This window comes from Candidatus Flexifilum breve (assembly GCF_016713355.1).
This window is the reverse complement of record NZ_JADJPI010000028.1, coordinates 1-56,433: the sequence shown is the minus strand read 5'-3', so window position 1 is coordinate 56,433 and position 56,433 is coordinate 1. Positions and strand designations below refer to the sequence as shown.

Here is a 56,433-nt window from a genome sequence, read left to right as displayed (position 1 = left end):
AATGGCCGGGGCTGCCGTCTTGAATGTGAAAGACCAGCAAAATCACGGCGGGAAGCTCGGACAGATTGCGAAAAACATGCGGCTGAACGGCCTCAAACAGCAAGCTGTCACCCGCCGTCAGCGTGTAGACCTCATCGCTGACCTGATACTCCAGCGCCCCGGCGACGCAGTAGACGAGCTCCTGCCCCTGATGCGTGATCGTTGGGCTGTTTGTGCCGCTCCCCGGCGGCACGGTCACGAGAAACGGTTCGATCTGCTGATTGTGCAGCCCGGTGCCTAAACTCTCGATATCCATGCCTTGCTGCTGAGCATGCACCCGCGACTCGCGCTTCACCATGACGGTCTTGCGCTTCTCCGCGGTGCGGAAGAACTCGGTGATGGGCACTTCGAGCGCGGTCGCTAACAGATGCAGCGAGGCGACCGTTGGCGAGTTTTCACCGCGTTCAATGCGATTGATGGCGTTGATCGACATGCCGCAGCGCTCGGCGAGCGCGCGTAGAGATAGACCTTGTTGGTCGCGCAAAGCGCGGATGCGTTGTCCGACATCTGGGGGATGGGTCATGATGCTTTATCAGGCATTCCTGCCCGGTCTGGGCTCAGTCCTACCAATGTCATACAATTTAACTGTACAACTTACACTAAAAGTGTACAAAGTGATAAATGTAACTATTTCAATCTGTACGTGAGCGGAATGCCTTCACGTCAGGATCAACCGCATTGGCGCCTTCCCCTCACCCAAGCAATTGAGGACAAGGCACTTTTAGTCTGGAGAACCGTTAAGACGCTCGCTTGAGGGAAAACGTGCTGTGTAGGGACGCGCAACGGCGCGTCCGTTTCACTAAAAAGCGCACAGTTATGTTGACGAGACAAGTTTTGTAGGGACAAGGCATGCCTTGTCCTCTGTATCCTTCTCTAGAACTTAAGACAAGGCATGAGCCTATTTCACAATTGGTGAAAATACCCAACCTCACCCTGCTTGCTCCGCAAGCCGTCCCTCTCCGTGGGGAGAGGGACAAAACCCACCCGCCTTGCCCTTGCCCCTCGCCCTTTGGAGAGGGGCGGTTGAGCGCAGCGAAACGGGGTGAGGTTAGACAAAATGCCGATTCTGAAATGAGCTCATGCCTCGTCCTCTGTATCCTTCTCTAGAACTTAGGACAAGGCATGAGCCTATTTCACAAGTGGTGAAAATACCCAACCTCACCCTGCTTGCTCCTGCAAGCCGTCCCTCTCCGTGGGGAGAGGGACACAACCAACCCGCCTTGCCCTTGCCCCTCGCCCTTTGGAGAGGGGCGGTTGAGCGCAGCGAAACGGGGTGAGGTTAGACAAAATGCCGATTCTGAAATGAGCTCATGCCTCCTCCCTACGAGAAATACCGTCTTTGTGTAGGGACGCAATTCATTGCGTCCGCTGTCACCAAACCGATTTCATGCAATCGTACGAAGTTACCCGCATGCCTCGTCGCTACAGTTTTTGGGGTAGAGAAGCGCGCCACCTAACCACGTCAACCTCCACTAAAAAGTGTAAGCCGTTGACCACGGGCCTGCCATTTATAGGCGCAGCACCCGCTCGACGTGTGCCAGCAGCGCCGGGTTATGCGTGAGCAGAATGAGCGTCCGTCCGGTCGAGGCCGTCAGCACGGCCTCCAGCACGTCCCGTTCGGTGGCGGCGTCTAGATGCGCGGTCGCCTCGTCGAGGATGAGGATCGGCGCGTCTTTGAGCAGGGCTTGCGCCAACGCCACTCGCTGACGTTCGCCGCCGCTCAGCTTGTGCCCGTTTTCGCCGACCAGCGTGTCATAACCCTGCGGCAGTGACCGGATGAACTCGTGGATGTGCGCCGCCCGCGCCGCTTCTTCGACTTCGGCGTCGCTGGCCTCACTGCGCGCTAAACGGATGTTCTCGCGGATGGTGGTGTTGAACAGATACGTGTGCTGTGACATCACACTGATCAGGCGCCGCGCGTCGGCCTGCCGCAGCGCGCGCACATCGACGCCGCCGATGCTGATCTGCCCCCCATCGATCTCCCAGAAGCGTGCCAGCAAACTGACCAACGTCGATTTGCCCGCGCCGCTCTCGCCGATGATTGCCAGCCTCTCACCCGCGCCAATCGTCAGGCTGAAGTCGCGCAGCACGGGCGGCTGCTCCGGCGTGTACGCAAACGTGACCTGATCAAACGTGATGTCAAACGTAGCGGGCACGCTGATCGGCGCGGCGGGTTCGGTGACCGCGGGCGGCGTGTCCATGAGTTCAAACAGCCGCACCGCCGATTCGCGCATGCCGCCCCACGCCAGCGCCGCTTGACCGAGCGGCAGCAGCGCTTCATAGGCGGCGGTCGTCGCCAGCGCGAGCGTCGCCAGATACACCCCCTCTACGCGGGGAATCGCCAGCAGCAGCACGCTGATCACCGCCCCGGCGGGCAGTATGATCAGCACTGCGGCTTGCAGCGCGTCCAACCGGGCGAAGCGGCGTTCGTGAGCAGCGAGTTGATCGGCTTGCGCTTCCAGCGCCTGCAGGTGGCGCAGCGCCGCGCCATAGGCGATCAGATCGGGCAGACCTTGCAGCGTATCGACCAGCGCCGCATTGAGCGCGCCGCGTTCTTGTGTCAGCCGCTGCCCCGGTTCGCGTCCCAGCCACGCCGCCAGCGACACGATCAGCGCGGCGGACGCGCCAAACCACGCCAGCGCCGCCAGTGCGACCACGCCGTCAAACGCTGCGCTCAGCGTGACCAGCACCGCGCCCGTCACGAGGGCCACGAGCGCCGGCGCCAGCGCGCGCAAATACAGATTTTGCAGCGCGTCGACATCGCCGATCACGCGCCCCAGCAGATCGCCGCTGCGCAGCGCCGACAACCGGGCGGGCGCGAGCGGTTCGATGGCCCGGTACACGCGCACGCGCACATCGGCCAGCCAGCGAAAGGTCGTGTCGTGCGCAATCAGCCGCTCCAGATACCGGAAGACGGCGCGCGCCAGCCCAAAGAAGCGCACGCCGACAACGGACACGCCCAATTCTGCAATCGACGGCTGCAAGGCCGACTTGGAGATCAGCCACGCCGAGGTCGCCATGAGCGCGATGCTGCTGCCGATCGTCAGCGCGCCGAGCAGCACGGAAAGCGTGATGCGCCCCGCATACGGGCGCAGCCATGTGAGCAGACGCCGGATCATTCGCGGCCCCCAGTTCGGGCGATCAGCCGCTGATAGCGGCCGCCGTGCGCCAGCAGTTCGGCGTGCGTTCCGCTTTCGACCACCTGTCCCGCTTCGACCACGAGGATGCGATCCATGCGTTGAATTGTGTGCAGGCGGTGAGCGACGACGAGCGCCGTCCGTCCCACCAGCAGGCGATCCAGTGCCCGGTTGAGCGCCGCCTCCGTCTCATGGTCAAGATACGACGTGATTTCGTCGAGCAGCAGCAGCGGCGCATCGCGCAGAAACGCGCGGGCGATGGCGACGCGCTGCGCCTGCCCGCCGCTCAGGCGTGCGCCCCGCTCGCCGATGACCGTGTCATAGCCGTGGGGCAGCCGCGTGATGAAGTCATGCGCTTGCGCCGCCGCCGCCGCCGCAAGCACGTCGGTGAGCGGCGCGTCGGGGCGCCCTAAGCGGATATTGTCGGCAATCGAGGTATTGAAGAGGTATGGCGCTTGCGGCACCCACGCGATCTGCTGCCGCCACGTATCCGCATCCAGTTCGCGCAGGTCGCGTCCGTTCACGGTGATACGCCCCGCCGTCGGTTCGCTGAAACGCAGCAGCAGCGCGAGCGCCGTGCTTTTGCCGCCGCCCGTCGCGCCGACCAGCGCGACCTTTTCGCCGTGCGCGACCGTGAACGACAGCCCATTCAGCGCGGGACGTTCGCCCGCGTCATAGGCGACGTGCACCGCGTCAAAGCGCAGATCGCTGTGCGGGGGCGCGGTAACCGCGCCTGCCGGCGGGCATGGCAGTGCCAGCACTTCGAAGATGCGCGCGGCGGCGGCGCTGGCCTCCGTCCCGGTGTGGAAGCGCGCGCCGAGTGTGCGCAGCGGCTGGTAAAACTCCGGCGCGATCACCAGCAGGAACAGCGCCGATTCAAACGGGATGCCGCCATGCAGCAGGCGCACGCCGATTTCGACGGCGATCAGCGCCACGCTGACCGTCGCCAGCAGTTCGAGCGTGAGCGCGGAGAGGAACGCCACGCGCAGCACGCCCATCGTCGCCGCGCGAAATTCGCCGGAAATCCGGCCAATCGTCTCGATCTGGTACTGGCTGCGGTTGAACAGCTTGAGCGTGAGCAAGCCCTGCATCACATCAAGGAAGTGCGCGCTCAACAGCCCTAAACTCGCATACTGTGTCTTCGCCAGCACGCCCGCCGCTTTGCCGATCAGGATCATGAAGAACGGGATCAGCGGCGCGGTGATCAGCATGACGGCGAACGTCAGCCCGTCCAGCGGGAGCACGACTAGCGCCATTGTCAGCGGGATGAGCAGCGCCGTGAACAGCGCGGGCAGGTAGTCGCGAAAGTACGGGTCGAGCGCGTCGATTCCCTTGCTGGCCGTGGTCGCCAGTTCGCCGGTGCGGGCATCCTGCGCGCCCAACTGCACCAACTGCTTGAGCAGCCGGCGGCGCAGGTCAAGCCGCACGCGGATCGACACCTCGGCGGCGGCGCTGTTTCCCGCCCACACCAGCCCTGCGCGCAGCAGCGCGCAGCCGCCGAACAGCCCGAGCAGCGGCAGCACTGCACTCAGCGGCTGCCCGCCGAGGAACACGGCGGCGACCGTGCGGCTGAAGGCGAACGCGCCGCCGATCAGGCACGCGCCCGCCAACGTCTGCCACAGAATGCTCAGCGCAAATTCGCGGCGCACGGCGCGCGCTTCGGCGATAAGTCGTCTATCCATCAGCCCAATTTTCTACACATGAACTCAAATGGAAAGCGGCTCCCCGTTGAGCCGCTTCCAAACAACCAACGATGAGCGCGAGAGCGCAGATGCTAAATGCTCCGTCCGGCAATTGATTGCAGAAAAGGAAGCGCTTTTTCGTAGGGGCGCACGGCCGTGCGCCCCTACCAACCCATATTCGACCATTTACCGGATACAGCACAAAAGTAGGTTACCGAAGGTTGTTGTGTAGGGGCAAGGCGCGCCTTGCCCCTACAACGGCGATTTCTGATTGGACTTATTTCGAGCACCTACTTAAGCCTGTGTCCGAAAGATGCCAAAACAGGACGAGGCATGAGGCTATTTCACAATTGGTGAAAATGCTCAACCTCACCCTGCTTGCTCCGCAAGCCGTCCCTCTCCGTGGGGAGAGGGACACCACCAACCCGCCTTGCCCCTCGCCCTTTGGAGAGGGGCGGTTGAGCGCAGCGAAACGGGGTGAGGTTAGACAAAGTGCCGATTCTGAAATGACTTCATGCCTCGTCCTATGCCTGATATTCAGTTTGTGGCTTAATACTCGAAATGACTTTGCGTCGTCAAGCGCTTGCGGAACACCCAGTACGTCCACGCCTGATACGCCAGCACCACCGGGACGAGACTCAGCGCGATCACCGTCATCACGCCGAGGGTGTATTCGCTCGAAGAGGCGTTGTAGATGGTGAGATCGAAAGCGTCGCCGAGCGTCGAGGGCAGCACACGCGGGAACAGCGTCGCAAACACCAGCGCTACCGTGCCGATCAACGTAATGGCCGTGCCGAGGAAGGCCCGCCCGTAACGCTTGGTGAAAATCATGGCGCCCGTGAACAGCAAGCCCGCGACCGCGCCGACCAGGCCGAGGATCTGCACGACGTTGAGCGCCGCGAACATATCCGTTTCCAATGCGCTGTAGCCGACAAATGCCAGCGCGATCACCGTGACCGGGAGCCACAGGACGCGGGTGAAGCGCTGCACCCGTTCGCGTATGATCCCGTCCGTCTTCAGTTCGAGGAACAGCGCGCCGTGCAGCGTGAACAGCGTCAGCGTGAGCACGCCGCCGAGCAGCGCATACGGGTTGAGCAGGTCGAAGAACGAGCCGACGAACGTCATGCTGGCGTCAATCGCCACGCCGCGCAGGAAATTGCCGACGGCCACGCCCCACAGCAGCGCCGGGAGGAAGCTGCCGAAGAACAGCGCCCAATCCCACAGCGCCCGCCAGCGCGGATTGTCATCTTTGCTGCGGAACTCGAAGGCGACGCCGCGCGCGATCAAGGCGACGAGGATGAGGAACAGCGCGAGGTAGAAACCGCTGAACAGAGTCGCGTACCAGTTGGGGAAGGCCGCGAACATCGCGCCGCCCGCCGTGAGCAGCCATACCTCGTTGCCATCCCAGAACGGGCCAATCGCATTGATGACTGTCCGCCGTTCGGCGTCATTCTTGGCGACAAACGGCAGGAGCACGCCCACACCGTAATCATAGCCTTCGAGCAGGAAGAACCCGGTGAACAGCACCGCGATCAGCACAAACCAGAGGGTTTGCAGCGTTTGATAATCCATCATGAGTCTCCGTTAGTACGCGCCCTTGAGCGCGGTCTTGGATTGATCGGTCTTGGGTGCAGTCTGCGGCGCCGGGCCTTCGTTGTCCTTGTCGCGGGCGAACTTTTGCAGCAGATACACGTCCGCGACCATGAGCAGGCCGTAGATCAGCGTGAAGCCGACCAGCGAAATCGCCAGCATCGCCGGGGTGACGTTGGGTGACACCGCCTGATCAATCGTCATCAAGCCCTGCACGATCCACGGTTGGCGGCCAACTTCGGTCAGCATCCAGCCGGTCGAATTGGCGAGGTAGGGCAGGAAGAGCGCCAGCACCAGCAGCCGCAGCAGCCACTTGCTCGTGGACAGGCGATTGCTGCGCGCGAAGACGATGCCGAGCACGGCGAGCACGAACATCAGCGCGCCCGCGCCGACCATCGCCCGGAAGCTCCAATAGGTCAACCAGATAGCGGGCGGTGCATAGTCGCCGGGACCGTACTGCTGCTCATATTCCGCCTGCAGGTCATTGATGCCGTGGACTAAGCCATCGGTGGTGTTATACGACAGGAAGCTCAACAGCGATGGGATGCGAATATTGACCACCGACGTGCGTTCAGCTTCATTGCCGATCTGGAACATCGACAACCCGGCGGGATCTTCACTTTCCCACAGCCCTTCGGCGGCGGCGAGCTTCATCGGCTGCGTATCCGCCATCCGCTGACCCTGCGCGTGCCCAAAGCCCATCGTCGCCAGCACGGCCACCGCGCCGATCACCATGCCGATCTGCGCCGAAGTCTTGAACATGGCGAGGTTGGCATGCCGTCCGCGCAGCAGATGATAGGCGCTGATGCCGAGGACGAAGAAGCCGCCCGTCGTCAGCGCGCCGAGCACCACATGCGGGAACTGGAGCAGCACATTCGGGTTGGTGATCACGGCGATGAAGTCGGTCATCTCCGCGCGGCCGCTTTCCGCGATGCGGTAGCCGACCGGATTCTGCATGAACGAATTCGCCACCAGAATCCAGAACGACGACAGCGTCGAGGCGAAGGCGACCAGCCAGATCGCCGCCAGGTGCGCGCGCTTACCGAGCTTGTCCCAACCGAAAATCCACACGCCGAGGAAGGTCGATTCGATGAAGAACGCGACCAGCGCCTCGACTGCCAGCGGTGCGCCGAAAATGTCGCCGACAAACCGCGAATATTCTGACCAATTCATGCCAAACTGAAATTCCTGCACAATTCCCGTCACCACCCCCATGGCGAAGTTCACCAGGAGCAGCTTGCCCCAGAACTTGGTCATGGCCTTGTATTTCTCGTTGCCTGTGCGGGTGTACTGGGTTTGCATCAGCGCCACAATGATAGAGAGGCCGATGCTGAGGGGAACAAAGAAGAAATGATAGACGGTCGTGATGCCAAATTGCAGCCGAGCCAGCGTTAATGCGTCCATATAAATTCCTGACGAACTCTGTTTGTACTTTCTATCACGAATCATATTCCCGGAGTGAGCCTTTACCATCTGCTAAATGGCTTATGTTCTCGTATCACTTTTACTTATGGGTGCTAGAAGATTGCGCGCTCCAGGGGTGACATTTACCGGGGAAACAAGTTATTGTCAGAGGCGCATCCGTTACATCTAGGCACTCTGAAAAGGATATTGACGATGATTCTCGTCGCGGGGGATTTTGAAAACAGCGGCACGGCGATCACTTGGCGGCTGCTGCAAGCGGGCAAATCGGCCTTGGAAGCGCTGGAGCAGGGCATCCGCGCTGTTGAGGCAAATCTCGCCGATTGGTCGGTGGGCGTGGGCGGCTTCCCCAACGCGCTCGGCGTAGTCGAAGTCGACGCCGGGGTGATGGATGGGCGCGACCGTTCCAGCGGCGCGGTCGGCGCGCTGACCGGCTTTATCCATCCGGTCAGCGTCGCCTATGCCGTGCGCGAACGCCTGCCGCATGTGCTGCTGGTCGGTGCTGGCGCGGCGCGTTTTGCCGCTGAAATCGGCGCGGAGCGGGGCGAACTGCTCACCGATGCGATGCGTGACAAGTGGATCGCGTGGTGCGCCGAGCACAACTTTGATCCGCAGCGCGGCGACAACTTGATCGACGCGGTCTACCACGGGCGCGACCCGCGCAAGTCCGGTGGGACGACCGTCTATCTCGCGCAGGATGCCAACGGTGACATCGCCGTGGCGACCAGCACGAGCGGGTGGGCGTGGAAGTATCCCGGTCGGCTCGGCGACACGCCGATCGCCGGGGCAGGCTTCTACGCCGACAACCGCTATGGCGCGGCGGCCTGTACCGGCATGGGCGAGATCGCCATCCGCAGCGGGCTGGCGCGCGCCGTCGTCGCCTACCTGCAGATGGGGCAGTCGGTCGAAGAAGCCGCGCGCACGGCGATGGCCGACCTCAGCTATCTGCGCGACTTCACCAAGGGGATCACGCTGTACGCCATTGATAACCGCGGGCAGCATTTCGTCAGCAGCCTGTTCACCAAAGATTACGCGCCGCCGCACTACTACGCCGCGCTGCCGGGCGAAGACCTCCCCACCCGCCGCGAATCGGTGAATCTGGAGTTGACCTGAGGTCGCCAGCCGCCTCACCCCCAACCCCGGCTATCAAGTCCCTCTCCCTTGGGAGAGGGATTTAGGGTGAGGCGCGCTTTTGCGGGATTTAGGGTCAGGTTCGTCTTTAACCTCACCCCCCGCCCCTCCCTCCGGTGCGTCAAGTCCCTCTCCTTATACAGTTTAACTTATGAACACGGAGTTCTAACCCCACCCCGGCCCTAACAGGGGTAGGTTTTCACTTAGGGACAGGCATGCCTCGTCCTCGCAAAACAACCGTCACCCTATTCCTAAAACCTTCTTTTGCTTTCACGATGGCAGGCTTTTCGTCCAATCCAGAGAAAAACAGCATGCCTCGCCCCCCCCCTCTCCCCGCTTGCGTGGGAGAGGGGTGAGGGTTATCCGTGACTTTTTCTTAAACTGCATTAGCCGTACCTACCCATTCGGCCAGAAAAATCTAGCCATTCGGGTTGTTCGGCTGGTGGATGTCGGGCACGCCAATCGCCTGTATATTACAAGGCGACACCATCGCCGTCACCTTCATGGAGCTACCCAATGTCGACTGCCTTCACCGCCGCCTATCTCGAAGCGCTTGCCCTCAATCCGAGCTTCTCCATTGATGACAAAATCCAGACGCTGCTGCAGCTCGGCATCGACACCTTTGGCTTGACTCAGGCGACGATCAGCCGCCACCTTGGGCGCGAGTTGGTGATGGAGTACGTTGCTCCGAGCAGCGTGCCGCTCAAGCCGGGCACGGTGATGACCTTGTCGCGCACGTACTGCGACATTACGCTCAAGCTGCGCTATACGCTCGCCATCGACAACATGCTCGAATCGGCGCACCGCGCGCACCCGTGCTACCGGGAATTGGGCGTGGAAACGTATTTCGGCACGCCGCTGATCGTCAACGGCGAGTTGTACGGCACACTGAACTTCACCGCGCCGCGGTCGCGCGGGGCGCTGTTCACGCCGGAAGACAAAGCCCAACTTGAACTGCTGGGCACCGTGGTCGCATCACTGCTCGCTCAGCGCCAAATCCTCGCCGCGTAGGGACGCGCTGCGGCGCGTCAGGCTGAATCGGGACACCTCATCAAGGTTGATGCCCGCCCCGTGCTCTCTGCCCGCACCCTTCATTGACAGAGACGCGGGTCGGCCCATCGTCCGCCCCGTCGCCCAACCGGACGCCCCACAGGGCGTCCCTACGCGGTTGATTCTATCGGAAACTAGCTTCATTCCCCTGCTGACATAGGGTTGTCACTCGACTATGCTATTGTGGAAACAATTCCATTTGTTGAGGGAGTGACTCCATGCCGAACCTGCATACGACCACCGTCGAATTGTTCCCCACCGCACCCTTCGATTTCGCCAAGTCAGTCGCCTTTTTAGGCGAATTCATGCCCGCCGCGGGCGAGCAAAACCTCGACCGGATGCAGATCACGAAGGCGACTCGCCTCGACGGCGTGACGGTCGTGTTTCGCGTGCGCTCCACCGGGACGACCGAAGCGCCGCATCTCATGGTTGAACTCTTCTCCACTGATCCGCTGCCCGCCGATCTCGTCGCTAGGCTGAGTCAGCGCATCGGTTTCTTCCTGAGCATCGGCGACGATCTCGCGCCGTTCTACGCCCTTGGGCAGGCTGATCCGGCGTTCGCCCCGGTCATCCAGCAGATGCACGGCTATCATCAGGTCAAGTTTTTGACCCCCTACGAGAATGCCGCGTGGGCGATCATGAGCACGCGCACGGGCATGCCGCAGGCCAAGCAGATCAAAGATCGCTTTGTCGCGGCGTATGGCGATGTCCTGGAGGTGGATGGACGGCGTTACGCGGCCTTCCCAGAAGCGCACGATGTGCTCGGCGCGAGCATCACCGACTTGGAGCAGGTCGTCGGTTTGATGCGCCGTGCCGAGTTCATCCAATCCGCGTCGCGTGCCTTCGCCACCGTCGATCCGGCGTGGCTGCTGGAAGCGGACTACGACGAGGTCAAAGCATGGCTGCTAAGGATTAAGGGGATCGGCGCGTGGGGTTCATCGTTCATCTTGATCCGCGCACTCGGTCGGCTGGACCGTCTCGACGCGCCCGAATGGCGGCTCATGGAACAGGTGGCACGGCGCTACAGCGTCCCCCGCGATGAGGCGATCACACGTCAGCTTGCCGCCCACTATGGCGCGTATCAAGGCTACTGGGCGCACTATCTGCGGGCAGCGGGATGAACTAGACGATCAAATCGCTCCAGAAGGGAACCCGCCTGGTGGTCTGGCCAGGCACCGGGGGGGCCCCGGTCGCCCCCCGCCCGGGGCCCCCCCGACGCCCCGCCCCCCCCCCGAATGGTGTTTGTAGGGGCAATCCCCGCCCATCTGTGCTATCATAAGCTAATCTAAAGGATTACCTGACGACGTGAAATATGCTGCCCATCAAGCTCGAAATCAAAAACTTTCTCGCCTACCGCTCGCCGGATGTCATTCGCTTCGACGGCGTGCACCTCGCCTGCCTCACGGGGATGAACGGCGCGGGCAAGTCGTCGCTGCTCGACGCCATGACCTACGCGCTGTGGGGCAAAGCGCGCGCGGGCGCGTCCGGCGAAGAGCTGATCCATCAGGGTCAGGGCGACATGTACATCCAGCTCGACTTCGAGCAGGAAGGCATCATCTATCAGGTGGTGCGGCGGCGCGCGCGCAAAACCAGCACCGGGTCGCTGGAGCTGTTCTCGCTCAACGCCGATGGTACGCGCAACAACATGAATCAGGGCAGCATCCGCGCGACCCAGGCCAAAATCGACGAGATCATCAAGATCGGCTACGACACCTTTGTCGATTCAGCCTTCATCCAGCAGGGCAAAGCCGATTCGTTCACGCTCAAGCCGCCGGGCGAACGCAAGAAGATGCTGGCGGAAATCCTCAACCTCAACCGCTTCGGCGAGTACGAAAAAGCCGCCAAAGAGCAGATCGACACGCTCGAAAAAGACATCAGCAGCATTGACCTGCGCATCAAGGAGATCATCGCCGATCTCGCCAACGAGCCGCAGCTCCGCACCGCGCTGGCGGAAGCCGAAGCCGCGCAGCACGACGCCGAAGTGCGCCTCGTTGATGCCGAAGCGCGCCTGAAAGAAGTCGAGCACGCGCCCGCCGCGCTGCGCACCGCCCGCGATCAAGCCGCCGCGCTGGAAACGCGCCTCCGGCAGATCAGCGCCGACCTCGCGCAGGCCGACGCCGAAATCACGCGGCAGGTGGCGCGCATCCAGAGCTACGAAACGATCATCGCGGAGCAGGGCGCCATCGAAGCGGGCTACCTCGAACTGCAAACCGCGCGCGCCGCCGGGGATGAACTGGCCGACAAGCTGCGCCAGTGGAGCGACCTCGAAACGCGGCGGCACGGCCTCGACCGCCAGCTCGACGCGGCGCGGACGGAACTCAAGCAGGTCATCAGCGGCTATGAGGCCGATGTCAAAAATCTGGAGAAGGTCATCAAGGCGGCCAAGACCGACGATCTGCTCAAGCTGCAAACCGAGATCGCCGGGCTGCAGGAACTCGAAGGCGCACGCGAAGCGTATCAGGCGGAAGTCGTCGAGATGGAGCGCACCCGCTCCGAACTCACCGCCGAAAATAACGCGCTCAAAGCGGAGATGGATAAGCTGGCGGAGCGGCGCAACCGTCTGCGCACCGCCGATGGCGCGGTCTGCCCGGTGTGCGGTCAACCGTTGAGCGAAGCGCAGCGCGACGACCTGATCGCGGAGATCGAAGCGGACGGCAAAGCGATGGGCGATCAGTTCCGCGCCAGCAAAACGCGCATCGAAGACATGAGCGGGGTACTTGCCAGGAGTTCCGGGCGCTTGCAGGAAATGGGGCTGGAAATCAAGCGCATGACGCAGCTCGAAAAGCAAGCGGGCGCGCTGGCGGCAGGCGTCGAGAAGGCGCACGAGGCCGCGCTTCAGCTTGATCAGGTGCAGGCGGAACTTAACGCGGCGCTCGGTCAGCTCAACGGCGAGCAGTTCGCGGGTGAAGTCCGCGCGCAGTTGCTCGATTTGACCGCCGAACGGGACGCGCTCGGCTATGACAGCGGCGCGCACGACGAAATTCAGCGCAAATTGCAGACCTACAGCGCCTACGAAGCGCGCCAGAAAGAGCTCGAAGTCGCCTTAGCGGCCCTGCCGGATTTGCGTTCCGGTCTCGAAGGCACCGAACTAAGGCGCGAACGCCTCAAAGAAGCCCAGGCGACCGAGTCGGCGGCGCAGGCGGAACTGCTCACGGAGATCGGCGGGCTGGAAGCGCTGGTCAAAGAGCATCAGACGCGCGATCTCGAAGTGCGCCAACTGCGCCTCGCCGAACGCAACGCCTACGATAAGCTGGTCAGCGCGCGGCAGGATTTGCTCGCCCTGGACGATCTGCGCGTCCGGAAAGCCGATCTCGAAGCGCGCCTCGCCGCGCGCCGCGAAGAACGCGCGCTCTACGATGAACTCAAGCAGGCGTTCGGCAAGAACGGCATCCCCGCCATGATCATCGAGACGGCCATCCCCGAACTCGAAGTGACCGCTAACCGTCTGCTCGCCCGCATGACCGACGGGCGCATGAACCTGACCATGTCCACGCAGCGCGAACGCAAAGACGGCGGCGTGATCGAAACGCTCGACATTCAAATTGCCGACGAACTCGGCACCCGCGCCTATGAGCTGTTCAGCGGCGGCGAGGCGTTCCGCATCAACTTTGCCATCCGCGTGGCGCTCTCGCAGATGCTGGCGCGGCGGGCGGGGGCGCATTTGCGCACGCTGTTCATCGACGAGGGTTTCGGCACGCAGGACGACGAAGGGCGCAACAAGCTGGTCGAGGCGATCACTGCCGTGCAGGATGAATTCGCGCTCATCCTCGTGGTGACGCACATCGAAGAACTGCGTGATCAATTCCCGGTGCATATCGCGGTCGAAAAGACACCGGATGGCAGTCGCATCAGCATCCGGTAGCCTGTGCTAGAATGGGTACAAGTGAGAGAGGTGCATCATGAGTACACCCAGCCTAAAGGAACAGCTCATCGCCAAGCTGGATCAATTGACGGATGACGAAATTCGCGAGTTGATCGAACATATCGACGTTGTGAAGTACAAGACTGCCATGCAATCTGCTGACCTGCCGCCGGATTACAGCGAAGAAAACGACCCAGCAGTTGGTTTGTTTTCCAGCGAGACGGGCGATCTCTGGTAAAAGCGAAGCGCATGCTGCAAGAGGAGGTCACCCGTTTGGGGCTGGACGCAGAAACGAGATGATGAATGATCGCTGTCGCAGACACGAGTTTCGTGGATCGCCGTTTTTGACATTCATGATGAGTTCCACGAACCGAGTCTTGCGATTTATCGTTCTCCATCAACCGATTTATCTTCCTCAAACCACGTTGGCGGAAATCGGCTATTTTCTCACCAAACGTTACGGGAATTTGACCGCATCATTTTTCCTTGCACGATTTCCCAATACCCGTTACCGTCTCATCCCATTGGCTGATGAAGATGTCGCGCGAACCGCCGAAATTCTGCAAAAATACGCTGATACCCGCGTGGATTTTGTCGATGCTACGATTGCGGCGGTCGCGGAACGCCTGAACATCACGCGGGTTTTGACCCTCGATCGGCGCGATTTCAGCCTGATCCGTCCCAAGCACATTCAGCAGTTTGAGTTATTGCCGGAAAAGGCTTGATGTATGCGCAAACTGAAACCATCTCACTTGCTCTGGATCGCTTCGTTCGCCACGCTGGCGCTGCTGTTCATGCTCGCGCCGCTGACGGTCGCGCAGGACGTGCAGCCGACCCAAACGCCGCTCTTCGGCGATACGTTCGGTCTCGCCACGCCCACGCCAATGGAGACGCCCATCCCCATCAGCCTGACGGGCGTGGGCGGGCGCGCCGATCGCGGCCCGGTGGCGATTCGCTCCGGCCCCGGCCTCGAATTTCCGCGCATCGGGCGGCTCGGCACCGGGCGCTTGATCGACATCGTCGGCTGGAACGGTTGGGAACGCGGGCGCGAATGCACGCCCGACTTCCAGAACGATCTCGACATGTGGGTGCAGGTGCAGGTCGGCGAAACGCGCGGGTGGGTGGCGCGCTGCGTGCTGACCATCACCGGACGCCTGACCGATCTGCCCATCATCACGGCCTCGGGCGACCGAATCTTGCAGCGATAAGAGCACTGAAACACAGAGAACGCAGAGTAAAGATGTCAACGGTGCGGCGATTCTGCTTGCTCCCCTCCCTGAATTCGGGGAGGGGTTGGGGGTGGGGTCGGCAGGCACAGAGGATCAAACGGAATGCGGCGGATCACAACCTATTGTCTCTGTTTGGTCATGCTGATCGCGGCGGGCTGCGGGGCGAGCATCGCGCCGATTGTGCCCACCGCCCAGCCGACCGCCACGGCCACGCCGACCGCTGCGCCCACGCGCACCCCGGCGCGTAACGTCACGCCGACGCAGCCACCGAGTCCCATGCCGGCCACGGCGACGGGCGGGCCTTCGCCCACGCCGCTCTTCGGTCAGGCGGTGACGTTAGTGGCGCAGGCCGCTACCTCGACACGTCCATTCAACCCGAACGCGCCGCGCATCGAGTTTTTCACAGCAGGCGCGGCGGCGGTCGCCCCCGGTGACACGGTGACGCTCTACTGGTCGACGCGCGGCACGACCGCCGCCAACATCTACCGGGTGGAGCGCGGCGTGCGCAATCAGGTGTGGCAGGTCGCGGCGGATGGCAGCCTGAATATCCCCACCCGCCGCGCTGATCGCGGCGCACTGGAGTTTTTGCTCACGGCGGGCGACGGCGATAACCGCGTCGAGCAAACGCTGACCATTCCGCTGGCGTGCCCGGATGTGTGGTTTTTCCAGCCCCCGCCGCAGGAATGCCCGACCGGGGCAGCGCAGGAGACTTACATCATCGAAGAGCCGTTCCAGGCGGGGCGCATGGTCTATATTCAGGCGAACGAAGTCGTGTATTCGCTCTTCAACGACGGCTTCGAACCAGGCTGGATTGCGATCCCCAACCGCTTCGATCCGGCGATCCACCCGGAATCTGAGCCGAGTTTCGCGCCGCCGCCCGGTTTCTACCAGCCGCTGCGCCGTCTCGGGTTCGTGTGGCGTGGCAACGACACGGTGCGCAACCGTCTCGGCTTGGCCAGCCAGCCGGAATTCGCCTTCGACGGCTTCGTGCAGACCTCGGTCACCAACGGCGAAGAGACGCTCTACGTGAGCAGCACGGACGGCACGGTCTTGCAGCTCTTGCCGCAGGGTGACGCGTGGCAGATTATCACGCCGCCCTAAGCAAACCCGGCTACACTCGAAGCGACTTACAACGGACGCGCTGAGCCGCGTCCGTTGATCATTTGTCAACCAACAGACGCCGCTTGAAGCGTCCGCGCTCGGAGAGTTTTCATGCTCAATGAAACTGCCTCATCCACCGATGATCGTCCCGCCCTGCGGTCGTCGGTGCGTCATGTCCCGCACGAGAATAACGCCGTGCGCGACGAACTCCGCCAGATCGTCATGTCCGTGCTCATGATCGAGCGCGAAATCGTCCCGGCGGACGACCAAACGCCTGCGCCCGACGCGCAGATGCCCGCGGAACTGAACGGCGGTTTGCTCGCCTCGTTCGAAGGGCGGCTGCTGTTCGACTCGGAACAGGCCTATGATCGCCTCGACAAAGTGCTCAAGCCGCTGAACTACCTGCCGATCTTCCGCGAGGCGAACGGCAAGCACGTCGTGCACATCCTCAGTGGGCGCGTGCATCCCGGCGAACGCGGCTGGACGGTCAACCTGTTCATGTTCATCGCCACCTTGATCAGTGTGTTGATCCTCGGCACGCTCATCGCCGTCGGCGAGTTAGAGCTGTCCGATCCCGCGCTGGCCGCTTATGTGGGCGAGAACCTCCTCACGCAGATCTGGCGCGGCCTACCTTACGCGCTCAGCGTCATGCTGATCATTGGCGCGCACGAGTTCGGGCACTACTTTGCCGCGCGCTTCCATAAAGTCTCGGTGACGCTGCCGTACTTCATCCCCGCGCCCATGATCAGCCTGTCGTGGACGATGGGCGCGTTCATCCAACTGCGCGAACCGATCCGCAACCGTAAAGCGCTGCTCGACATTGGCGCGTCCGGCCCGCTGATGGGTTTCCTGTTCACTATCCCCATCCTGATCATCGGCCTGAGCACCTCGTATGTCGGGCCGATCACGCCGGGCGGCGCGCTGGAAGGCAATTCGCTGGTCTATGCGCTGGCCAAAACGCTGATCTTTGGGCGCTTCCTGCCCGCGGATGGCATCGACGTGACCATCAACCAGATGGCGACGGCGGGCTGGTTTGGCCTGCTGCTCACGGGGATTAACCTGCTGCCCATCGGCCAGTTGGACGGCGGGCACATCATCTATTCGCTGCTGGGCGAACGCGCGCGCATGCTCTACATCCCGGTGATGGGCGTGCTCATCATCCTCACGCTGCGCTTCACCGAAGCCTGGCTGCTGTGGGTGGTGCTGCTGTTCTTCTTCGGGCGCATCTACGCGACGCCCCTCGATATGATCACCAAGCTCGATCCACGGCGGCGCCTGATCGGACTTCTGAGTATTATTGTCTTCATCGTGACCTTCATTCCCGTGCCGATCATGTTCACGTCGGAAGGCGCGGGCGGTCTGGAACGGCAGGGCGTGCTGCTCACGCTCGGCGTGGTCGCGGCGGCGAATCTCATTCGGGGGCGGCTCAACCGTCCGCAGTTCAGGGTGTAAAAACCCGGGCGCGCGCCGCGTCGATGGTGGTAGACGGTCAGGTGACTGTCATCAGTGTTTCCAGAAGATCGGAACAAGGAGGCTGTATGAGCTATCGCCGCGATGATTGGATCGACGACGACGAATATCCCGACGACCGCGATGTTGAGGAGTTGGGCGACGATGCGCCCGCCGACTACGACCCGCGCACCATTGGCTACGTCGGGGATCGACCTTCGTTCTGGTCACCCGCGCGTATCGTGCTGCTGATTGTTGTGCTGGTCATCGTCGGGTCGATGCTGCTCATCGAACTGGCGCTGCTCCCGCTGATCCGTGCTGCAATGCTAAACGACCCCGAAGTGCTTGATGGGGACCGCCCGGGGCGGACTAAAAAATCGCCCAAGCAGCTGCGCCGCCTCCAGTCCGGCAGCGCGACGATTGACTACGAGCTGATCTTCTCCCGGCGCAAAACGCTCGGGATTCACGTCTACCCGGATACACGCGTGATCGTCCGTGCGCCGCTCAACACCGATCTGCGCTTCATCGAAGCGCATCTGCACACGCGCGCCGCGTGGATCCTCAAACATCAGCAGCAGTTCCGCCAGACGCCGCCGTCACCCCCGGTCGAGCCGCAGTCCGTCACCGGGGCGACCGTGCGTTATCTCGGTGAAGGCTACACCTTGCGTATCGAAACGAGTCAGCGCCAGCGCGTCCAGTTAGGCGGCGGCGAGATCATCGTCTCTGTGCGCGACGCAACCGACACCGACCACGTCGCCGCCCTGCTGAATCGCTGGCTGCGCGTGCAGGCTGAGCGCGTCTTCGCCGAACGCCTGACGGCCTGCTTTCCCCGCGTCGCGGCGTGGGGCATCGCCTTTCCGCCGCTCAAAATCCGCGATATGAAGACGCGCTGGGGGAGCTGCAGTTCGAAAGGCAATGTGTCGCTCAACCTGCGGCTGATTCACCAGCCCGTCGAGCTGATCGACTACGTCGTGCTGCATGAGCTGTGCCACCTCAAAGAACTGAATCACAGCCCGCGCTTCTGGAAACTGATGGATCGCGTGCTCCCCGATTGGCGCGACCGCCGTAAACGCCTCAATCAGCGCTAGGCTCACCTTGAAACCCCGCTGATCCCCAGTGTAAGATGCAGCCAATCTGAAGAGGTGAATCATGAGCGATTTTGGCAAATGGGCGCATGTGCTGTGGGTGACGTTCCGGCTGCGCTGCCCCAACTGTGAGCAGGGAAAAATCTTCACGGGCTTGTTCAAGCACAACAAGGTGTGTCCCGTGTGCGGTGTGCGCTTTGAACGCGAAGACGGCGAATCGGTCGGCGGCATGTACATCAATCTGAGCGTGGCGGAACTGACGACCGTGGGCGGCTTTTTCCTCGCCGATGCGCTGTGGCATCCGCCCTTTGAGCCGCATCTGCTCTTCTGGGTGATCTACAACGTGCTGTTCATTACGATCTTCTACAGCCGCTCCCGCGCCATGTGGGTTGGCATTTCGTATCTCACGGGCGGCGTGCGGAAAGAGGCCGAGCACAGCGACAGTGCCGCGACGTAGTCCCTCTAGAACAACGGACGCGATTGTGCCATTAAACGAATGATCGCGGATATGGGCTGTAGGGGCGACCCTATGTGGTCGCCCATGAACGGGAGGGGACACTGCCCCTCCCCTACGTCCGGGATCTCCGTATTCATAAGTTAAACTGCATAATTGCGTCCCTACGAGAAAAGTGTGGTTGTGTAGGGACGCGATTTATCGCGTCCGCAAACGCCCAAGACCGACAGGTAACCCGTTTTCACGGCAGTCGACGCACTGACCGGCCTGCCTTGTCCTTTGGCTGACAAACGGTCATTGGCTTAGATCGCGTCCCTACGAAGACCTGTTCGGCTTGGCAGACGCTGCTGGCTCCCCTCGAATTTGGCCCCCCCCCCCCCCCCCCCCCCCCCCCCCCCCCTGTCGGGTGGGGTCGGCAGCTGACCTTTTTCAACATCCTCATGCCTTGTTCCTACAAACACCTCTCTAGCCAAGATCACGAGGCGCTCTTTGGACATCCGCTTTGGCGCGTCTGCTAGCTCGCAGTCTTGGTCTGACTTCAGAGGATGAAGTCACAATCAACAAAAAGGGCGAACCCATCGGTTCGCCCTTTACATATTTGCCTACCAGCCTGACTTACGATCCCTTGACCAACCGCGCCTTGATGTCCTTGACGATGGTTTGCAGGGCGGGGTTGGCGGGCAAATCGCCCGCGACCTTATTGCACGAGTGCAGCACGGTGCTGTGCGTGCGCCCACCAAACGCATCCCCGATTTGCGGGAGCGAGGCGTTCGTCAGTTCCCGCGCCAGATACATCGCGACTTGCCGCGCCATGTTGAGCGCTCCGGTGCGGCGCGGCCCGATCAGATCTTCGGTGCGCAGACCGTAGTGCTTGGCCGTCGTATCCAGCACCTGCGCCAGCGTGATGTGATGGCGTGGGCGGTGATAGCCGTCCATGATTTCGACCGCGGTATCCATCGTCACGGTCTGCCGGGTGAGCTGCGATGTGGCGACCACCTGATTGAACACACCTTCGAGTTCGCGCACGTTGGCTTTCGCCCGGGTCGCCAGCATTTCGGCGACATGCCGCGTCAGCTTGATGTCGCGTTCGCGCGCCCAGTTGCTGAGGATGGCGATGCGCGTTTCCAGCGTGGGCGGCTGCACATCCATCACCAGACCGCCTTCAAAGCGGGAGCGCAGGCGCGCTTCGAGCGTTGTCAGTTCGCGCGGATGCCGATCCGAGGCCAGCACGACCTGTTTGTTATAGGTGTAAAGGGAGTTGAAGGTATGGAAGAATTCTTCTTGCGTGCTCTCTTTGCCCGAAATAAACTGCACGTCGTCGACGAGCAGCACATCGACCGAGCGATAGCGTTCGCGGAACATGGCCGTCGTCCGGTTGCGGATCGAGTCGACCAGATCATTGGTGAACGCTTCCGACGGCACGTAAATCACGCGCAGACCGCGCGCTTTGCACGCGTGGGCAATCGCTTGAAGCAAATGGGTCTTGCCGAGGCCGACACCACCGTAAATAAAAAACGGGTTATAGGAGCTGGCCGGGCGTTCGGCCACCGCCTGCGCCGCCGCGAAAATCATCTCGTTTTCGCTGGCCGCGATGAAGCGGTCGAACGTGTACTTGGGGTTGAGTTCCGACTCCGGCAGTTCGGTCTGCTGCGGGCGGGCGATCTGCTTATGGAGCGGGACGCTCGTTTCGGTCGGTTCCTGCTGCGCGAGCAGCCGGAACAGCGGCATTTCTTCCGCTTCGTCGGCTTCCAGTACAGGTAAATTCTGGCACACTTCAAAACGAAGTTCGACGTTCGCGCCAGCGGCATCGCTGACGGCGCGGCGAATCGTCCGGTATAGACGAAGCTGGAGCATGTCGCGAGCATATGTATTGCCCACGCCGATGACAAAAACCCCTTCTTCGACGCCAAGCAAAGCCGCTCCCTTCAGCCACGTCTCAAAAGTGGGACGTTCAAGCTGCAGTTCGAGTTGATGGTAAGCGGACTTCCACGTCTCTTGCGGGTTCACGAAACCTTATCCTCTATTGGGGTCAGCTGCGCCCCAATCCGGTAATAGAGAAAGCAAAATCGTCCGAGAGAAGAGCTCTCTCGCCGAGCGTAACACAAGCATCAGTTGTCGTTCAGGTGAGTTACCGACCGCGCGGCATTGGGATGCCGGGTCATCAACATTCGTCGACATCGGCGACGTACAAATCAGTATAGTCGATCTCCTGTTCTGATACAACCGATCAACCTTAAAAAATTGAAAAGTTTAAGCTTGGGATTTAATGTCACTGAAATCTTTTAACATTGAGCGGAAAAACCGATCAGATTTTCGCCTGCCCGATTCCAGCGAATGTTTTAACATTGGGATAATTCCTGTCAAACGCTGCATTTAGGAAAAATAACCCCAATGTCCTAGGCAAAACCGGGTTTTATTACAATTTTCATTGTACGTCGGTATAGACATCCACAATCTTTACATGTACAATGACGATAGGTTAAAAATCGTGTTTCAATGAACCCGAGGTGGAGCGATGCCAGACGTTCAAGATGATCGTGCAACCTTCTATAACACTGAATCGGATGATTTCATGGACGAACCGACGACAGCGAGCTCAGGCAAGCCGGACGTGATCAAGGTGTCCGCGAAATCGCGTTCCACAGCGGTAGCGGGGGCGATTGCCGCAGTTATCCGTGAACATCGGTACGCGGAAGTCCAGGCGATTGGTGCAGGCGCAGTCAATCAGGCCGTCAAGGCGCTGGCGATTGCGCGGGGTTATCTGAACGGCGATCAAATCGACATCGTGTGCACTCCCTATTTCACTGAAGTTGACATCGAAGGCCAGGAGCGCACGGCGGTCCGATTCATCGTCGAACCCCGTCCGTAAGAGACGAATGCGTGTAGATTTACATCTGCATACCAATGCATCCGATGGGCAGCATACGCCATCAGAGTTAGTTGTGCTTGCACAGAAATTCAATATCATCGCGATCACCGACCACGATACAACGGACGGAATCGCGGAAGCCCAGGAGGCGGCTCGAAAAATCGGGTCGCCTCAAATTATCCCTGGCATTGAGTTCAGTGCTGAGGATGACGCGGGCGATGTGCATATGCTCGGTTACTTCATCGATATCCAAGATGCCGCGTTTCAGGCGGAACTGCAGAAGTTCCAGAATGATCGTTTTACGCGTGGCCAGCGGATGGTTGAAAAGCTGGCGGCGCTCGGCTTACCGCTCGACTGGAACCGGATCGCCGCGTTGGCGGATGGCGGTTCGATTGGCCGACCGCATATCGCGCGGGCGATGGTCGAAGCGGGCTACGTCGAGACCGTGCGCGAGGCGTTTGATCGCTATATCGCCAATGACGGCATCGCGTATGTCGCGCGGCGGCGCTTGTCACCGGAAGAAGCTGTGCACATGATTCATGCCGCTAAGGGTGTCGCTGTGCTGGCGCATCCCGGTCTGCTGCCGGATCCCGAAGCGATGGTGCGCCGCTTGATTCCATATGGGCTGGATGGCGTCGAAGTGACGCATCCGAGCAATTCGGAAAGTGTGCGCCTCCAGATGCGCGCGTTAGCCCGCGAATTCAGCCTCATCATGACCGGCGGTTCCGACTTTCACGGTTTGGCCATCAAACCGGACGTCCGCATCGGCATGGAGACGCCGCCGGAAGGCTGTGTCCAAGCCCTGCGCCAACGCGCGCAGCGGTACGCTACCCCTAAACCATAAATCGCTATGACGACCTATGTCATCCTGATCCGCGGGATCAATGTTGGCGGCAAAAACAAGATCCCCATGGCAGAGCTGAAAAGCCACCTTGAGGCCCATGGTTTTGCCAGCGTGACCACGTATATCCAGAGCGGTAACGTGATCCTCAAGTCTGATCTTGATGCCGCAACGCTGGCTGCCCAAGTTGAAACCCTCCTGGCAACCAAATTTAAGCTTGGATAGCCCGCAAATCAAAGTCCTGGCGTTGACGCGCAAACAATTGCAGCGGGTCATCGAGCATAAACCGGACGGCTTCGGCGAGGAACCCGACAAATATCACAGCGATGCGATCTTCTTACTGGGGATCGACGCGCAGGCAACGCTGGCGATTTTCAATCCGCGTGAGGGTGTCGATCAAGTCTGGGCGGGCGACGGCGTGATCTACTCGCAGCGGCTCAGCGCCCAACGTACCAAAAGCCGCCTCAACAAAATCATGGCCGACCCCGCCTACAAACTCATGACCATCCGCAATTGGAACACCACCACCAAACTGCTCGATCTGGCGCTGCAAGCTGACGCCGATCACGACCGCTAGCGGTTTCAATTTTGAGCGTGTCCTTAAACTGCACACAGACCTTGGCTTGACAGGCCATTGTAGGGACAAGGCATGCCTTGTCCTCTCTGTTTTCTTCCCGAAATTAGGACGAGGCATGCCTCGTCCCTACGAAAAAGAAATCGGGCTGGCGAGTGCTGTTGTCTCCCCTCCCTGAATTCGGTTGAGGACAGGACACTTTTAACAATGGAGCCATTGTAGGGACCGCCCCCCCCCCCGCGGCCGGGCCGCCTACCTTAGGAAGTGGCTCGAAGCATTAAAACTATCCTGCCGTGAACTGAATTCTGGTAGGGGCTGGGGGTGGGGTCGGTTTAGATCCCCGGATAATCCAGCAGCAGCACGTCGAGCGCGAGGCGCGCATTGGCGTTCGTATCCGTCAGCAGACCGATGGTCTTGCGCGTGGCGCTGACCGCCGTCGCCGCTTCTTCCCCGCTCATCCGATCTTTGAGGCTGATCGAGCGCCGCCGCTTGATCGATGTTGGTCGGTTCGAGGCCGCTGTTCCCCGCCAATAGAAACACATCCCGCCAGAACGACAGCCACAGTTCCAGCAGCGTGATCAGCGCCGCTTTGTCCTTCGATAGATCGTCGGACTGCTTGAAGCGTTCGACGCGCGTCATGCCGAGGATGTTGATCAGCAGATCGAATGCCCCCGCGCGCTGACCGAGCACCTCTTCATTATTGAGCGCGTTGATCGCCCAGCCCATGCGCCCGGCGCTCAGGTGTGCCAGCAGCCGCGCTCGATCCTCGTCAGCGTTGAACAGTTCCGTCAGCGTCTCGTAGACCGTGTGCACGGCGGCGGGGCGTAGATGGATCACCTGACTGCGGCTGGTGATGGTCGGCAGCACCGGCTCCAGCGACTTGGCCAGCAGAATCAGAATAGCGTGCGGCGCGGGTTCTTCCAGCGTTTTGAGCAGCGCATCCTGTGCGCGCGGCTGCGCCGTGTCGAAGTCGCGGAATACGGCGATACGGTAGCGCGCTTCGAACGGCTTGAGCGCCAGCTTCTGCATCATCAGGCGCAGTTCTTCGATTTTGAGCGGGCTGGTCTCGGAGTCGCGCTGCGTGTACAGCACATCCGGGTGATTGCCGGTGGCGATGCGGCGGCACGGCGGAACACTGCCCGCACGGCTCGCTGGTCGGGGTTGGTACAGTTGAGCGCCATGGCGAACTGCCGCGCCAGCGTCTCTTTGCCGACCGATTCCGGGCCGACGAACAGATAGCCGTGGCGGATGCGTTCATACGCCATGCTCTGCTGCAAGTGCGCGACCGCCCAATCGTGCCCGTAGATCTGCCAGTGGTGTGTAAAAGTCGTCGTCATTCACTCAACATCCTGTTTCCTGAGACGATCATAGCACATTCTGCGTTGCACACCATCCACGCCGATTATTGCTCCCCTCTCCAAGCCTTGAGGACAGACAGGTTTAACAATCGAGGGAATAGTAGGGACGCCCAACGAGGCTTGTCCGCAAATGATTCACCATTCGCAACGGCTCAGAAAGGGTGATTCGAGTTTACCCCTCACCCCCAGCCCCTCTCCCTTGGGAGGGGGCTGGGGTGAGCCAGGCCAGCTCCTCTTGGGAGAGGGGTCGGCCAGCCCCAACGCCTGATAATTCTCGCTCAGCCACGTTTGATAGTCGGTGTTCGCCGGGTCAAGCTGCATAGCGGCCTGAATATCCGCGCGCGCCTGATCGATGCGCCCCGCATTGAACTGCGCCAGCCCGCGATAGAACAGCGCGACCGAGTCTTGCGGATTGGCTTCGAGCGCCCGGGTGTAGATCGTCGCGGCCATCTCATTGTCGTTGAGCGCGAACAGGTAGATCCCGGCGAGGTCAGTGTAGCGCCGGGCGTTGTTCGGGTCCAGCGCAATGGCACGCGTCTCGCTGTCAATCGCTTCCTGATAGCGCCCGAGCGCATAGTACACATCGCCGATGAGCGAATACAGCGTGGCGCTTTCGGGCTGCAAGCGGATCGCCTCGTTGAAGTCGGCGAGCGCTTCTTCATACCGCCCCACGTCCGAATGAGCGCGGGCGCGCGCTTCGACGTACCCGCCGTTGTCGGGATCGAGGTTGATCGCCGCGCTGAAATCGCCAATGGCGGCGTCAGGGCGTCCTAGTTCCACCTGACTCAGCCCGCGGTAGTAGTAGGCGGTGGCGTTATTGCCATCGGCGTACAGCGCCTGCGTGTAGATTTCGACGGCGGTGGCATAGTCCTGCTGCGCGAAGTAGTAGATGCCGCCGAGATCCGTGTAGTAGCGCGAATTGTTCGGTTCCAGCATGATCGCGCGGTTCTTATTGGCGATCGCTTCCGCGTAGCGCTGCTGGTTGTAGTACAGGTCGCCCACCGACGAATAGTACGCGCCCACCTGCGGCGCCAGGCGGATCGCTTCATTGAAGTCGGTGAACGCGGCATCGATTTGCCCCTGTTCGCGGTTGGCGGCGGCGCGCCACGCGAAGGCATTGGCGCTGGTCGGTGCCAGCCGAATCGCTTCGCTGAACTGGGTCACGGCGTTGGCGTAGTCATTCATGGCGTAGGCGGTTGCGCCGCGCCAGTACGCGTTGGCCGGATCGGCGGCATCCAACTGCGCCGCGTTGTTCAAATCGTTGACCGCCGAGTCGTAAAGCTGCTGCGCGCGGAAGCTGACCGCGCGCGCTCGGTACGCCCAATCGGCGGACGGCGCGGCGCTCACAATGGCGTCGTAGTCGGCCATCGCTTCGTTCCACAGTTGGAGCGCGTCATACAGCGCGGCGCGCTGCGCCCGCACGCACAGATCGTCCGGGCTGAAGTCCAGCGCGCGGTTGTAACTGCCCATCGCTTCGTTGATCAGCCCGCGTTCGCGCAGGGCTGATCCGCGATACGTGTAGACTGCCGCCAGATTCAGATCGACGGCGCGCGCACCGGGCGCGGAGCGGGCAGCTTGGTTGAGCAGCGACACCGCCGCGCTGATCTGGTCGCTGTGGTACAGCGCCAACCCGAGCAGCGTGCTCACGGCGTAGGTTTTATCGTCGGGTGTGCTGACGAAATGCGCCTGACTTTCGGGCGTGCATTCGGCAATCGCCACGGGCTGCGCGGCACAGTGCACGCACCCCGCCGGGTTGATCGCATACTGCGCGTCGATACTGCCGAGCTGCGCGCTGCCCCACACGACCAACGCCGCGTTTTGCTGCGTCGCCAGTGTGAGCGCCTCGGCGCGGGAGTTGATCGTCCCAGAATGCGTTTGCACCTGCACGCTCACGCCGACGGGCGGGAGCTGCGCAATGGCCTGTTCCAGCCCCGCGCGCCACTCGTCGGTCACCGGGAAGTTGCTCCCGTTGTTGGCGAACTGCGCGATCAGGATGCGCGTGGTCGGCAGGGGCGCCGTGGCGCTCGACGCGGTCGCTGTGGGCAGCAGGCGTGGCACCACCAGCACGGCGGCGATCACGACGATCAGCACGATGACGATCAGCGCGGCGATCAGGCGGATGGGGAGTTGACGAGCGTTCATAGGCTTTCCTTGCGTGCGGTGGTCAGTCTAAGCTAGCGTCAGTTATGGATAGCGCCCAGTGCTCGGTCGCTCCCCTCCCCGAATTCAGTTGAAGACAGGATACTTTTAACATTGGGAGCCATTCGGATCCGCATCTGAGGGAAACTGTGTTTGGTAGGGACGCGCAACGGCGCGTCCGTTTCGCTCCCAGTTCGAGGACGCCCCATGGGGCGTCCCTACAATTCCCTCGATTGTTAAAACTGTCCCTCCCTCAACCGAATTCAGGGTGGGGTCGGCTGTTTTATCCATAGCTGACCTTATTCTACGGTGAGTCGGGGAAATTGGTTGTTAGGTATTGACTCGGTTCGTTTGCGCATCTGCATTGACTCCGTTGTAATCAACTCATATGATTCGCTAGTCAATCGTCAATACTGCGGAGGCCGCTATGCACCAGCTTGCTCCCAAACTGCTGTCTGCCATCCCGGATCACCTTGCGCCGGACGGCTCGGAGATTCGCGAACTGCTGTCGGTGACGGGCGCGAGCCTCGCGCACTGCACGCTGCCCCCCAATCAGATGTCCAAGGCGGTCAAGCATCGCACCGTCGAAGAGATCTGGTATGTGCTGGCTGGTCAGGGACAAGTCTGGCGCAAGCTTGGCATTGATGAACTCGTTGTCGACGCCGTGCCCGGCATGGCGCTGACCATTCCGCGTGACACCCACTTCCAATTTCGCAACACCGGCCCGGAACCGTTCGTGTTCGTGATCGCAACCTCCCCCAAATGGCCGGGCGCGGATGAGGCCATTTCCGTGCCGGATTACTGGTAGCGTATCAGTGTGCTTTTCGCCGTACATCCATGCCCTTTGAGCGACGTCGTAAAATGCTTTACAGGCGGCGCACAACTGGATAAGATGGATGGCATTATACGGAAAAGGTACATCTATGCGCTTTGACATTAACCTCGAGCATGCGCCCGAATTAGACGCCGACAACTACATCAATCGCGAGTTAAGCTGGGTTGATTTCAACACGCGCGTGCTTGCGCAGGCCGAAGACGAATCGCTGCCTCTGTTAGAGCGTCTCAAGTTTCTCGCCATCGTCAGCAGCAACACCGACGAATTTTTCATGGTGCGCGTGGCGACCATCCACAAAAAGCTGGCGCTCAACGTGCCCAGCAACCGCCCGGATGGCATTCCCTACCCGGTTTTGATCGAAGAGGTGCGCGCCCGCGTGCTCACGCTCATGCAGCGCCAGCGCGAACTGATGCGCACGCTTCTGGGACAACTGCGCAATTACGGCGTGATGGTCGACGCGGTGAGCGACCTGCCGAAAGAGTATCGCCACGCCCTGCGCGAACACTTCTTTGAAGAGATCTTCCCCGTGCTCACGCCGCTGGCTGTCGATCATGCGCGCCCGTTCCCGTTCATCTCCAACCTGAGCATGAATCTGGCGATCTGCCTGCGGCGTAAGGGCGAACCCGACGAGCAGGACGAGTTTGTGCGCGTCAAAATCCCGGATACGATGCCGCGCTTGCTCAACGTGAATGATGTGGTGCGCAAGCACGGCGGCGAGCTGCCCACCCAAGAACGCTTCGTGTGGATTGAAGACCTGATCGCCGAAAATCTCGATCTGCTGTTCCCCGGCATGAAGGTCGTCGAGTTTGTGCCCTTCCGCGTGACGCGCAACGCCGACATCGACTTCGAAAATGAGCGCGAAGATCACCCGTACAGCAACAACTTCCATATCAGCGACATTATCGAGGAGAGCATCAAGGAGCGGCGCTTCGGGTCGATTGTGCGCCTCGCCGTGCCCGACGATGTCAACAAGCGCGCGCTGCGGCGGCTGCTCGAACACCTTGAAATCGTGCCAGAACGCGATCTGTACCGCGTCAATGGCGCGTTGGGCGGCGCGAGCCTGTTCCAACTCACCGGCATCGATCACCCGGAACTGAAGTACACGCCCTATGTGCCGAAAATGCCCGCGCTGATGGAGTACGACAGCATCTTTGACGCCATCCGCGAGCGCGATTGGCTGGTGCATCACCCCTATGACTCGTTCGCGCCCGTCGAAGCCTTCTTCCAGCAGGCCGCGCGCGACCCCAATGTGCTGGCGATCAAGGCGACCCTCTACCGCGTCGGGCGCAATTCGCCCGTCGTGCAGGCGCTCATGGAAGCGCGCGACAATAACAAACAGGTCGCCGTGCTGGTGGAACTCAAGGCGCGCTTTGACGAAGAGCACAACCTCGAATGGGCACGGCAGATGGACGAAGCCGGCATTCACGTCACTTACGGTGTCGAAGAACTGCCCGTCAAGACCCACGCCAAGATCGCGCTCGTCGTGCGCCGCGAACCGGACGGTGTGCATCGCTACGTGCATCTCGGCACGGGCAACTACAATGCCGCGACCGCCCGCCTGTACACGGATATGGGCTTGTTCACCGCCAACAAAGTGCTCGCCGATGACGCCTCCAAGCTGTTCAACCGCTTGACCGGCTATGCCCCCGCGACCACCTACCAGCGGCTGCTGGTCGCGCCGGAATTCCTGCTGCCCAATCTCGCCGAACTGATCGATCACGAGATCGCCGCCGCCCGTGACGGCAAAGATGCGCGCTTGATCTTCAAGATGAATCAGCTCGAAGAAGACCTGATGATCCGCAAGCTGTATGAAGCCTCACAGGCCGGCGTGCAGGTGGATCTCATGGTGCGCGGCATTTGCTGTCTGCGTCCCGGCCTCCCCGGCATCAGCGAAAACATCCGCGTGCGCAGCATCGTCGGGCGCTACCTCGAACACAGCCGCATCTTCTATTTCCACAACGCGCCGCCGGATCGCCGCATTTATATGGGCAGCGCCGACCTGATGCGCCGCAACCTGTACAACCGCGTCGAAGTGGTGTTCCCTGTGCTCGACCAGCGCTTGCAGCGTGATATTGTGCATATTCTGGAGACCTACACCCGCGACAACACGCAGGCGTGGGATCTCGCCCCGGATGGCGTGTATCACCGTTTGCAGCCCGCCCCCGGCGAAGAAGCGTTCTCCGCGCAGGAAGCCTTCATGGCGAACAGCCTCGGCGTGTCCTAGCCCCCGTTGGCGGCGGGGCGCCGATCTGGGCGCTCTGCCGCGTGCTAGAAAACTTGCATCGACAAAAATTAGGTAACGTGTCACAATAATCATACGCTGCCGTTAGATCTCACTCAAAGAAAATATTCCTTTCAAAGCGAACTTAATCATTTTGCCCAAGCTGTGACACCGTTGAAGTCGCTGGTTAGGAGTACATCATTTTGGATCTGTGCGTAATTGAGGGTGACGGCATCGGACACGAAGTCGTTCCGGCAGCGGTCCGTGTCCTCAAGGTTGTCGCGCCCGATGTGATTATCCGCAAAGCGGATGCGGGTTGGGATACGTTTCTCAACGTCGGCAACCCGCTGCCTTATGACACGCTGCATCTGGCGATGGAATGCAGCGCGGTTCTGTTTGGCGCGGCGGCCTCTCCATCCTACCCGGTTGATGGCTACTATGTGCCCGTGGTGCGCCTGCGCCGCGAGCTGAAGACCTACGCCATGCTGCGCCCCACGCGCTATTTGCCCGTGCCGACTGCCCGCCCCGGCGTTGACCTGCTGGTCGTGCGCGAATCCACCGAAGACCTGTACATCGGCCATGAACACACGGAAGATGACGGGCGCATGGGCATCTCCGAAAAAGTGATCACCCGTGAAGCGACCGAAAACGTCGCGCATAAAGCCTTCCAACTGGCGATCAAAAACGGACGCCAGAAGGTGACCATCGTCCACAAGGCGAGCGTGCTGCTGCAAACCGATGGGCTGTTCCGGCGCGTGGCGCTGGAAGTCGCGCAGAACTACCCGGAGATCAAGGTTGAGGAACTGCTGGTGGATACGGCGGCCTACTGGATGGTTAAAGACCCGACCCGCTTCGACATCATTCTGACGCCCAACCTGTACGGCGACATCCTCTCCGACATGGCGGCGGCGTGGGGTGGCGGTCTGGGACTCGCACCTTCGTTGAGCGTCGGCGAGGGCGTGGCGCTGGCGGAGCCGGTGCACGGCTGCGCGCCCGATATCGCGGGCAAGGGCGTCGCCAACCCGACGGCATCGATCATGGCGATTGCCATGCTGCTGCGCCATCACTGGGATCGGCAGGAGGCGGCGAATCGGGTAGAAAGTGCTATACGCGGCGCGCTGGAATCTGGCTACCATACGGCGGATATTCATCCGGATGGAGCCATGTCCACAGATGATTTCACTGAGCAGGTATGTAAAGGGTTATAGATTTGTAGGAATACTGAGTCAATATGAGTTATGGCTCAAAATTCCCACAGCTTGTGCAGCAAGATATTCGCTATAATTGCAGAAATTGGCGGAACGCGGGGACGCTCATGTCTATGGCGCTGGTGCTTGTAGTTGATGACGATACACTATCATTACAACTGCTGGAACTCATGTTAAAACGTGAGCAGCATGTCGTCTTGACGAGCGCCAGCAATACCGACACCGTCGACCTCATCTACCAACACCAGCCCGATCTCGTCATCCTCAACGATAATATGCCGCACGTCAGCGGCGGTGAAATGTGCAAGCGCATCAAAACTGACCCGCGCATCTGTCAGACCCCCGTGGTGCTGACGAGCGCGGGGCAGCGGGTGCGCGACCCGAACTATGTGCGGGACAGCCGCGCGGACGGGGTGCTCTACAAGCCCTGCGTCGCCGCCGATGTCCGCACCTGTGTCAATCAGCACCTCCGCTAACTGCTCCGCCGCCCACAGCTCAATAACTTCGGCTCATCGCGCAACGAACACCCCGCTTTTGCGTAATCATGGATATACTCGACAGTAATCCAGACGAAAGGTGTGTTCCGCATGGCGAACGTGATTAAGAACGTAGCAGTGCTTGGTGCGGCTGCGGTTGCTGGACTGTATTTAATCAATCCCACCGCGGGCGTGCTGGAATTCATCCCCGATATCGTGCCGATTATCGGTAACCTCGACGAAGCCGCCGCCGTCACCATCTTGATCGGCGCGGCGCGCTACTACGGCATCGACATCTCGAACATCTTCAAACGCGACACTGAACCGCCCACCCGCATCGACGACACGCAAAAGCCCAAACGTCTGCCGCCGCGGTAAAACACGACCCCACCCCGAATTCAGGGAGGGTAGATGTGCGGGTTTTTAAAGTCCCCTCTCCTCTTTTCGGAGAGGGGATTTAGGGGTGAGGTTGATCTTCGTCGGGACGCGCAGAAGCGCGTTCGCTGTATCCGACCCCACCCACGCCGAATTCAGGGAGCGGAGACGTGCGGAACGATGTGGGTCGTTCCCCCTCTCCGTTCGGAGAGGGGGCTAGGGGGTGAGGTTGCTTTAACAACTGCTTTTCATACGCTAGGTGCAAATTAGATGCTTGATGACCAAACCTTAGCCAACTTGCGAGCCGCGCAAACCCTGCGCGGCGTCCCGCCCGAACACCCGCCGATCCCGTGGCGCAATCTCCGCCATCTGCTCTCCCTGCATGCGACCGTCACGCCCGACAAAGTCTTCCTCATTCACTACGACGCCAACGGCGACCGCGAAGAACTGACCTACGCGCAGTTCAATAGCCGCGTGCATCAGGCGGCCAGCTTCCTGTATGACGACCTCGGCGTACGGCGCGGCGACCGCGTGGCGACGATTGCCTACAACCACAGCGACACGGTGATCCTCTACTTCGCCTGCTGGCTGATCGGCGCGGCGGTCGCCCCGCAAAATGTCAGCGAGGATGACCGCCGGATCGCCTTCATTCTGCGCAACAGCGCGGCGGTCGTGTGCTTCGCCCGCGCCGAATACCTCGCCCGCGCGGAGGCGATCATCTACGGCGACGCCGACGCGGGACTCGGCGCGGCCAACATCCGCCAGATCGTCGTGATCGGCGGCGCGTCCGACAACTACCTCAACTTCCATGAGGAGATCGCCAACCGCCCGAACACCTTCATCTCCACGACCGAGCGCCCGACCCTGCACGATGAAGCGCTGCTCGTGTACACCAGCGGCACGACGGGCGCGCCCAAAGGCGTGGTGCTCAGCCAGTCCAACCTGCTGATCGACGCGCAGGGCATTTGCCAGTGGCAGGGGATCACGGGCGGGCAGCGGCTGATGAACGTGCTGCCCATCCACCACGTGAACGGCATCGTCGTCACGCTGATCACGCCGCTGGTCGCGGGCGCATCGGTGGTGCTCAATCGCCAGTATTCGAGCCGCCATTTCTGGGAGCGGATCGCCCGCGAAAATGTGCAGATCGTCAGCGTCGTGCCGACGCTTTTGCAGTTCGCGCTCGACTACGCGGCGGAGCAGGAAGCCAAAGGCGCGTCGATCTGGGGCGAGGGCGTGACCCGCGCCGATCTGCTGCGCTTCCGCCATATCATGTGCGGGGCGGGAACGCTCGCCATGAGCCTCGTCAAAGCCTTCGAGGACAAGTTCGGCATTCCGGTGCTGCACGGCTACGGCCTGAGCGAGACGACCTGCTATTCGTGCTTCCTGCCCATCGACCTGTCGCCGGAGGAGCACACGCGCTGGCTGCTCGACTACGGCTACCCGAGCATCGGCTGTCCGATTGCGCCGAACGAGATGGCGATCTTCGACCCGTCCGGCAGCGGGCAGCAGTTGGGCGCGGGCGAACGCGGCGAGATCTGCATCCGCGGGCACAACGTGATGCAGGGCTACTTTCAGCGCCCGGACGCCAACGCTGAGACCTTCAAGTTCGGCTGGTTTCGCAGCGGCGACGAGGGCTTTTACCAAGAGGACGCGCGCGGGCGGCAGTTCTTCTTCATCACGGGCCGCATCAAAGAGCTGATCAACCGGGGCGGCGTCAAGTTCAGCCCGTTCGACATCGAAGAGATTTTGCTGGAAGTCCCCGGCGTGAAGGTCGGCCTCGCGGTCGCCTTCCAGAACGCCTACTACGGCGAGGAAGTCGGCGCGTATGTGGTGTGTCACGACGGCACGACCGTCACCGCCGAGGGGGTGATCGCGCACTGCCGGAGCCGCATGCCCTTCGAGAAGTCGCCCAAAGTGGTGGTCTTCGGCACGGAGATTCCGGTCACTTCGACGGGCAAGTATCAGCGCCTGAAGCTGCAAGCTCTGTTCGCCGAGTGGGAACACACGCAGTTCAAGAAGTAGGCACACGGTCGGCTTGGCTGCTCAAACGGCGATAATCGCTAATCCTGACTTCGAAAGAGGCTGATTGAACCATGAGTGACAAGCTGTCTTATACCGAGATTTATCTGCGGGCGTGCGATCTGATCAAGGATGCGGCGGAGAAAAAACTGGAACGCCCTTTAACACCTCAAGAACTCGCTCACATCTATAATGCAGGCTCTTTGATGATGCTTGAAAGTGTTGAAAGAGGTATTGAAGTGAGCACAAAAGCGAATCTCTCAGCGACTTTGCTCTCAACCAGCTTTCTTGATCGGCTTGACGAAACAAAAAGAGACTTCCCGAAACGTTTGGAGGAAGACTGGCTCATTCAACCGCTCAGCCAACAACTGATGGATAAACTCATGCAGCTTCCCTATGTTTACAGCCTCTTCCAAATTTTGTTGACAATGGAGCAGACCGCGCCAGAAGCGCGCTACCAAGAGCTGACCCGTATTCTCGACGAAACAATTTGAGAAGTCGCAATTGGTTCGTAAAGTGGGAAACTCGGCAGTTCAAGAATTTTGCAGTTCGCCCCCCCCCCCGGCCCTCTCCGAAAAGAGGAGACGAGCGGCGTTTGAAGTCCCCTCGCCCTTGGGAGAGAAGGAATGGCGAACCTGCTGTCTCCCCCTCCCTGAGTCCGGGGAGGGCGGGGGTGGGGTCGAAAAATCGTGTTGAGCAACCTCCGAAAACTGGCATAATCTGGTCAATCCAACACACAGCGAAAGCCGAACCCATGAGCACTTTCCAACACGTGATCCAAACCGAGGCCGATCTCCGCGCCATTCTGGGCTATGCCGGAGAACCCGCGACCAACAAAGTCATCACCCAGATTGACGACATTTGCCGCGCCTACATTGAGGCGTCGCCGTTCGTGCTGCTCGGCACCAGCGACGCGACCGGGCGCATGGATGTGTCGCCCAAGGCGATCCGCCGGGGGTTCGTGCAGGTGCTTGACAGCCACACGCTGCTCATCCCCGACCGCCCCGGCAACCGGCGCGGCGACACGCTGACGAACCTGCTGCAGAACCCACACATCGGGCTGCTGTTCCTTGTGCCCGGGCGCAAAGAGACGCTGCGCGTCAACGGCACGGCGCAGATCGTGCGCGACGAGGCGGTGCGCGACCGCTTCATTATGCAGGGCAAAGCCCCGATCTTCGTGATCGCCGTGACGGTGCAGGAAGCCTATTTCCACTGCACCAAGTGCATGGTGCGGTCGCATTTGTGGACGGACGAGCATAAGAACGACGCGCTGGTCTCGCTCGGTGCTGCGATCGTCCAGCACGCGCAGCTCGATATAAGCCTTGAAGAGGCGGATGCGTATCTCGCCGAGGACGAGAAGACCGGGCTGTACTAGACGCGGGGAGAGGGCGGGCGGGACGCTGCGTGTGTCCCGCCGCAAGTGGTTTTTCTATAAAGCCTAGTTTCAACTCGGGATGCTGACAAAGAATGCCGACATAGTAAATATAGTTTGATCGCAGTCACAATATATGATCAATTGGTTCAAGCATTCACTTTTACAGATCTACAAATTGTGCAATATCGGTTAAATTTTTCCAATTTGCACCATTGGGTAGAAGAGTGTGCTCATCAAAAGTCAATGCATACCGAAATCGCTTGCCTGTGTCTACATCTACTGCGTCGACTTCCCATTTTGCGCCGTCTAACTTTGCGCCACGCAGATCCGCTCCTTCAAAGTGTGCGCCCGCGATAGTGGCTCCCCTCAAATCTGCCATTCTCATATCAGCTTGCTGAAAAGACACTCCCATTAAATTCGCGTTTCGAAAATTGACAGAATTGAGATTGGCGTGTGAAAGCGAAGCATATTCGAGTTGGATACTCAAAAGATCTGCCTCGTGAAGATCGACGCCATCAAGTTCTAGCCGAGCCATATCCAGTAGTGAGGAGGTTTGAAATTGGGTTTTGTTGGATCTGTAAATATATCCAGTGGAATGCGCTGTTCATAGTTTTGACCGTCAGGCAGAATAGTAGCCTCATCCATCTTCGCATCACTCAAATCAGCGCAAATAAGACTTGCTCCGGCAAGATTAGCCCCGCGTAAATCAGCTCCTCTTAAAGTTGCAGCATTTAAGTTTGCCCCTTGAAGAAATGTGTCGCGCAAATTCGACTGAATAAACTTAGCACCCCGACAATCAGCTTCCTTTAGGTTGGCTCTATCAATACGAGCTTCATGAAACTCCGAGAAAGCTAAATTTGCTTTTTCCAAATTGGCTTCTATAAGATCCGCATTGTGTAGAAAAGCGTAGTCCATTTCTACTGCTTGCATATCTGCACGTATCATATCTGTCCAATTAAGGCGGATTAGTGGCATGTAAGCTCGTTGTAGATCTGCTCTCTGTAAATCTGCGCCTTCCAAATTTGCGCGCGACAAATAGGCGTCACGTAAGGAACCGTCGAATAACCATCTTCTCCGAACCTTAATTCTTCTGCTGCAGGAACAGCAATGTCGTTGATAGTGCTCCCCATCTTCGCAATTAAGTCCTCCTTTAGCCGATTCAACTCAGCACGGATCTGCCTCCTCTGATTGAGACGGTCAATAATACTGAGAGTAAAAGCAATGCCAACAATTTCTGGAAATATGTTTCCTATGAAATCATTTCTAGAAACGATAAATGGCCTAGTGGTAATTCTAACGAGAGACCCGACTAAGGCGTAAAGCCATTGGTTTTCTTTGTCCGCCCAAATGCCTTTTATCTGTGTCCATCGTTCTTCTGAGTCATCCATTCCTGATCCTATAGTCTTCCTAACGAATATGCACCATATAGTCCTCAAAACGATCAGAGGATGCTAATTATCAACATTGTACGCACTATTTAAGAAGTATGAAATCACTGGAAAAGAAGTACCCTGCAACATATGAGCGAATAGATAAAGATCATTTGCTTCCAAGTGAATAGCACTGATAGAATGGCGATGCTCCACCCTTTCACAAAAAGACAGCGTGGAGAGAGGCTGATCTCGAAATTTCGTGCTAAATCAGGTAAAATTGTGGGACATTTGCCCCGTGAGATGTGATGTATATCGAGCATTTGTCCCTGTCCAATTTTCGCAATTACGCCCGGTTAGAACTCGGCCTGCCGACCAATAACCCGGTCGTTTTGCATGGACAAAACGCGCAGGGCAAAACCAGCCTGCTCGAAGCGATCTACTATCTGGCGACCGCCAAATCGCCCTACAACGCCGCCGACCGCCAGTTGATCCACTGGCGCGCCGAAAACGACCCCATCCCGTTTGCCCGCCTGTCCGCCGAAATCTGCTCCCAGCACGCGCCCATGAACCGCCTCGAAATGACGCTCATGATCGAGCGCACGGTCGACGGCGTGGCGCGGCTGCGCAAGGTGATCAAGGTGAACGGCGTCGACAAGCGCGTGATGGATATCGTCGGCCTGCTCAACGTCGTGCTGTTCCTGCCGCACGATCTGTCGCTGGTCGAAGGCTCGCCGAGCGACCGCCGCCGCTTCATGGATAACACGCTCGGTCAGGTGGACGCGGCGTATCTCAATGCCATCGACACCTACGAGAAGATCCTCCCGCAGCGCAACGCCCTGCTCAAGCGCATCAATGATCGGCAGGCCAGCCCCAAAGAACTGCGCTTCTGGGATGAGCAGATCGTCGCGGCGGGCAGCATCATCATCGCTGGACGGCAGAAGTTCCTGCGCGAACTGGAAATCCGCGCGCAGGACGCCCACCTTGACCTGACGGGCAAGCGCGAAGTCCTCACGCTGCGCTACCAGCCGAGCTTCCTGCCGACCTTCGCGGGCGACGGTCAGCTCTCGTTCGATACCTTCGGGCTGGATTTGCACCGCGAACTCACGCCGGATGAGATCGCGCCGCAGTTTGGCGACAAGCTCAAGGCGGAAGAAGGCGAATCGATTCACCGCGGCGTGACGCTCTGCGGGCCGCACCGCGACGAACTGCGCCTGTTCATCAACGAGCGCGACTCCGGGCTGTACGGCAGTCGCGGACAGGCGCGCACCGCTGTCATGGCGATCAAGCTGGCGGAACTCCAGTGGATGCGCGACCGCATCGGCGAATACCCGGTGCTGCTGCTCGACGAAGTCGTCGCCGAACTTGATTCGCAGCGCCGCGCTTACCTGCTGGAACGCATCGACGGCGTGACGCAAACGCTCGTCACCACCACCGAACTCGACATCTTCACGCGCCCCTTCCTCGACCGCGCCGCCATCTGGCGCGTCACCGACGGGCGCATCGACATCCACGCGGGCGAAAAGCCCACGCCGTAACAGCAACCTCACCCCCTAACCCCCTCTCCGTTCGGAGAGGGGGAATATCAGCCGCTATCTTTAAGCCCCTCTCCCTTGGGAGAGGGGTTGGGGTGAGGCGTGTTATCTCCCCTCCTCTAGGAGAAGTAAGCCAAGCAGAGCTTTAAGTCCCCTCTCCTCTTTTCGGAGAGGGGATTTAGGGGTGAGGCGTGTTATCTCCCCTCTCCTCTAGGAGAGGGGCCGGGGTGAGGTTAGTTTTTCATAATCGCATCCCTTTTGCGGATAGGGATGCATCTGCGCTTATGATAGGATCACTTTCATAATCCGTTTGACAGACACAGGAGCAAGAGCGGATGCAGCAAGCAGTCACCCAGTGGGAAATCTACACGCACACCGTTCAACACCCGCCGACCATCAGCGGGCGCGTGCGCATTCTGCGCGGCGCATACAGCCCGCAGTTGGACGTGCAGCGCGACGTCATCGTTTATCTGCCGCCGTCGTATCACGACGCCGACCAGCGTTACCCCGTCGTCTACATGCAGGACGGGCAAAACCTGTTCGATGCGGGCACGGCTTTCGGCGGGCAGGAATGGCACGTCGACGAGACGATGGAAAACCTCGCGACTGAAGGCATCGAGGCGATCATCGTCGCGCCCTATCACGGGGGCGAGAAACGCATTCAGGAATACAACCCGTTCCCGCATGTGTGGCGCGGCAAAGGCCAGCTCTACCTCGATTGGCTGCGGGACACGCTCAAGCCCATGATTGACCGCGATTTCCGCACGCTGCCGGAACGCGAACACACGGGCATCCTGGGGTCGAGCATGGGCGGTTTGATCAGCATGTACGCCTTCTTCCACCGCAGCGAAACCTTCGGCTTCGCGGGGGTGATGAGCCCGGCCTTCTGGATCGGCAGCGGCGCGATCTACGCCAGCCTGCAGGACGCGCCGTATGTGGACGGCAAAATCTATCTGGATAACGGCTCGCGCGAAACCAGCGCCCGCCGCATGAACGCCCTGCTGATCAAGAAGGGCTACAATCCGTGTGGCAATCTGCTCTACGTGGTGGAGCAGGACGCCGAACACACCGAATCGGCGTGGGCGCGCCGCATGCCGGACGCGCTGCGCTTCTTACTGGGGAAGTAACCCACCCAAACAGATAATCCCCTCACCCCAATCCCTCTCCCACACAAGCGGAGAGAGGGGCGCGCGAATTGTTCCCCTCTGGGCCGGAGGGCGGGGGGTGGGGTTGATGTTCAGGAAGGCAATAGGATCGAATATGGCACAAGCATGGTGGCAGCGCGGCGTCGTTTACCAGATTTACCCGCGCTCGTTCATGGACTCCAATGGCGATGGCCTCGGCGATCTGCGCGGCATCGCCTCCAAGCTCGATTATCTGAAGTGGCTCGGCGTGGATGCGCTGTGGCTCTCGCCGATTTTCCCCTCGCCGATGGCTGATTTCGGCTATGACGTGAGCAATTACGTTGATATCTATCCGCCGTTCGGCAATCTCGACGACTTCGATCATCTGCTCGCTGCGGTGCATCAGCGCGACCTCAAGCTGATTCTCGACCTCGTGCCGAACCACACCTCGAATCATCACGAGTGGTTCGTCGAGTCCCGGTCGTCGCGCGACAACCCCAAGCGCGACTGGTACGTGTGGCGCGATGCCCAGCCCGACGGATCGCCGCCCAACAACTGGCTGGCGTATTTCGGCGGCCCCTCGTGGACGTGGGATGAAACGACCGGCCAATACTACCTGCACAGCTTTTTGCCGGAACAGCCCGACCTCAACTACCGCAACCCTGAGGTGAAAAAAAGCGATTGCCGACGCGATCCGCTTCTGGCTCAAGCGCGGCGTGGATGGCTTCCGCGTCGACGTGATCGACCGCATGATCAAGGACGAACTGCTGCGCGATAACCCGCCCAACCCGGAGTGGGTCGAAGGGCGTGACAACCCCACATGGAAATATCTGCGCACCTACAGCGAAAATCAGCCGGGCGTGCATGACCTGATTCATGAGCTGCGCCAGGTGTTCGAGGAGTTTAAAGACCGCGTGATGATCGGCGAGATCGCCTATTCAACCGATCCCACGCTGATCACGGGCTTCTACGGCACGGACGCCGCGCCGGAGATCGATCTGCCATTCAACTTCGCGCTGCTAATGCTGCCGTGGCAAGCGGATGAAGTTCGCTCTTTTGTGAATCTGTACGAGGCGAGCCTGCCCGCGGAGGGCTGGCCGAACTACGAACTTGGCAACCACGATCAGATGCGCATCGGCACGCGCATCGGCTTGGAGCAGGCGCGCGTCGCCGCCATGCTGATCCTCACGCTGCGCGGCACGCCCTTCATCTACTACGGCGAAGAGCTCGGCCTGCGCGACGTGGACATTCCGCCGCACTTGTACCAGGACCCGCAGGGGATCAATCTCGGCATCAGCCGCGATCCACAGCGCACGCCCATGCACTGGGATAACTCGCCCAACGCCGGGTTCACCACCGGTGAACCGTGGCTGCCCCTGTCGCCCGATTACCCGGTGCTGAACGTGGTCAGCGAACAGGCCGATCCCACGTCGATGCTGATGTTTTATCACACGCTGTTGGGGCTGCGCCGCTACACGCCCGCGCTGCACGCCGGGTCGTATCGCTCGGTCGAATCGCCGGAAGGCACGTTCGTCTATGTGCGCGAACATGAGGGCAAGCAGTACCTGATCGCGCTCAACTTCTGGAACGTCGGGCGCGCGCTCACGCTGCCCGGGCGTGGCAAGGTGATTCTCTCCACGCACATGGATCGCGGCGATGCCGTCGCAGAACTGCATCTGCGCGCGAACGAAGGCGTCGTGGTGGAGTTGATCTGACCCCCTCCCCAGCCCTCCCCCGAATTCAGGGGAGGGAGCAAGCAGACTCGCCGTTTTCACCTCTCCTCGCCTAGGTGAGAGAGCGGTTGGGGGTGAGGTTACTCTACCCCTTCAACCCCGAAAACAGCTCGACCAGATTGCCATCGGGATCGCGGAAATGCACGGTGCGCATGCTCCAATCAGGGCGGTTCGTCGGCACGGCGACCAGTGCGACGCCTTTCGCGCGCAGCTCCCCCGCAGCGATATCCACATCATCGACCTGATAGGCAATCACGACGGAGTCTTGGGCGTCGGCCTTGGGCGGCTTGGCCTGCGTCTCGACCACCGCGGCCATCAGATCCCGGCGGAACAACCCTAGACCGACGTCCGGTGTCAGGTGGAAGGATGCATAAACGTCGGTCTCGTCGCCTGAAGCGACGGGCAGCCCGAGAATATCTCGATAAAAGCGGAAACATCCGGCGAAATCGGTGACCAACAGGCGAATCTGGCTGATGCGCGGCTGCATGTGCACACTCCTCTGGATTATCCGAACAGATCCTTATAATAGAACAAAAATGCTAATTTTGCCAACACGCGGCTATTGAGTCCGTGCCACCACCCACAGAATCAACGTGGCGACGACCAGTACGACGCTGACGACTCCCGTCACACCCAATGTCAGCAACTTGAGGCGCTTGCAGATCACCGCCGCGCGGGCGAGGTTCGGCAGGTGGGTGGGATAGCGCCGCACGAGCAGCAAGAAGCAGATGTTTTCACCCCAATCGAACAGGGCGGGCGCGAAGGCGAACACCGGCACCTGGGCGGCCAGCAATTGACCGTAGAGCGTGGGCATCTCCGCCGCCTGCAGCAGCGCCGTCCACACCAGCGCGAGGAACAGCGACGCGAACAGCGGGAAGAAGAAGTCGACGATGAAGAAGTAGGTATACAGCCGCTTCGACTCCGCCGTGTAATCTGGCGGCTGCGTATGATCTCGGCGGCGGTCAGCTTGTTCTGAAAATCGAAGGCGTCGTGTTCGTTGATCGTACTTGCTCGAAACTGCGCGCCGATCTTGCGCAGCAGCCGGAACGCGGTCACTTGCAGGGCGAGGGCGAAGAAAATGCTCAACGGTGCTTGCACGAGCGTAGACAGCGCTGACATGATCGTGAGACGGGCACGCGCTCCTTGGTAAAGGTCTTCAACCATGTTTCAAGTGTGAGCAGGCGGAACACGACTTCGACCTGCGGCGCGCTGCCGTCGAAGTGCGCGCGCAGCAGCGTTTCCAGCGCGGGACGTTCGAACAGATCGCGAATACCTGCGCCGTCATCCAGCAGCACGGCCTGAATGCGCTCGGCGAGGTCGGCGCGGAACCAGTTCAAAATCGGCGTGCCGAAGGGCTGCTTGGGACGGGCCAGTGCGAAGGCGGGGAGCAGCGGACGCATGGCCTCGCGCAGCACGTACTTATTGCGCTGCATGCGGATGGCGCTCGGCACGCGGGCGGCAAAATTGAGCAGCACCGGATCGAAGAAGGGGACGCGGGCTTCGAGTGAGTGCGCCATCGTCACCTTATCGCAGTTGAGCAGGGCGTTGCCCGCCAGCCATGTGTTGATGACCAGTGCCTGCGCGAAGTTGTACGCATCCGGCGCGAGCGAGCGATCCACGATGCCCGCATAGGTGGTTTCTTTATGGTGGGCAGCGTCCCATGCGGCCTGCAGGTTCGCGCCGTAGAGTTCGCCGCGCAGCGTATCGGTGAGCACCAGCCCATCGAACGATTGCAGGCGGCGCAGACCTTCGTCACGGGGCAGCAGCGACTGGGTGAGGCGCGGCAGGTAGGTCGGCAGCGCGCCGATTCCTCGGTAGCGCTTCATCATCGGGTAGTAGCGTTCGAGGCGCAGCAGCGGTTGGGCGAAGCCGCGCAGCATGCGCCCCCACGAGTTCTGCGCGCGCAAAATCTGCGGGATAGCGGCATGCGCCATGTACCCGCCGAACAATTCGTCGCCCCCTAGCCCGGTCAACACCACTTTGACCCGCTTCGCCGTCTCCTCGGCCAGCAGCATCAGTGACACGGCAGGGGGATTGGGGTTCGGCTCGTCGTGGTGATACACGTAGCGCTGAAAGCCGTTCCACCAATCCTCGGCATTGATCACCCGCTCGTGATGCGTGGTGTGGAAATGCGCGGCGATTTTGCGGGCATGGATCAGCTCGTTGTCGGGCGTTTTGGCGTCGTAGCCGACGGTGAACGTCTCAATCGATTCGGCTTGCGGCCGCATCAGCGCCAGCACGGACGCCGAATCGACGCCGCCGCTCAGGAACAGGCCGACGGGGACATCGCTGCGCATGTGCAGGTTGACCGACTCGGTGAGCAGGTCACGCGCCCGGGTGATCCAGCCCTGTTCGTCGTCTGCTCGCAGATCGATGGCCGTGCCCACGCCGAAGCGCCAGTGTTCCTCAATGCGCGTCGTGCCGTTCTCCGCGACCAGATAATGCCCGGCGGGCAGGCGCTGCACGCCCTTGAACAGGGTATCCGCGCCGATCATGTAGCCGAAGGAGAGGTAGGTGTCGAGCACGTCGAGGTTGAGTTCGGCGGTCTCGTTGAAGGCTTTGACCTCGCTGGCGAAGTGCAGCAGTCCGCCATGTTCCCACAAATAGAGCGGCTTCATGCCGATGTGATCGACCGCCACGAGCAGGCGCTTGCGCTGCGTATCCCACAGCGCAAAGCCGTACATCCCGCGCAGATGGTCAAACAGCTTGAAGCCGTATTCTTCGTACAGGTGGATGATCGTCTCGCCGTCGCCGTCGGTCCGAAAGGCGTGCGCCTTGCTCCGCAGCTCGCGGCGCAGTTCCTTATAGTTGTAGATTTCGCCGTTGAAGACCAGCGCGATGGTGCGGTCTTCGTTATACAGCGGCTGATCGCTCCCGGCGATGTCGATGATGCTGAGGCGGCGCATGCCCAGCGCGACGTTTTGGTCGCCGGAGGGCGCGTAGAAACCGTCACCGTCGGGGCCGCGATGCCGGATCGCCGCGCACATGCGCTGCACCATGCCCAGATTGGCGCGTCCCGCCCCGCTCACATCGACCACACCGCAAATTCCGCACATTGTGTTGGGTTCCCTCGTCCGGATAAGCGCGCATCATTCTAACATATTCGCCGCGGCTGGCGTTCCGATTTGTGGGCTGGCGTGCTGAAAAGGTAGGGGGAATGTAGGAGAGCTAACAGCGCTTACGTGCGCAGAGAACCCGTAGGGACGAGGCATGCCTCGTCCTGTTTTTCTCTGGATTGGACCAAAAGCCTGTCATCCGTGCAAGCAAAAGAATGCTTGAGCCAATCGGGTGACGGTTATTTTGGCAAAGGAGGACGAGGCATGCCTCGTCCCTACTATTGAAAACCTACCCCTGTTAGCGTTGGAGGAGGGGAAACACCTCTGATCTCTCACGGCTTTTTCATGACAAAGCGCATTAAGATGCAATATAATGTTATATGTAATGTTGTCGGTTATGGACGAGGTGCAGAGATGACCAAGACAATCGTGGCGCTCTACGACGACTTTTCGACCGCGGAGCGCGTGATCGATAATCTGATCGAAGCAGGCTTCACGCGGGACGACGTCAGCGTGATGGCGAATGACGCGAACGGCGAATACAGCAGTTCGCTGGAAGATCGTGATATGGTGCTGGACGGCGACGTGAGCGCGGGCGAAGGCGCGGGCTTCGGCGCGGTGATCGGCACCTTGATTGGCGTGGGCGTCTCGCTCATCCCCGGCATTGGTCCGGTGATCGGCGCGGGGCCGCTGGCGATTGCGCTCACGGCGGGAATCGGTGCGGCAGCGGGCGCGATCACGGGCGGCATCACCGCCGGGTTGATCGATATGGGGGTGGATGAAGATGATGCCCACATCTATGCGGAAGGCATCCGGCGCGGCAGCACGCTCATCAGCCTGACCACGAATGACGAATGGGCGGAACGCGCCGAAACGATCATGAACCGGTATCACCCGGTCGATATCGATACGCGCTCGTCGCTGTGGCGCGAAGGCGGTTGGTCGACCTTCGACCACGCTGCACCGCCGTATAACGCCGAGCAGATCGAGCGGGAACGGCTCGCCTACCGCGACTATAACGTGGCGCGGGGGATGGGGGCGATCCCCGAAGAGGACGTGTTCAGCGATCAGCAGCCCCGCGCGAGCACGGACACCGTCCCGACGACGGGCGGCATTCCGTTAGCGGGTAATCCGGAAACCATGCAGCGCGCCTCGGTGGAGGCGGATATGCAGCGCGGCATGTCGACCAACCCGGGCGGCATGGGCGCGAGCGGTCGGAGCGGCATGGGCAGCAGCGGCAGCGGCAGCACTGCCGGTACGAACAGCGGTACGCCGGGCGGTCGCGCGGAAGATCGCGGTGCTCCGGCCGTCACCGATGATGACAGCACGAGCGGCGGTCGCTGGGCGGCGGAAGAAGCCACCCGCGCGCAGAACGAACACGCCGCGAAGATGGGCGGCGCGATCCCGCATTCGCAGGTCGGCGCGACCAGTTCGAGTGACGTGAGCGCGGGCGCGACCCCGCCCGGCACGGAACGCCACCACGAAACGTCGCACGCGGTCGATGAGGCCATGCGCCGCGACACGACCGGCAGCGAGGACGCTACTCCCGAACAGGAGATCGAAGCGAAAAACCTCACCCCGACCTCTCTCCCACACTAGCGGGGAGAGGGAGGCATTGCGAACGATGTCTGCTCCCCCTGAATTCGGGGAGGGGACGGGGGTGGGGTCGGAGTCAGCGGACGCGCAGAAGCGCGTCCCTACAGCCATCAACTCGGTTTCTCCCCAATTTTCCTCAATCTGAAAATTGCCCCTTGCAGCTGACGTTACGTCAGCCTGTATGCTGTATCCTGGTTGCTCAAGATGAGGAGATACAGCATGAGCAAAAAGCCTATGTTCGGCCAGTGGACGGAAGCCGAAGAAGATCAATATAGCGACGAAGCCGCGCGCCGCTGGGACGAAAAGACCGTCCGGCAGTCGCAGAAGTTGTGGAAGAGCTACTCGGCGGAGAAGAAGCAGCAGATCAAGGACGAGGGCGGCACTATTTATGTCGATCTCGCCGCTGCCATGCCGCAGGGCGCGGAGAGCGCCGCGGTGCAGGCGATCATCGCGCGCTGGCACCAGCATCTGCGCTACTTCTACGAACCGACGCCGGAGATTCTCGCCGGGTTGGGTCACCTGTACACCAGCGATCCCGCCTTTCAGGAGAATATTGGCGCGGTGCACCCGGATCTGCCCGCTTTCATGGAAGTGGCGATCACGCACTACGTCGAGCAGCTGAAGGCGTAAGGTCTGCGCCAGCGGACGCGATGAATCGCGTCCCTACGAGAACCCATTTGGTTTGGCGAGAGGTGTTGGCTCCCCTCCCTGAATTCGGAGGCGTGGGGCCGGGGGTGGGGTCAGGTTGCGCCCCTACCTGTTTACTCCACGCGGATCAGCACCTCGGCCAGCGGCTTCTTGCTGATGTTGGGCACTCTGGCATCTGCCGCCGGGTAGCCGACCGGGATCACCACGTAGGCGCGTTCATTAGCGGGTCGCCCTAAAATCTGCGCGAGAAAGGTCATCGGGTTGGGCGTGTGCGTGAGCGTCGCCAAGCCCGCCAGATGCAGACTCGCCAGCAGCATCCCCACCGCAATCCCCACCGATTCGGTCACATAGTAATGCTTGATCTTCGTGCCATCGTCACGCACACCGTACGCCTGCGCGAACACGACGATCAGATACGGCGCGTCTTCGAGATGCGGCTTGTGCCAGTCGGTGTGCAGATGCGCCAGCGCGTCCAGCCATTCCTGACTCATCCGCCGCGTATAGCTCTCGTATTCCTCGGCTTCCGCGGCCTCGCGAATCTTGCGTCTGATCTCCGGATTGCTCACCACGACGAACGTCCACGGCTGCTGATCTGCGCCGCTCGGAGCCGTCGCCGCCGCAATGGCATTCTCGATCAGCTCGAAGGGCACGGGTTCGGGCGAGAATTCGCGCACGGTGCGCCGTGACCGCATCCGCGTGAGAAAAGCGCGAGACTGCGCGTGCTGCTCGTCCGGAGCGATCCGCTCAAAGGCTAACGGAAGGCGATCATCATCAGTCATGGGCTGTCATCCTTCGCTGCATATAGTCTGCGGCGAAGTATAGCCGCTCTCCCGCTCGATTTGTTACAATGGCGCGATTGCGAACTGAGCTTTAATGGTATCGGGTATGGTCGCAGACGATCAAACGCTGGTTGTGCGGCAAATTGACGGGCGTCGAGAGTGTGCGTGGCTGTCAGGTGGCGAAAGACGGACATCTGATCGCTCACACGTGGACGGGCACGCTCATCTACGTGTATCTGCTGGATGAGACAGTGCGTGTGCGCAACCTCAAGCGCATTTTGAGCGAAGGGACGCGCGTCGGCGTGGGGTCGTTGTTCATTGTAGATGCGGCGCTTGTGCCGTCCGATGGCGCGCTGACCACGCCTGACGAAGGCTTGCTCGCGCTGCACGCGCTGTATCTCGACAAGGTGTACACGTATCGCCAGACGACGGACGGTTACGCGGTCGGGCAGGTGCACTTTAAGCCGCTCGGGCGGGGCAGCGAACAGGAAGCGTGGTACGGGCCGGATGTCGAGATCAAGCATCTGCCGTCGTTCCGCGTGTGGGTGAAGCAGCCGCAGTCGATCCGCGGTGATTGGCTGGTGGCGAATTTCGGCACGGAGGCGTTCTGGAAGCAGCCCGATTACATCACCGGGCGCAACGCCTTCCGCAAGCAGACCACGCGCGGTCACACCCAGTTCTACACGTGGAGCAATTCGAGTTGGGCGGATGTGCCGGGCGAGGGGTTTCGCACACCCGTCGATCGCCTGCCGCAGTCCGAGCTGGATCGCGCTTACGAACTGCTCGGCTTGGTGCGCGGTGCGTCCGACGACGAGGTGAAAGCCGCGTTTCGTAAGCTGGCACGCGAATTTCACCCCGATGTGAGCAAACTCCCCAAAGAGGAGGCCGAAGCGCGGTTCAAGCGGCTGTATGCCGCCTACCGCTATATCAAAACGGCGAGTGGCAGTTAGGCGAAGGGAAAGCGCAGTTCCGCATCGTTGACCAGCAGTTCGAGGCGCGCCGCCGACCAGTTAAGGTTTGGGTCGAGGCTGTGCAGGAAGTCGATCACTTCTTGCATACTGTTGAGGCGTCGAAAGCGCAGGCGAAACACCTTCACGAGCATGATGCCCACGTACTTGACGATCTCGTTAGTCGAGCCGACGCTGACCACCCAGCCGAGGTTCGGGTGCTTGGCGACTTCCAGCGATTCCTGCCCGCGCTTGATCTGAATCGGCAGGTTTTCGGCGGCGCGCATATCCATAATCAAATGCGCCGGCCCGCCGGCCGCGTCCAGCAAAATCTTGAAATCGGCGTTTGACCGTTCCATATCTTCGAGGGTATGCCGCCCATACACGCGGGCATACGCGACCTTATTGGGAATCAGCCAATCCAATGAATACATGCACGCTTGCTCCTAAATTGTCTACAGTGGAAGCAGTATAGCGTGAGTAGATACTCGTAAAGCCTTAAATTGTCTGTATTTTTCCTGAATAAATTTGCGGGTAGCACACGCCGCTTACCTTTATTCAGTAAGCGGCGCCTTGTTTACAGGTGTGGAGGGGAATGTCAGAACCAGATCGGGTTCGACCAAGCCCGCCCGCCGTGCGGATCGCGCACGGTGACGCGGCAGTAGGGGGTTTTGAGGCTGCGGATCGACAGTTCGACTTCGGTGATGTTATGCCCATGCTTGTACGCCGCCCATGAGCCCTTACCCGTCACGAACACGCTTTCGCACGGGGAGCAGCGGATCTTGATTGTCTCGCCGGGGGTCACCTGCACATCGTGAATGAGCGGCCCGGTGCTGCTGTAGAAGTCGCCGCGTTTGAGCGCTGCGAGGATCGCTTCCGGCGTGAGCTCTGCGCTTTTCACCCACGTCCACCCGCGCAGGGTGTCGCGGAAATCGGGCTTGAAGTGCGCGTCGTCGGTCGCCAGCGCATTGAAGCGATAGCCGCGCGCCAGCATCACGTCGAGCATGTACACGCTGTCGATCTTGTCGCTGTGATCCGCTGAGATGCCGTTGATGATCTCGATGGCGTGCGTGTCGCGCAGGCTGATCACGTCTTCTTCGGTCAGGTTGTACCACGCGGGGTGCGCCACGGTGACGAACGCGCCGGTGGCCAGCGCGCGCTGCGCAATTTCCGGACCTGTCTCATCCGGCGTTGGCCGCGCGAAATCGAGCGGCAGCCCGTTGGCGAGGATGTGCCAGAGTTCGCCCGTACCGGTTTTGCCTGCATGCAGTTCCGCCCCGTGCAGCGTGACGAAGTCCGGCGTGTGGTAAGCCGACGCGTCCGTGTGCGGATAGTGGTAGTTGTCCAGGAAGTGATCGGTGATCGACAGGAAGTGGTAACCGTGCTCCCGGTAGAACTTGCACACTGCTTCCACGCTGATGCGGCCATCGGAATTGGTGGAATGCGTGTGCAGGTTGCCTTTGTAGAACTGGCCGGGTTTGGCGAAGGGAAGATTGTTCAACGTTCGTCCTCTAAACACATTAGCCCAGTAGTAGGGCTGAACTTCGCGCAGGGTTTGGCGATCCAGCGCGTCGGATCGGCGGGGTCGGGCACGGCGACTTCGACCGCCCCGCCCCAATGGCGCAGCCGTTCCTGACAGATGCCGCATGGCGTCAGAATGACGATGCGCCCGCTCCCGTCATAGGCGACGCACGCCGAGGCGGTCACCTGTTTGTTGAGCGTGTGCGCTTGCAGGATCGCGCCCGTCTCCGCGCACAGTCCCCCGCCGCCGTACTCCGGCTCGAAGACCGCGCCCGTGAACAGGTCGCCGTCAGCGGTATAGATCGCGGCGGCGACGCCATAACCGGGCGGAAAACGGCGTTGGAGCAGGTCAATCGCCGCATCGACTAAGCGTTGATCGATCTTCATACCGGCAGCGTCAGACTTTCCAGATCGCGTGGGTAGTAGGTCAGGCTTTCGAGGCCGTCTTCGGTGACGACGACGGTGTCCGAATGGCGGAAACCGCCGACACCCTTCGAATACAGCCCCGGTTCAACCGTGAAGACCATCCCCGGCTGAATGATCGTCGGATCGCCGAGATCGAGGAACGGCCCTTCGTGATAGCGCAGGCCAATCGCGTGGCCGACGTGGTGCTTCCAGTACGGCATCAGGTCATGCTGTTCGTAGTAGGCGCGCACGATCTTGTCAACTTCCGAGCAGGGGACGCCGGGACGGATCGCTTCCAAAGCGGTATCTTGCAGCGCCACCATGTGATCGAACAGGAACTTCTGCTCGTCGGTCGCCTTACCCATGACCATCGTGCGTTCGAGTTCGGAATGGTAGCCCCACACGGGCGCGGCGGCTCCGGTCACCAGCACATCGCCGGGCTGAAACGTCAGGTTGTTGGCCAGCGCGTGCGGGATCGCCGCGTTGCGCCCGATCTGCCCGCGATACCCGGCCACCACGCCGCCGTAGTACTCGCTCTGCCCGCGGTAGATGGGGCCGATGGCGTCGTACATGGCGCGCGTCGCTTCATCGCCCGCCCGCTGGCTGACTTCCGTCTCAGTCGCGCCGACTTTGGTGTAGCGCTGCAGCAGCACATGCCCGAGATTCGCCCACACGCACGCCTCGCGAATCAGGCGGATTTCGGCGGGTGACTTGATCATCATGGCGTCTTCGACAAAGGCGCGGACGCTGCGCACGGGCGCGTTGAGCATCTCCGAGAGCTTGGGGCCGCGGTAGCCGAACACCCATGGGTAGCCGTCTTCGTCCGCGCCGACCGGGCTCTGCATGCCCATTTCGTCGAGCATCTTCTGAAAAGCGATCATCGGATGGGCGGTGTACGGATATTCGAGGTAGTGATCGACGCGGTCGATCAGCGCGTTGGCCTGCGCGTGCTCCAGTTCGAGGCGCGGCACGAACATCCCGCGTTCCCCGCGTTTGTTCATGACGAAGGCCATCGGGCGCTCGGTGGGGATGAAGGCGAAGCCCGTGTAGTACAGCACATACTGGCGGTCAAACAGCACGACGCCGTTCAAACCCTCGGCGTGCAGGTGCATGAGCAGTTTCTCGCAGCGCTGGCGATGTTCCTCCGCGCTAATCTTCATCTGCGTAACGGGCATGGCATTCCCCTCCTGATAGGATACGTAAGAACAATATTCAAAACGCGCAAAGCAACCTCACCCCTTGCCTCACCCCGTTTCGCTCCGCTCAACCGCCCCTCTCCCATGGGAGAGGGGCAAAGAACTGTTAGGGTCGCTGGGGTGAGGTTGGCTTTTCAGAAACCATCTGAATACCACAGTTTCTCTCGTAGGGACGCAATTCATTGTGTCCGCCGCATCCGCCCCTCCCTGAATTCAGTTCACGGCAGGACAGTTTTAATATATCGAGCGAGACTCTCGTCCCTTCAACGACACCTTGTAGGGACGGCCTTCTGGCAGTCCGCTGACCACGGACGCGCAGAAGCGCGTCCCTACAATCGTTCGGTTGTTAAGCTTGTCCCGTCCTCAAGCCACGCGAGCGGGGAGAGGGGAGGAACGGCGACTCTGCTGGCTCCCCTCCCTGAATTCGGGGAGGGGCCGGGGGTGAGGTTGGCGTTTTACACCTTCACCTGTGCTGACCGCTTGTGCCAATCGGTCGACTGCTGGTAAGCGTGACCCGCGCGCAGCAGCACGTCTTCGCGGAAGGCGGGCGCGAACAACTGCATGCCAATCGGCATGCCCTGACTGTCGAAGCCGCACGGCACATTCAACCCCGGCACGCCCGCCAGACTCGCGGGCAGCGTGAACACGTCTTCGAGGTACATGCTTAACGGGTCGTTGACGTTCTCGCCGAGCTTGAAGGCGGTATGGGCGCAGTCGGCCCGGCGATCACATCCACGCGCTCAAACGCTTGGTCAAAGTCCTGCTTGATCAGCGTGCGCACCTGCTGCGCCTCGCCGTAGTAGGCATCATAGTACCCGGCGGAGAGTGCATACGTGCCGAGCATAATGCGGCGCTTGACCTCCGGGCCAAAGCCTTCGCCGCGCGTCGCCTTGTAGGTGTCCCACATATCACCCTTATCGACGCGCGCCCCGAAGCGAATGCCGTCATAGCGTGCGAGGTTGGCGCTGGCTTCGGCGGGCGCGATGATGTAATAGACGGGCAGCGAATAATCGGTGTGCGGCATGTCGATCTCGATGATCTCCGCGCCGAGCGCTCGAAGCTGTTCGATGGCGGCATGGACGGTCGCATCGACTTCCGGCTGCGTCCCCTTGATGAAGTACTGCTTGGGCACGCCGACGCGCAGACCCTGCACGCTGCCGCCGAGCGCTGCCACATAATCCGGCACGTCGACGGGCATGCTGGTCGAGTCGAGCGGATCGTGCCCGGCCATGATGCCGAGCAACCGCGCCGCATCTTCGACCGTGCGCGTGAGCGGGCCGGGGCAGTCCAGCGACGAGCCGAACGCCACCAAGCCATAACGCGACACGCGCCCGTAGCTCGGTTTTCAAGCCGACCAACCTGGTCAGCGAGGCGGGCTGGCGAATGCTGCCGCCCGTATTCGTGCCGACTGCGCCCGCCGCCATGCCCGCCGCGACCGCTGCCGCGCTGCCGCCGCTGCTCCCACCGGGCACGCGGTCGAGATTCCACGGGTTGCGCGTCACGCCATAGGCCGAGTTCTCGGTCGAAGAGCCCATCGCGAACTTTTGTCCATGTTGGTCTTGCCGAGCAGCACCATGCCCGCGTCTTCCAGGCGTTTGACGGCGGTCGCGGTGAAAACCGGGGTGTAACCCGCGAGGATCTTCGAGCCGCACGGTGGTTTGCACGCCCGTCGTCGAGAGCACATCCTTGATCGCCAGCGGCACGCCCAACAGCGGGCGCTCGTCGCCGTTGGCGCGCTGCTGATCGGCGCGGGCGGCATCCGCGCGGGCGCGGTCGGCGGTCACGGTGATGAAAGCGTGGATCGTCGGTTCGAGCGCCGCGATCTGGTCGAGGTAGTCGCGCGTCAGTTCGACGGACGAGATGTCACGGTTACGCAAGCGGCTCACAGCGTCGGAGAGGCTTAGGCGAGTCAGTTCAGACATGGAGTTCTCTCTATGGTGATCAAATCACGCAGAGTATAGCACACCGGAATGTGACACACAGCGCGGTTTTACAGGAAACCTGGTATGCTTACAAATCACATTTCGGGTACAATGGAATAGTACATTTGAGGTAGAGGGGCAACAACATGGGCTTTGCACGACAGTACCAGCAGTTGCGGCAGGCGGGCGTCCTCGCGCACATGACTTCAGAGGCGCGGCATGCGCTCGGCGCGGAGGCGATGAAGGTGGATTCGCTGTTCGATCTTTTACACAGCGCTGCTATCATTCAGGATGGTGTGGATGGTGAGTGTCCCGCGGGAACCGATTGGGTCGCCATTGAGGATCAGGCGGGCAAGCGCGGCTATATCGCCGTGACGCCGGATCAGAAGCCGATTGTCGCGAACATTTTCAAGCTGCTCTAGTTCACAGATGTCAGCTTACAGGGCACAGTTTTTGCCTTGCATTGTGGATCAGCGCACTGCCCCTACTTCGTTTTCACTGTGAACTGTAAACTTAGAACTGTAAACTACTCAGGTGAAGCATGACAGTCAACGACCAGAAAGATTTTGACGGGCTGATGCGCATCGGGCGGATCGTCGGCCTGACGATCAAGACGATGGCGGAGGCGATGCGTCCCGGCATGACCACCGCCGAACTTGACGCGATTGGCGCGGCCTACATCAAGGCGCAGGGCGCGCAGTCCGCGCCGCAGTTGGTGGCAGTTCCCCGCGCGACCTGCATCAGCATTAATGAAGAAGTCGCGCACGGCATCGCCGGGGATCGTGATCAAGCCCGGCGATCTCGTCAACATCGACGTGTCGGCGGAACTCGGCGGCTACTTCGCCGATTCAGGCAGCACGTTCCCGGTGCCGCCCGTGCGTCCCGAATACCAGAAGATCTGCGATACGGCGAAAATCGCGCTCAAGCGCTCGATTGACGCGGCGCGGGCAGGGCAGCGCATCAATGCCATTGGCAAGGCGGTCGAACTGGAGGCGCGGGCGGCGGGCTTGAACATCATCCGCGAGTTGAGCGGGCATGGCGTCGGCAAATCGATCCACGAGAAGCCGAGCATCCCCAACTACTTCACCAAGCGCGCTGATGACCGCCTGACCGACGGGCTGGTGATCACGCGCTCGAACCGTTCATCACGAATGGTTCGGGGCGGGTGTACGGCTGACGACAACTGGACGATCAAGACGCCGGATGGCGACCGCACCGCGCAGTACGAGCACACGATCATCGTGCGCCACGGCGCGCCGGTGCTGGTGACGGCGGTCTAGGCGTAGTTCAGCGCCCCCTAAGTCCCCTCTCTACTCGGAGAGGGGACTCAAACACTCTGCTTGTTTCCTCGCTCCTCTTTGCGGGTAGGCGATGAAGTTGCTCGACTATTTATTAGCGTCCCCTAACACCTGTCGCTTTTTTGTTCAAGCTTCTGCGTACTACATCCCGTATCATAAGCAGTATCAAATCAAGCCAACCGATGGATAGCCTAAGGAGAGCCACCATGAGAAAGCTCGTCGTGACGAATTCATGTCGCTGGATGGTGTCATTGAAAATCCGGCGTGGACGTTCAAATACTGGAGCGACCAGATCGCCAACTTCAAAGGCGAAGAGACGACCTCCAGCGACGCCCTGCTGCTCGGTCGCGTGACCTACGAAGGCTTCGCGCAGGCGTGGCCGGGGCGCAAAGATGACGGTGCTGAATACTTCAACGGCGTGCGCAAATACGTCGTATCGAACACGCCTGAAGACCGCCGACTGGAACAATTCGGTGATTGTCAGCGGCGATCCGCCACCGAAGTCAACAAGCTCAAGGCGCAGGACGGCACGAACATCACCGTGCACGGCAGGGCAAGTTGGTGCAGTCGCTCCTGCGCGCGGGGTCGACACTGTGCGCGTGCTCGTTTACCGGTGGTGCTCGGCGCAGGTCAACGGCTGTTCGAGGACGGCTTGACCGCTACGCTCAAACGGTCGAATCCGCTCGGCGACGTCATCGGCCTGATCTACGAACCCGAACGCTAACCACCTATTTTTCCCTCCCTGGGAGAGGGGTCGGGGTGAGGCCATCTCTCCCCCTCTCCTTCAGGTTGAGGACAGGACACTTTTAACAATCGAGAGGATTGTAGGGACGCCCAACGGGGCGTCCGCCAGATCGTGGGAGAAACGGACGCGCCGTTGCGCGTCCCTACGAAATCTGTTTCCCCTCAAACCGGGTGCGTAATGGCTCCCAATGTTAAAACTGTCCTTCCGTCAACCTTTAGGAGAGGGGTCGGGGGTGAGGTTGGCCTTTTCGCGCCTCACTTCTTCACATTGATCCGCTCTTCCAGAATCGTCTGAATCTTCTCGATATTGGTCGGGCGCAACATTTCCTGCAATTCAGTATCATTCGACACGTCCAACCCTGTTTTTCCAAGAGCAGCGAGCATCCGCAGATCATCTTCGTCGGCCGTCCTCAGCGAGAAATGTCGAGCCAGCAAACGTCCATCTCCTGCCGCAAATCCGCCACCCGCTCCCCCGGGCGATCTCTGCGAGATCAGCACGATGATCGACAGGAAGATGGCCTCCAGCGACACAATCATCGTCAGCAGTTGAAACGGAAACGGGTCAAACGGTTGCAAAGCCGGAGATCAGGCCGTTATTCCACGCCAGCCAGATCGTGAACCACACCGCATTAGAAAATCAAAAAAGCCCATGCTCCCAAACCGCTGGTCAGCGCATCGGCGATCTTCTCGGGGGTGGTGCGGCGTTCGTCGGCTCTGGCTTCAGGCTGTGTATCAGGCGGCGGCTGGAAAGAACGGCATCTCGTGCGTTATCACGTGCGCTTACCCCGTTGTCCATTTGGCATCCCTTTGTGTCTTCATAATGCGTATTGTAATTATAATCCGCATTCCGTAGACGGGAACGCCCCTCGAATTCGTGGAACGCATATCGCCCCTCTCGTTTAGGTTCAGCGGGGACGGTTTTAATTTTTCGAGACCGTCTTCCCTTAAACGACACCTTGTCAGGGACGGCCTTCTGAGGCTTGTCCGCAAATGATTCACCATCCCGCAACGGCTCAGAAAGGTGATTCGAGTTTACCC

54 protein-coding genes and 2 pseudogenes (1 of these 56 only partly in view) are annotated in these 56,433 nt (G+C 60.6%); 34 read left to right on the top strand and 22 right to left on the bottom strand.

The features are described from left to right. From IPK17_RS21945 to IPK17_RS21925, 5 genes are all read right to left on the bottom strand, one after another. Nucleotides 1-562 carry the 5' portion of a helix-turn-helix domain-containing protein gene (locus IPK17_RS21945; RefSeq protein WP_343419837.1) on the bottom strand. 11 nt of this gene lie to the left of the window's left edge, so the window shows 562 of its 573 coding nt (coding positions 1-562); it begins with the start codon at nt 560-562; its stop codon lies beyond the left edge, outside the window. Nucleotides 563-1,547: 985 nt separating this feature from the next. Further along, a complete protein-coding gene (gene cydC, locus IPK17_RS21940) occupies nt 1,548-3,158 on the bottom strand; it encodes a thiol reductant ABC exporter subunit CydC (protein WP_343419836.1) in 1,611 nt (536 codons plus the stop codon). Next, nucleotides 3,155-4,858, bottom strand: a complete 1,704-nt coding sequence (cydD, locus tag IPK17_RS21935; RefSeq protein WP_343419835.1) for a thiol reductant ABC exporter subunit CydD — start codon at nt 4,856-4,858, stop codon at nt 3,155-3,157. The genes cydC and cydD overlap by 4 nt, the downstream gene beginning before the upstream one ends. Before the next feature lie 549 nt (nt 4,859-5,407). Beyond that, nucleotides 5,408-6,430 carry a cytochrome d ubiquinol oxidase subunit II gene (gene cydB / locus IPK17_RS21930; RefSeq protein WP_343419848.1) on the bottom strand — a complete coding sequence of 341 codons (1,023 nt, stop codon included), beginning with the start codon at nt 6,428-6,430 and terminating at the stop codon, nt 5,408-5,410. A 12-nt stretch (nt 6,431-6,442) separates the two neighbouring features. Further along, nucleotides 6,443-7,852 (bottom strand): cytochrome ubiquinol oxidase subunit I, encoded by a 1,410-nt coding sequence (locus IPK17_RS21925; protein ID WP_343419834.1) that lies wholly within the window; start codon nt 7,850-7,852, stop codon nt 6,443-6,445. Between the two features lie 213 nt (nt 7,853-8,065). Here IPK17_RS21925 and IPK17_RS21920 point away from each other — a divergent pair, with 213 nt between their 5' ends. The 11 genes from IPK17_RS21920 (at nt 8,066) to IPK17_RS21870 (ending at nt 19,234) form a co-directional block, all read left to right on the top strand. Then, nucleotides 8,066-8,983 carry an isoaspartyl peptidase/L-asparaginase gene (locus IPK17_RS21920; RefSeq protein ID WP_343419833.1) on the top strand — a complete coding sequence of 306 codons (918 nt, stop codon included), beginning with the start codon at nt 8,066-8,068 and terminating at the stop codon, nt 8,981-8,983. A 534-nt stretch (nt 8,984-9,517) separates the two neighbouring features. Continuing rightward, nucleotides 9,518-10,012: a GAF domain-containing protein gene (locus IPK17_RS21915; RefSeq protein ID WP_343419832.1), complete on the top strand. Its 495-nt coding sequence runs from the start codon at nt 9,518-9,520 to the stop codon at nt 10,010-10,012. Between the two features lie 257 nt (nt 10,013-10,269). After that, nucleotides 10,270-11,172, top strand: a complete 903-nt coding sequence (locus IPK17_RS21910; RefSeq protein ID WP_343419831.1) for a DNA-3-methyladenine glycosylase family protein — start codon at nt 10,270-10,272, stop codon at nt 11,170-11,172. A gap of 191 nt (nt 11,173-11,363) precedes the next feature. Further along, nucleotides 11,364-13,913: an AAA family ATPase gene (locus tag IPK17_RS21905; RefSeq protein WP_343419830.1), complete on the top strand. Its 2,550-nt coding sequence runs from the start codon at nt 11,364-11,366 to the stop codon at nt 13,911-13,913. 37 nt (nt 13,914-13,950) lie between these two features. Next, a complete protein-coding gene (locus IPK17_RS21900; RefSeq protein ID WP_343419829.1) occupies nt 13,951-14,151 on the top strand; it encodes a hypothetical protein in 201 nt (66 codons plus the stop codon). 58 nt (nt 14,152-14,209) lie between these two features. Continuing rightward, entirely contained in the window at nt 14,210-14,638 is a 429-nt protein-coding gene (locus IPK17_RS21895; protein WP_343419828.1) for a type II toxin-antitoxin system VapC family toxin, read from the top strand. 3 nt (nt 14,639-14,641) lie between these two features. Beyond that, on the top strand, nt 14,642-15,121 hold the full coding sequence (locus IPK17_RS21890; RefSeq protein WP_343419827.1) for an SH3 domain-containing protein: 480 nt from the start codon (nt 14,642-14,644) through the stop codon (nt 15,119-15,121). 123 nt (nt 15,122-15,244) lie between these two features. Then, a complete protein-coding gene (locus IPK17_RS21885; protein ID WP_343419826.1) occupies nt 15,245-16,243 on the top strand; it encodes a hypothetical protein in 999 nt (332 codons plus the stop codon). Between the two features lie 111 nt (nt 16,244-16,354). Further along, on the top strand, nt 16,355-17,695 hold the full coding sequence (locus IPK17_RS21880; protein WP_343419825.1) for a site-2 protease family protein: 1,341 nt from the start codon (nt 16,355-16,357) through the stop codon (nt 17,693-17,695). Between the two features lie 86 nt (nt 17,696-17,781). Continuing rightward, nucleotides 17,782-18,780, top strand: a complete 999-nt coding sequence (locus IPK17_RS21875) for a M48 family metallopeptidase (RefSeq protein WP_343419824.1) — start codon at nt 17,782-17,784, stop codon at nt 18,778-18,780. Between the two features lie 61 nt (nt 18,781-18,841). After that, on the top strand, nt 18,842-19,234 hold the full coding sequence (locus IPK17_RS21870; protein WP_343419823.1) for a DUF983 domain-containing protein: 393 nt from the start codon (nt 18,842-18,844) through the stop codon (nt 19,232-19,234). Nucleotides 19,235-19,846: 612 nt separating this feature from the next. Here IPK17_RS21870 and dnaA read toward each other — a convergent pair. Further along, nucleotides 19,847-21,238, bottom strand: coding sequence for a chromosomal replication initiator protein DnaA (gene dnaA, locus IPK17_RS21865; RefSeq protein ID WP_343419822.1), 1,392 nt, complete (start codon nt 21,236-21,238; stop codon nt 19,847-19,849). A gap of 565 nt (nt 21,239-21,803) precedes the next feature. On the opposite strand from dnaA, the gene IPK17_RS21860 reads away from it, so the two are divergent. The 4 genes from IPK17_RS21860 to IPK17_RS21845 are packed head-to-tail and all read left to right on the top strand — an operon-like array spanning nt 21,804 to nt 23,518. Continuing rightward, nucleotides 21,804-22,100, top strand: coding sequence for a stage V sporulation protein S (locus IPK17_RS21860; protein WP_343419847.1), 297 nt, complete (start codon nt 21,804-21,806; stop codon nt 22,098-22,100). A gap of 7 nt (nt 22,101-22,107) precedes the next feature. Then, nucleotides 22,108-22,944 (top strand): PHP domain-containing protein, encoded by an 837-nt coding sequence (locus tag IPK17_RS21855; RefSeq protein ID WP_343419821.1) that lies wholly within the window; start codon nt 22,108-22,110, stop codon nt 22,942-22,944. Between the two features lie 6 nt (nt 22,945-22,950). Then, nucleotides 22,951-23,166, top strand: coding sequence for a DUF1697 domain-containing protein (locus IPK17_RS21850; RefSeq protein ID WP_343419820.1), 216 nt, complete (start codon nt 22,951-22,953; stop codon nt 23,164-23,166). A 22-nt stretch (nt 23,167-23,188) separates the two neighbouring features. Then, on the top strand, nt 23,189-23,518 hold the full coding sequence (locus IPK17_RS21845; protein ID WP_343419819.1) for a hypothetical protein: 330 nt from the start codon (nt 23,189-23,191) through the stop codon (nt 23,516-23,518). 249 nt (nt 23,519-23,767) lie between these two features. On the opposite strand, the gene IPK17_RS21840 is transcribed toward IPK17_RS21845, so the two are convergent. The 3 genes from IPK17_RS21840 to IPK17_RS21830 all read right to left on the bottom strand — a co-directional run bounded on the left by IPK17_RS21840 (nt 23,768) and on the right by IPK17_RS21830 (nt 27,015). Then, a complete protein-coding gene (locus IPK17_RS21840; RefSeq protein ID WP_343419818.1) occupies nt 23,768-24,607 on the bottom strand; it encodes a DNA polymerase III delta subunit-related protein in 840 nt (279 codons plus the stop codon). Further along, a complete protein-coding gene (locus tag IPK17_RS21835; protein WP_343419817.1) occupies nt 24,547-24,852 on the bottom strand; it encodes a DNA polymerase III delta subunit-related protein in 306 nt (101 codons plus the stop codon). The genes IPK17_RS21840 and IPK17_RS21835 overlap by 61 nt, the downstream gene beginning before the upstream one ends. A 156-nt stretch (nt 24,853-25,008) precedes the next feature. Beyond that, nucleotides 25,009-27,015 (bottom strand): tetratricopeptide repeat protein, encoded by a 2,007-nt coding sequence (locus IPK17_RS21830; protein ID WP_343419816.1) that lies wholly within the window; start codon nt 27,013-27,015, stop codon nt 25,009-25,011. 424 nt (nt 27,016-27,439) lie between these two features. Between IPK17_RS21830 and IPK17_RS21825 the strand changes: the two genes are divergently transcribed. The 8 genes from IPK17_RS21825 (at nt 27,440) to IPK17_RS21790 (ending at nt 35,521) form a co-directional block, all read left to right on the top strand. Next, complete coding sequence (locus IPK17_RS21825; RefSeq protein ID WP_343419815.1) at nt 27,440-27,820, top strand: cupin domain-containing protein; 381 nt, start codon at nt 27,440-27,442, stop codon at nt 27,818-27,820. 115 nt (nt 27,821-27,935) lie between these two features. After that, nucleotides 27,936-30,071, top strand: coding sequence for a polyphosphate kinase 1 (gene ppk1 / locus IPK17_RS21820; protein ID WP_343419814.1), 2,136 nt, complete (start codon nt 27,936-27,938; stop codon nt 30,069-30,071). A gap of 200 nt (nt 30,072-30,271) precedes the next feature. Then, nucleotides 30,272-31,276, top strand: coding sequence for an isocitrate/isopropylmalate dehydrogenase family protein (locus IPK17_RS21815; protein WP_343419813.1), 1,005 nt, complete (start codon nt 30,272-30,274; stop codon nt 31,274-31,276). 113 nt (nt 31,277-31,389) lie between these two features. Next, the gene (locus IPK17_RS21810) at nt 31,390-31,752 is read left to right on the top strand and encodes a response regulator (RefSeq protein ID WP_343419812.1); all 363 of its coding nucleotides are present in this window, start codon (nt 31,390-31,392) and stop codon (nt 31,750-31,752) included. A gap of 111 nt (nt 31,753-31,863) precedes the next feature. Next, nucleotides 31,864-32,130 (top strand): YkvA family protein, encoded by a 267-nt coding sequence (locus tag IPK17_RS21805; protein WP_343419811.1) that lies wholly within the window; start codon nt 31,864-31,866, stop codon nt 32,128-32,130. A 267-nt stretch (nt 32,131-32,397) separates the two neighbouring features. Beyond that, the gene (locus IPK17_RS21800) at nt 32,398-34,149 is read left to right on the top strand and encodes a class I adenylate-forming enzyme family protein (protein ID WP_343419810.1); all 1,752 of its coding nucleotides are present in this window, start codon (nt 32,398-32,400) and stop codon (nt 34,147-34,149) included. 71 nt (nt 34,150-34,220) lie between these two features. Beyond that, entirely contained in the window at nt 34,221-34,640 is a 420-nt protein-coding gene (locus IPK17_RS21795) for a hypothetical protein (RefSeq protein WP_343419809.1), read from the top strand. A 260-nt stretch (nt 34,641-34,900) separates the two neighbouring features. Then, nucleotides 34,901-35,521 carry an MSMEG_1061 family FMN-dependent PPOX-type flavoprotein gene (locus tag IPK17_RS21790; protein WP_343419808.1) on the top strand — a complete coding sequence of 207 codons (621 nt, stop codon included), beginning with the start codon at nt 34,901-34,903 and terminating at the stop codon, nt 35,519-35,521. 160 nt (nt 35,522-35,681) lie between these two features. On the opposite strand, the gene IPK17_RS21785 is transcribed toward IPK17_RS21790, so the two are convergent. The 3 genes from IPK17_RS21785 to IPK17_RS21775 are packed head-to-tail and all read right to left on the bottom strand — an operon-like array spanning nt 35,682 to nt 36,909. Beyond that, nucleotides 35,682-36,056 (bottom strand): pentapeptide repeat-containing protein, encoded by a 375-nt coding sequence (locus IPK17_RS21785; protein ID WP_343419807.1) that lies wholly within the window; start codon nt 36,054-36,056, stop codon nt 35,682-35,684. After that, a complete protein-coding gene (locus IPK17_RS21780) occupies nt 36,044-36,541 on the bottom strand; it encodes a pentapeptide repeat-containing protein (RefSeq protein ID WP_350341650.1) in 498 nt (165 codons plus the stop codon). Before IPK17_RS21780 ends, IPK17_RS21785 begins: the two co-directional genes overlap by 13 nt. Continuing rightward, nucleotides 36,487-36,909: a hypothetical protein gene (locus tag IPK17_RS21775; protein ID WP_343419805.1), complete on the bottom strand. Its 423-nt coding sequence runs from the start codon at nt 36,907-36,909 to the stop codon at nt 36,487-36,489. The genes IPK17_RS21780 and IPK17_RS21775 overlap by 55 nt, the downstream gene beginning before the upstream one ends. Before the next feature lie 290 nt (nt 36,910-37,199). On the opposite strand from IPK17_RS21775, the gene recF reads away from it, so the two are divergent. From recF to IPK17_RS21755, 4 genes are all read left to right on the top strand, one after another. Next, entirely contained in the window at nt 37,200-38,429 is a 1,230-nt protein-coding gene (gene recF / locus IPK17_RS21770) for a DNA replication/repair protein RecF (RefSeq protein ID WP_343419804.1), read from the top strand. Between the two features lie 332 nt (nt 38,430-38,761). Further along, nucleotides 38,762-39,553 carry an alpha/beta hydrolase gene (locus tag IPK17_RS21765; protein WP_343419803.1) on the top strand — a complete coding sequence of 264 codons (792 nt, stop codon included), beginning with the start codon at nt 38,762-38,764 and terminating at the stop codon, nt 39,551-39,553. Between the two features lie 133 nt (nt 39,554-39,686). Continuing rightward, nucleotides 39,687-40,328 (top strand): alpha-amylase family glycosyl hydrolase, encoded by a 642-nt coding sequence (locus tag IPK17_RS21760; RefSeq protein ID WP_343419802.1) that lies wholly within the window; start codon nt 39,687-39,689, stop codon nt 40,326-40,328. Continuing rightward, entirely contained in the window at nt 40,267-41,265 is a 999-nt protein-coding gene (locus tag IPK17_RS21755; RefSeq protein ID WP_343419801.1) for an alpha-amylase family glycosyl hydrolase, read from the top strand. The genes IPK17_RS21760 and IPK17_RS21755 overlap by 62 nt, the downstream gene beginning before the upstream one ends. A 103-nt stretch (nt 41,266-41,368) precedes the next feature. Here the strand turns inward: IPK17_RS21755 and IPK17_RS21750 are convergent, their stop codons facing one another. Beyond that, the gene (locus IPK17_RS21750; protein ID WP_343419800.1) at nt 41,369-41,770 is read right to left on the bottom strand and encodes a VOC family protein; all 402 of its coding nucleotides are present in this window, start codon (nt 41,768-41,770) and stop codon (nt 41,369-41,371) included. A gap of 72 nt (nt 41,771-41,842) precedes the next feature. Further along, the gene (locus IPK17_RS21745; RefSeq protein ID WP_343419799.1) at nt 41,843-42,097 is read right to left on the bottom strand and encodes a hypothetical protein; all 255 of its coding nucleotides are present in this window, start codon (nt 42,095-42,097) and stop codon (nt 41,843-41,845) included. On the opposite strand from IPK17_RS21745, the gene IPK17_RS21740 reads away from it, so the two are divergent. Next, nucleotides 42,077-42,259 carry a hypothetical protein gene (locus IPK17_RS21740; RefSeq protein WP_343419798.1) on the top strand — a complete coding sequence of 61 codons (183 nt, stop codon included), beginning with the start codon at nt 42,077-42,079 and terminating at the stop codon, nt 42,257-42,259. The genes IPK17_RS21745 and IPK17_RS21740 overlap by 21 nt on opposite strands. 106 nt (nt 42,260-42,365) lie before the next feature. On the opposite strand, the gene asnB is transcribed toward IPK17_RS21740, so the two are convergent. Then, on the bottom strand, nt 42,366-44,339 hold the full coding sequence (asnB, locus tag IPK17_RS21735; protein WP_343419797.1) for an asparagine synthase (glutamine-hydrolyzing): 1,974 nt from the start codon (nt 44,337-44,339) through the stop codon (nt 42,366-42,368). A 414-nt stretch (nt 44,340-44,753) separates the two neighbouring features. Here asnB and IPK17_RS21730 point away from each other — a divergent pair, with 414 nt between their 5' ends. Together IPK17_RS21730 and IPK17_RS21725 are read left to right on the top strand one after the other, a co-directional pair. After that, complete coding sequence (locus IPK17_RS21730) at nt 44,754-45,938, top strand: hypothetical protein (protein WP_343419796.1); 1,185 nt, start codon at nt 44,754-44,756, stop codon at nt 45,936-45,938. A 216-nt stretch (nt 45,939-46,154) separates the two neighbouring features. After that, complete coding sequence (locus IPK17_RS21725; RefSeq protein ID WP_343419795.1) at nt 46,155-46,565, top strand: TipAS antibiotic-recognition domain-containing protein; 411 nt, start codon at nt 46,155-46,157, stop codon at nt 46,563-46,565. A 131-nt stretch (nt 46,566-46,696) separates the two neighbouring features. On the opposite strand, the gene IPK17_RS21720 is transcribed toward IPK17_RS21725, so the two are convergent. Beyond that, entirely contained in the window at nt 46,697-47,362 is a 666-nt protein-coding gene (locus IPK17_RS21720) for a nitroreductase family protein (protein ID WP_343419794.1), read from the bottom strand. Between the two features lie 131 nt (nt 47,363-47,493). On the opposite strand from IPK17_RS21720, the gene IPK17_RS21715 reads away from it, so the two are divergent. Continuing rightward, complete coding sequence (locus IPK17_RS21715) at nt 47,494-48,312, top strand: J domain-containing protein (RefSeq protein WP_343419793.1); 819 nt, start codon at nt 47,494-47,496, stop codon at nt 48,310-48,312. Here IPK17_RS21715 and IPK17_RS21710 read toward each other — a convergent pair. The 5 genes and pseudogenes from IPK17_RS21710 to gatA form a co-directional block, all read right to left on the bottom strand. Next, nucleotides 48,309-48,743 carry a hypothetical protein gene (locus IPK17_RS21710; protein WP_343419792.1) on the bottom strand — a complete coding sequence of 145 codons (435 nt, stop codon included), beginning with the start codon at nt 48,741-48,743 and terminating at the stop codon, nt 48,309-48,311. The genes IPK17_RS21715 and IPK17_RS21710 overlap by 4 nt on opposite strands. Nucleotides 48,744-48,907: 164 nt before the next feature. Next, nucleotides 48,908-49,810, bottom strand: a complete 903-nt coding sequence (locus IPK17_RS21705) for a CehA/McbA family metallohydrolase (protein ID WP_343419791.1) — start codon at nt 49,808-49,810, stop codon at nt 48,908-48,910. Then, a complete protein-coding gene (locus IPK17_RS21700) occupies nt 49,807-50,217 on the bottom strand; it encodes a cytidine deaminase (RefSeq protein WP_343419790.1) in 411 nt (136 codons plus the stop codon). The genes IPK17_RS21705 and IPK17_RS21700 overlap by 4 nt, the downstream gene beginning before the upstream one ends. Continuing rightward, entirely contained in the window at nt 50,214-51,410 is a 1,197-nt protein-coding gene (locus tag IPK17_RS21695) for a M24 family metallopeptidase (RefSeq protein WP_343419789.1), read from the bottom strand. Before IPK17_RS21695 ends, IPK17_RS21700 begins: the two co-directional genes overlap by 4 nt. Before the next feature lie 476 nt (nt 51,411-51,886). Beyond that, a pseudogene (gene gatA / locus IPK17_RS21690) lies at nt 51,887-53,353 on the bottom strand (Asp-tRNA(Asn)/Glu-tRNA(Gln) amidotransferase subunit GatA). 146 nt (nt 53,354-53,499) lie between these two features. Here gatA and IPK17_RS21685 point away from each other — a divergent pair. The 3 genes and pseudogenes from IPK17_RS21685 (at nt 53,500) to IPK17_RS21675 (ending at nt 55,375) form a co-directional block, all read left to right on the top strand. Beyond that, nucleotides 53,500-53,775 carry a hypothetical protein gene (locus IPK17_RS21685; protein WP_343419788.1) on the top strand — a complete coding sequence of 92 codons (276 nt, stop codon included), beginning with the start codon at nt 53,500-53,502 and terminating at the stop codon, nt 53,773-53,775. Nucleotides 53,776-53,894: 119 nt separating this feature from the next. Then, a pseudogene (gene map, locus IPK17_RS21680) lies at nt 53,895-54,633 on the top strand (type I methionyl aminopeptidase). A gap of 250 nt (nt 54,634-54,883) precedes the next feature. Further along, a complete protein-coding gene (locus tag IPK17_RS21675; RefSeq protein WP_343419787.1) occupies nt 54,884-55,375 on the top strand; it encodes a dihydrofolate reductase family protein in 492 nt (163 codons plus the stop codon). A gap of 275 nt (nt 55,376-55,650) precedes the next feature. On the opposite strand, the gene IPK17_RS21670 is transcribed toward IPK17_RS21675, so the two are convergent. Continuing rightward, on the bottom strand, nt 55,651-55,971 hold the full coding sequence (locus IPK17_RS21670; protein WP_343419786.1) for a DUF1003 domain-containing protein: 321 nt from the start codon (nt 55,969-55,971) through the stop codon (nt 55,651-55,653). Nucleotides 55,972-56,433 lie beyond the last annotated feature (462 nt).

What these genes read in the sequence shown, in the direction of transcription:
- cydC (WP_343419836.1), bottom strand. Translation starts at nt 3,158, where the DNA reads ATGATCCGGCGTCTGCTCACATGGCTGCGCCCGTATGCGGGGCGCATC.
- cydD (WP_343419835.1), bottom strand. Translation starts at nt 4,858, where the DNA reads ATGGATAGACGACTTATCGCCGAAGCGCGCGCCGTGCGCCGCGAATTT.
- cydB (WP_343419848.1), bottom strand. Translation starts at nt 6,430, where the DNA reads ATGGATTATCAAACGCTGCAAACCCTCTGGTTTGTGCTGATCGCGGTG.
- IPK17_RS21925 (WP_343419834.1), bottom strand. Translation starts at nt 7,852, where the DNA reads ATGGACGCATTAACGCTGGCTCGGCTGCAATTTGGCATCACGACCGTC.
- IPK17_RS21920 (WP_343419833.1), top strand. Translation starts at nt 8,066, where the DNA reads ATGATTCTCGTCGCGGGGGATTTTGAAAACAGCGGCACGGCGATCACT.
- IPK17_RS21915 (WP_343419832.1), top strand. Translation starts at nt 9,518, where the DNA reads ATGTCGACTGCCTTCACCGCCGCCTATCTCGAAGCGCTTGCCCTCAAT.
- IPK17_RS21910 (WP_343419831.1), top strand. Translation starts at nt 10,270, where the DNA reads ATGCCGAACCTGCATACGACCACCGTCGAATTGTTCCCCACCGCACCC.
- IPK17_RS21905 (WP_343419830.1), top strand. Translation starts at nt 11,364, where the DNA reads ATGCTGCCCATCAAGCTCGAAATCAAAAACTTTCTCGCCTACCGCTCG.
- IPK17_RS21900 (WP_343419829.1), top strand. Translation starts at nt 13,951, where the DNA reads ATGAGTACACCCAGCCTAAAGGAACAGCTCATCGCCAAGCTGGATCAA.
- IPK17_RS21895 (WP_343419828.1), top strand. Translation starts at nt 14,210, where the DNA reads ATGATGAATGATCGCTGTCGCAGACACGAGTTTCGTGGATCGCCGTTT.
- IPK17_RS21890 (WP_343419827.1), top strand. Translation starts at nt 14,642, where the DNA reads ATGCGCAAACTGAAACCATCTCACTTGCTCTGGATCGCTTCGTTCGCC.
- IPK17_RS21885 (WP_343419826.1), top strand. Translation starts at nt 15,245, where the DNA reads ATGCGGCGGATCACAACCTATTGTCTCTGTTTGGTCATGCTGATCGCG.
- IPK17_RS21880 (WP_343419825.1), top strand. Translation starts at nt 16,355, where the DNA reads ATGCTCAATGAAACTGCCTCATCCACCGATGATCGTCCCGCCCTGCGG.
- IPK17_RS21875 (WP_343419824.1), top strand. Translation starts at nt 17,782, where the DNA reads ATGAGCTATCGCCGCGATGATTGGATCGACGACGACGAATATCCCGAC.
- IPK17_RS21870 (WP_343419823.1), top strand. Translation starts at nt 18,842, where the DNA reads ATGAGCGATTTTGGCAAATGGGCGCATGTGCTGTGGGTGACGTTCCGG.
- IPK17_RS21860 (WP_343419847.1), top strand. Translation starts at nt 21,804, where the DNA reads ATGGACGAACCGACGACAGCGAGCTCAGGCAAGCCGGACGTGATCAAG.
- IPK17_RS21855 (WP_343419821.1), top strand. Translation starts at nt 22,108, where the DNA reads ATGCGTGTAGATTTACATCTGCATACCAATGCATCCGATGGGCAGCAT.
- IPK17_RS21850 (WP_343419820.1), top strand. Translation starts at nt 22,951, where the DNA reads ATGACGACCTATGTCATCCTGATCCGCGGGATCAATGTTGGCGGCAAA.
- IPK17_RS21835 (WP_343419817.1), bottom strand. Translation starts at nt 24,852, where the DNA reads ATGACGACGACTTTTACACACCACTGGCAGATCTACGGGCACGATTGG.
- IPK17_RS21830 (WP_343419816.1), bottom strand. Translation starts at nt 27,015, where the DNA reads ATGAACGCTCGTCAACTCCCCATCCGCCTGATCGCCGCGCTGATCGTC.
- IPK17_RS21825 (WP_343419815.1), top strand. Translation starts at nt 27,440, where the DNA reads ATGCACCAGCTTGCTCCCAAACTGCTGTCTGCCATCCCGGATCACCTT.
- ppk1 (WP_343419814.1), top strand. Translation starts at nt 27,936, where the DNA reads ATGCGCTTTGACATTAACCTCGAGCATGCGCCCGAATTAGACGCCGAC.
- IPK17_RS21810 (WP_343419812.1), top strand. Translation starts at nt 31,390, where the DNA reads ATGGCGCTGGTGCTTGTAGTTGATGACGATACACTATCATTACAACTG.
- IPK17_RS21805 (WP_343419811.1), top strand. Translation starts at nt 31,864, where the DNA reads ATGGCGAACGTGATTAAGAACGTAGCAGTGCTTGGTGCGGCTGCGGTT.
- IPK17_RS21800 (WP_343419810.1), top strand. Translation starts at nt 32,398, where the DNA reads ATGCTTGATGACCAAACCTTAGCCAACTTGCGAGCCGCGCAAACCCTG.
- IPK17_RS21795 (WP_343419809.1), top strand. Translation starts at nt 34,221, where the DNA reads ATGAGTGACAAGCTGTCTTATACCGAGATTTATCTGCGGGCGTGCGAT.
- IPK17_RS21790 (WP_343419808.1), top strand. Translation starts at nt 34,901, where the DNA reads ATGAGCACTTTCCAACACGTGATCCAAACCGAGGCCGATCTCCGCGCC.
- IPK17_RS21785 (WP_343419807.1), bottom strand. Translation starts at nt 36,056, where the DNA reads ATGGCTCGGCTAGAACTTGATGGCGTCGATCTTCACGAGGCAGATCTT.
- IPK17_RS21775 (WP_343419805.1), bottom strand. Translation starts at nt 36,909, where the DNA reads ATGGATGACTCAGAAGAACGATGGACACAGATAAAAGGCATTTGGGCG.
- recF (WP_343419804.1), top strand. Translation starts at nt 37,200, where the DNA reads ATGTATATCGAGCATTTGTCCCTGTCCAATTTTCGCAATTACGCCCGG.
- IPK17_RS21765 (WP_343419803.1), top strand. Translation starts at nt 38,762, where the DNA reads ATGCAGCAAGCAGTCACCCAGTGGGAAATCTACACGCACACCGTTCAA.
- IPK17_RS21760 (WP_343419802.1), top strand. Translation starts at nt 39,687, where the DNA reads ATGGCACAAGCATGGTGGCAGCGCGGCGTCGTTTACCAGATTTACCCG.
- IPK17_RS21750 (WP_343419800.1), bottom strand. Translation starts at nt 41,770, where the DNA reads ATGCAGCCGCGCATCAGCCAGATTCGCCTGTTGGTCACCGATTTCGCC.
- IPK17_RS21745 (WP_343419799.1), bottom strand. Translation starts at nt 42,097, where the DNA reads ATGCCCACGCTCTACGGTCAATTGCTGGCCGCCCAGGTGCCGGTGTTC.
- asnB (WP_343419797.1), bottom strand. Translation starts at nt 44,339, where the DNA reads ATGTGCGGAATTTGCGGTGTGGTCGATGTGAGCGGGGCGGGACGCGCC.
- IPK17_RS21730 (WP_343419796.1), top strand. Translation starts at nt 44,754, where the DNA reads ATGACCAAGACAATCGTGGCGCTCTACGACGACTTTTCGACCGCGGAG.
- IPK17_RS21725 (WP_343419795.1), top strand. Translation starts at nt 46,155, where the DNA reads ATGAGCAAAAAGCCTATGTTCGGCCAGTGGACGGAAGCCGAAGAAGAT.
- IPK17_RS21720 (WP_343419794.1), bottom strand. Translation starts at nt 47,362, where the DNA reads ATGACTGATGATGATCGCCTTCCGTTAGCCTTTGAGCGGATCGCTCCG.
- IPK17_RS21710 (WP_343419792.1), bottom strand. Translation starts at nt 48,743, where the DNA reads ATGTATTCATTGGATTGGCTGATTCCCAATAAGGTCGCGTATGCCCGC.
- IPK17_RS21700 (WP_343419790.1), bottom strand. Translation starts at nt 50,217, where the DNA reads ATGAAGATCGATCAACGCTTAGTCGATGCGGCGATTGACCTGCTCCAA.
- IPK17_RS21695 (WP_343419789.1), bottom strand. Translation starts at nt 51,410, where the DNA reads ATGCCCGTTACGCAGATGAAGATTAGCGCGGAGGAACATCGCCAGCGC.
- IPK17_RS21685 (WP_343419788.1), top strand. Translation starts at nt 53,500, where the DNA reads ATGGGCTTTGCACGACAGTACCAGCAGTTGCGGCAGGCGGGCGTCCTC.
- IPK17_RS21675 (WP_343419787.1), top strand. Translation starts at nt 54,884, where the DNA reads ATGTCGCTGGATGGTGTCATTGAAAATCCGGCGTGGACGTTCAAATAC.